Source organism: Fictibacillus halophilus (assembly GCF_016401385.1).
GTDB lineage: Bacteria > Bacillota > Bacilli > Bacillales > Fictibacillaceae > Fictibacillus > Fictibacillus halophilus.
Genome location: NZ_JAEACF010000001.1, coordinates 57,672 through 115,342, shown reverse-complemented (window position 1 = coordinate 115,342; position 57,671 = coordinate 57,672). Strand labels below are relative to the sequence as shown.

At 38.9% G+C, this 57,671-nt stretch carries 61 protein-coding genes and 1 riboswitch (2 of these 62 cut by a window edge); of the genes, 27 read left to right on the top strand and 34 right to left on the bottom strand.

Annotated features, from left to right (window positions below; genetic code table 11):
* Positions 1–412 carry the 3' portion of a tryptophan transporter gene (locus I5J82_RS00685; protein ID WP_137790535.1) on the top strand. Its footprint begins 107 nt before the window's first position, so 412 of the gene's 519 nt are visible here — the last part of the coding sequence; its start codon lies off the left edge, out of view; its stop codon occupies positions 410–412.
* A gap of 41 nt (positions 413–453) precedes the next feature.
* Here I5J82_RS00685 and I5J82_RS00680 read toward each other — a convergent pair whose 3' ends face one another.
* Positions 454–879 (bottom strand): YkvA family protein, encoded by a 426-nt coding sequence (locus tag I5J82_RS00680; protein WP_198766219.1) that lies wholly within the window; start codon positions 877–879, stop codon positions 454–456.
* Positions 880–1,240: 361 nt separating this feature from the next.
* Here I5J82_RS00680 and I5J82_RS00675 point away from each other — a divergent pair, with 361 nt between their 5' ends.
* Positions 1,241–1,522 (top strand): YtxH domain-containing protein, encoded by a 282-nt coding sequence (locus I5J82_RS00675; protein WP_198766218.1) that lies wholly within the window; start codon positions 1,241–1,243, stop codon positions 1,520–1,522.
* 211 nt (positions 1,523–1,733) lie between these two features.
* Positions 1,734–2,315 carry an HTH-type transcriptional regulator Hpr gene (locus I5J82_RS00670; protein ID WP_066391382.1) on the top strand — a complete coding sequence of 194 codons (582 nt, stop codon included), beginning with the start codon at positions 1,734–1,736 and terminating at the stop codon, positions 2,313–2,315.
* Here I5J82_RS00670 and I5J82_RS00665 read toward each other — a convergent pair.
* Both I5J82_RS00665 and I5J82_RS00660 read right to left on the bottom strand, forming a co-directional pair.
* Positions 2,306–2,647 carry a DUF1878 family protein gene (locus I5J82_RS00665; protein WP_137790539.1) on the bottom strand — a complete coding sequence of 114 codons (342 nt, stop codon included), beginning with the start codon at positions 2,645–2,647 and terminating at the stop codon, positions 2,306–2,308. The two genes, I5J82_RS00670 and I5J82_RS00665, sit on opposite strands and share 10 nt — an antisense overlap.
* Before the next feature lie 133 nt (positions 2,648–2,780).
* Positions 2,781–3,359 (bottom strand): YpmS family protein, encoded by a 579-nt coding sequence (locus I5J82_RS00660; protein WP_198766217.1) that lies wholly within the window; start codon positions 3,357–3,359, stop codon positions 2,781–2,783.
* A gap of 100 nt (positions 3,360–3,459) precedes the next feature.
* Here I5J82_RS00660 and I5J82_RS00655 point away from each other — a divergent pair, with 100 nt between their 5' ends.
* On the top strand, positions 3,460–3,639 hold the full coding sequence (locus I5J82_RS00655; protein WP_198766216.1) for a hypothetical protein: 180 nt from the start codon (positions 3,460–3,462) through the stop codon (positions 3,637–3,639).
* A gap of 171 nt (positions 3,640–3,810) precedes the next feature.
* Here the strand turns inward: I5J82_RS00655 and I5J82_RS00650 are convergent, their stop codons facing one another.
* Both I5J82_RS00650 and I5J82_RS00645 read right to left on the bottom strand, forming a co-directional pair.
* Positions 3,811–3,906, bottom strand: coding sequence for a YjcZ family sporulation protein (locus I5J82_RS00650; RefSeq protein WP_082861266.1), 96 nt, complete (start codon positions 3,904–3,906; stop codon positions 3,811–3,813).
* 101 nt (positions 3,907–4,007) lie between these two features.
* Positions 4,008–4,103, bottom strand: coding sequence for a YjcZ family sporulation protein (locus I5J82_RS00645; protein WP_198766215.1), 96 nt, complete (start codon positions 4,101–4,103; stop codon positions 4,008–4,010).
* 229 nt (positions 4,104–4,332) lie between these two features.
* On the opposite strand from I5J82_RS00645, the gene I5J82_RS00640 reads away from it, so the two are divergent.
* Entirely contained in the window at positions 4,333–5,226 is an 894-nt protein-coding gene (locus I5J82_RS00640; RefSeq protein ID WP_198766214.1) for a peptidylprolyl isomerase, read from the top strand.
* Between the two features lie 304 nt (positions 5,227–5,530).
* On the opposite strand, the gene I5J82_RS00635 is transcribed toward I5J82_RS00640, so the two are convergent.
* The 9 genes from I5J82_RS00635 to I5J82_RS00595 form a co-directional block, all read right to left on the bottom strand.
* Entirely contained in the window at positions 5,531–5,878 is a 348-nt protein-coding gene (locus I5J82_RS00635; RefSeq protein ID WP_233096370.1) for a sporulation YhaL family protein, read from the bottom strand.
* Positions 5,879–5,943: 65 nt separating this feature from the next.
* On the bottom strand, positions 5,944–7,254 hold the full coding sequence (locus tag I5J82_RS00630) for an MDR family MFS transporter (RefSeq protein ID WP_198766213.1): 1,311 nt from the start codon (positions 7,252–7,254) through the stop codon (positions 5,944–5,946).
* Positions 7,255–7,837: 583 nt separating this feature from the next.
* Positions 7,838–8,797, bottom strand: a complete 960-nt coding sequence (gene yhaM / locus I5J82_RS00625; protein WP_198766212.1) for a 3'-5' exoribonuclease YhaM — start codon at positions 8,795–8,797, stop codon at positions 7,838–7,840.
* A 103-nt stretch (positions 8,798–8,900) separates the two neighbouring features.
* Positions 8,901–10,265, bottom strand: a complete 1,365-nt coding sequence (locus I5J82_RS00620; RefSeq protein WP_198766211.1) for a sensor histidine kinase — start codon at positions 10,263–10,265, stop codon at positions 8,901–8,903.
* Positions 10,262–10,939, bottom strand: coding sequence for a response regulator transcription factor (locus I5J82_RS00615; RefSeq protein WP_198766210.1), 678 nt, complete (start codon positions 10,937–10,939; stop codon positions 10,262–10,264). Before I5J82_RS00615 ends, I5J82_RS00620 begins: the two co-directional genes overlap by 4 nt.
* A 20-nt stretch (positions 10,940–10,959) precedes the next feature.
* Entirely contained in the window at positions 10,960–13,812 is a 2,853-nt protein-coding gene (locus I5J82_RS00610) for an ATP-binding protein (protein ID WP_198766209.1), read from the bottom strand.
* An 8-nt stretch (positions 13,813–13,820) separates the two neighbouring features.
* Positions 13,821–15,038, bottom strand: a complete 1,218-nt coding sequence (locus I5J82_RS00605) for a metallophosphoesterase family protein (protein ID WP_198766208.1) — start codon at positions 15,036–15,038, stop codon at positions 13,821–13,823.
* Between the two features lie 113 nt (positions 15,039–15,151).
* A complete protein-coding gene (locus I5J82_RS00600; protein WP_198766207.1) occupies positions 15,152–16,426 on the bottom strand; it encodes an ABC transporter permease in 1,275 nt (424 codons plus the stop codon).
* On the bottom strand, positions 16,419–17,315 hold the full coding sequence (locus tag I5J82_RS00595; RefSeq protein WP_198766206.1) for an ABC transporter ATP-binding protein: 897 nt from the start codon (positions 17,313–17,315) through the stop codon (positions 16,419–16,421). Before I5J82_RS00595 ends, I5J82_RS00600 begins: the two co-directional genes overlap by 8 nt.
* 147 nt (positions 17,316–17,462) lie before the next feature.
* On the opposite strand from I5J82_RS00595, the gene I5J82_RS00590 reads away from it, so the two are divergent.
* Together I5J82_RS00590 and I5J82_RS00585 are read left to right on the top strand one after the other, a co-directional pair.
* Positions 17,463–17,648, top strand: coding sequence for a YhzD family protein (locus I5J82_RS00590; protein WP_198766205.1), 186 nt, complete (start codon positions 17,463–17,465; stop codon positions 17,646–17,648).
* 29 nt (positions 17,649–17,677) lie between these two features.
* Complete coding sequence (locus tag I5J82_RS00585) at positions 17,678–18,112, top strand: GNAT family N-acetyltransferase (RefSeq protein ID WP_328085768.1); 435 nt, start codon at positions 17,678–17,680, stop codon at positions 18,110–18,112.
* A gap of 120 nt (positions 18,113–18,232) precedes the next feature.
* Here the strand turns inward: I5J82_RS00585 and I5J82_RS00580 are convergent, their stop codons facing one another.
* From I5J82_RS00580 to I5J82_RS00555, 6 genes are all read right to left on the bottom strand, one after another.
* Positions 18,233–19,717 (bottom strand): aldehyde dehydrogenase family protein, encoded by a 1,485-nt coding sequence (locus I5J82_RS00580; RefSeq protein WP_198766204.1) that lies wholly within the window; start codon positions 19,715–19,717, stop codon positions 18,233–18,235.
* Between the two features lie 419 nt (positions 19,718–20,136).
* Entirely contained in the window at positions 20,137–20,988 is an 852-nt protein-coding gene (locus I5J82_RS00575) for a Cof-type HAD-IIB family hydrolase (protein WP_198766203.1), read from the bottom strand.
* A 156-nt stretch (positions 20,989–21,144) separates the two neighbouring features.
* On the bottom strand, positions 21,145–21,513 hold the full coding sequence (locus I5J82_RS00570) for a YlbF/YmcA family competence regulator (RefSeq protein WP_066391346.1): 369 nt from the start codon (positions 21,511–21,513) through the stop codon (positions 21,145–21,147).
* A 49-nt stretch (positions 21,514–21,562) separates the two neighbouring features.
* Complete coding sequence (locus tag I5J82_RS00565) at positions 21,563–22,699, bottom strand: DUF445 domain-containing protein (protein ID WP_198766202.1); 1,137 nt, start codon at positions 22,697–22,699, stop codon at positions 21,563–21,565.
* Between the two features lie 68 nt (positions 22,700–22,767).
* Positions 22,768–23,457, bottom strand: coding sequence for a Dph6-related ATP pyrophosphatase (locus I5J82_RS00560; protein WP_198766201.1), 690 nt, complete (start codon positions 23,455–23,457; stop codon positions 22,768–22,770).
* Between the two features lie 20 nt (positions 23,458–23,477).
* Positions 23,478–24,095, bottom strand: coding sequence for a polysaccharide deacetylase family protein (locus I5J82_RS00555; protein ID WP_332873613.1), 618 nt, complete (start codon positions 24,093–24,095; stop codon positions 23,478–23,480).
* 131 nt (positions 24,096–24,226) lie between these two features.
* Between I5J82_RS00555 and I5J82_RS00550 the strand changes: the two genes are divergently transcribed.
* From I5J82_RS00550 to I5J82_RS00535, 4 genes are all read left to right on the top strand, one after another.
* Entirely contained in the window at positions 24,227–25,120 is an 894-nt protein-coding gene (locus I5J82_RS00550) for a PucR family transcriptional regulator (RefSeq protein ID WP_198766200.1), read from the top strand.
* Positions 25,121–25,257: 137 nt separating this feature from the next.
* A complete protein-coding gene (locus tag I5J82_RS00545) occupies positions 25,258–26,355 on the top strand; it encodes an ABC transporter ATP-binding protein (protein ID WP_198766199.1) in 1,098 nt (365 codons plus the stop codon).
* Between the two features lie 201 nt (positions 26,356–26,556).
* Complete coding sequence (locus tag I5J82_RS00540) at positions 26,557–27,336, top strand: transporter substrate-binding domain-containing protein (RefSeq protein ID WP_233096369.1); 780 nt, start codon at positions 26,557–26,559, stop codon at positions 27,334–27,336.
* On the top strand, positions 27,329–27,982 hold the full coding sequence (locus I5J82_RS00535) for an amino acid ABC transporter permease (protein WP_198766198.1): 654 nt from the start codon (positions 27,329–27,331) through the stop codon (positions 27,980–27,982). Before I5J82_RS00540 ends, I5J82_RS00535 begins: the two co-directional genes overlap by 8 nt.
* 32 nt (positions 27,983–28,014) lie before the next feature.
* On the opposite strand, the gene I5J82_RS00530 is transcribed toward I5J82_RS00535, so the two are convergent.
* The gene (locus I5J82_RS00530) at positions 28,015–28,266 is read right to left on the bottom strand and encodes a hypothetical protein (protein ID WP_233096368.1); all 252 of its coding nucleotides are present in this window, start codon (positions 28,264–28,266) and stop codon (positions 28,015–28,017) included.
* A gap of 70 nt (positions 28,267–28,336) precedes the next feature.
* Positions 28,337–28,531, bottom strand: a complete 195-nt coding sequence (locus I5J82_RS00525) for an alpha/beta-type small acid-soluble spore protein (RefSeq protein ID WP_066239924.1) — start codon at positions 28,529–28,531, stop codon at positions 28,337–28,339.
* Between the two features lie 186 nt (positions 28,532–28,717).
* Here I5J82_RS00525 and I5J82_RS00520 point away from each other — a divergent pair, with 186 nt between their 5' ends.
* Entirely contained in the window at positions 28,718–29,026 is a 309-nt protein-coding gene (locus tag I5J82_RS00520) for an ArsR/SmtB family transcription factor (protein ID WP_066391336.1), read from the top strand.
* Between the two features lie 455 nt (positions 29,027–29,481).
* On the opposite strand, the gene I5J82_RS00515 is transcribed toward I5J82_RS00520, so the two are convergent.
* On the bottom strand, positions 29,482–30,999 hold the full coding sequence (locus I5J82_RS00515) for an aldehyde dehydrogenase family protein (protein WP_198766197.1): 1,518 nt from the start codon (positions 30,997–30,999) through the stop codon (positions 29,482–29,484).
* Between the two features lie 142 nt (positions 31,000–31,141).
* Between I5J82_RS00515 and I5J82_RS00510 the strand changes: the two genes are divergently transcribed.
* The 4 genes from I5J82_RS00510 (at position 31,142) to ymzB (ending at position 34,406) form a co-directional block, all read left to right on the top strand.
* Positions 31,142–31,924 carry an SDR family NAD(P)-dependent oxidoreductase gene (locus tag I5J82_RS00510; protein ID WP_233096367.1) on the top strand — a complete coding sequence of 261 codons (783 nt, stop codon included), beginning with the start codon at positions 31,142–31,144 and terminating at the stop codon, positions 31,922–31,924.
* Positions 31,925–32,122: 198 nt separating this feature from the next.
* The gene (locus tag I5J82_RS00505; RefSeq protein ID WP_198766196.1) at positions 32,123–33,361 is read left to right on the top strand and encodes a DUF2157 domain-containing protein; all 1,239 of its coding nucleotides are present in this window, start codon (positions 32,123–32,125) and stop codon (positions 33,359–33,361) included.
* Positions 33,354–33,875, top strand: a complete 522-nt coding sequence (locus tag I5J82_RS00500) for a GDYXXLXY domain-containing protein (RefSeq protein ID WP_198766195.1) — start codon at positions 33,354–33,356, stop codon at positions 33,873–33,875. The genes I5J82_RS00505 and I5J82_RS00500 overlap by 8 nt, the downstream gene beginning before the upstream one ends.
* A gap of 198 nt (positions 33,876–34,073) precedes the next feature.
* Entirely contained in the window at positions 34,074–34,406 is a 333-nt protein-coding gene (gene ymzB, locus I5J82_RS00495) for a protein YmzB (RefSeq protein WP_198766194.1), read from the top strand.
* A gap of 26 nt (positions 34,407–34,432) precedes the next feature.
* On the opposite strand, the gene I5J82_RS00490 is transcribed toward ymzB, so the two are convergent.
* Complete coding sequence (locus tag I5J82_RS00490) at positions 34,433–35,755, bottom strand: globin-coupled sensor protein (protein ID WP_198766193.1); 1,323 nt, start codon at positions 35,753–35,755, stop codon at positions 34,433–34,435.
* Positions 35,756–35,925: 170 nt separating this feature from the next.
* Between I5J82_RS00490 and I5J82_RS00485 the strand changes: the two genes are divergently transcribed.
* Positions 35,926–36,078: a hypothetical protein gene (locus I5J82_RS00485; RefSeq protein WP_171005532.1), complete on the top strand. Its 153-nt coding sequence runs from the start codon at positions 35,926–35,928 to the stop codon at positions 36,076–36,078.
* 72 nt (positions 36,079–36,150) lie between these two features.
* Here I5J82_RS00485 and I5J82_RS00480 read toward each other — a convergent pair whose 3' ends face one another.
* The 8 genes from I5J82_RS00480 to I5J82_RS00445 all read right to left on the bottom strand — a co-directional run bounded on the left by I5J82_RS00480 (position 36,151) and on the right by I5J82_RS00445 (position 46,805).
* Positions 36,151–38,175, bottom strand: a complete 2,025-nt coding sequence (locus I5J82_RS00480) for an ABC transporter ATP-binding protein (RefSeq protein ID WP_198766192.1) — start codon at positions 38,173–38,175, stop codon at positions 36,151–36,153.
* A 2-nt stretch (positions 38,176–38,177) separates the two neighbouring features.
* Positions 38,178–39,935 carry an ABC transporter ATP-binding protein gene (locus tag I5J82_RS00475; RefSeq protein ID WP_198766191.1) on the bottom strand — a complete coding sequence of 586 codons (1,758 nt, stop codon included), beginning with the start codon at positions 39,933–39,935 and terminating at the stop codon, positions 38,178–38,180.
* Positions 39,936–40,728: 793 nt separating this feature from the next.
* Positions 40,729–41,196, bottom strand: coding sequence for a 6,7-dimethyl-8-ribityllumazine synthase (gene ribH / locus I5J82_RS00470; protein WP_066239884.1), 468 nt, complete (start codon positions 41,194–41,196; stop codon positions 40,729–40,731).
* A gap of 15 nt (positions 41,197–41,211) precedes the next feature.
* Complete coding sequence (locus I5J82_RS00465) at positions 41,212–42,405, bottom strand: bifunctional 3,4-dihydroxy-2-butanone-4-phosphate synthase/GTP cyclohydrolase II (protein ID WP_198766190.1); 1,194 nt, start codon at positions 42,403–42,405, stop codon at positions 41,212–41,214.
* 11 nt (positions 42,406–42,416) lie between these two features.
* A complete protein-coding gene (gene ribE / locus I5J82_RS00460; protein WP_198766189.1) occupies positions 42,417–43,064 on the bottom strand; it encodes a riboflavin synthase in 648 nt (215 codons plus the stop codon).
* Between the two features lie 178 nt (positions 43,065–43,242).
* Positions 43,243–43,389: riboswitch (FMN riboswitch) on the bottom strand.
* A 54-nt stretch (positions 43,390–43,443) separates the two neighbouring features.
* Positions 43,444–44,811 carry a TrkH family potassium uptake protein gene (locus I5J82_RS00455; protein WP_198766188.1) on the bottom strand — a complete coding sequence of 456 codons (1,368 nt, stop codon included), beginning with the start codon at positions 44,809–44,811 and terminating at the stop codon, positions 43,444–43,446.
* Between the two features lie 103 nt (positions 44,812–44,914).
* On the bottom strand, positions 44,915–45,991 hold the full coding sequence (locus I5J82_RS00450; protein WP_198766187.1) for a hypothetical protein: 1,077 nt from the start codon (positions 45,989–45,991) through the stop codon (positions 44,915–44,917).
* Positions 45,992–46,076: 85 nt separating this feature from the next.
* Positions 46,077–46,805 (bottom strand): YwaF family protein, encoded by a 729-nt coding sequence (locus I5J82_RS00445; protein ID WP_198766186.1) that lies wholly within the window; start codon positions 46,803–46,805, stop codon positions 46,077–46,079.
* Between the two features lie 123 nt (positions 46,806–46,928).
* Between I5J82_RS00445 and I5J82_RS00440 the strand changes: the two genes are divergently transcribed.
* From I5J82_RS00440 to I5J82_RS00415, 6 genes are all read left to right on the top strand, one after another.
* The gene (locus tag I5J82_RS00440; RefSeq protein ID WP_198766185.1) at positions 46,929–47,549 is read left to right on the top strand and encodes a YhbD family protein; all 621 of its coding nucleotides are present in this window, start codon (positions 46,929–46,931) and stop codon (positions 47,547–47,549) included.
* A 20-nt stretch (positions 47,550–47,569) separates the two neighbouring features.
* Positions 47,570–48,355: a polymer-forming cytoskeletal protein gene (locus tag I5J82_RS00435; protein WP_198766184.1), complete on the top strand. Its 786-nt coding sequence runs from the start codon at positions 47,570–47,572 to the stop codon at positions 48,353–48,355.
* A 197-nt stretch (positions 48,356–48,552) separates the two neighbouring features.
* Positions 48,553–50,034 (top strand): spore germination protein, encoded by a 1,482-nt coding sequence (locus tag I5J82_RS00430; protein WP_198766183.1) that lies wholly within the window; start codon positions 48,553–48,555, stop codon positions 50,032–50,034.
* A gap of 31 nt (positions 50,035–50,065) precedes the next feature.
* Positions 50,066–51,208: a Ger(x)C family spore germination protein gene (locus tag I5J82_RS00425; protein ID WP_198766182.1), complete on the top strand. Its 1,143-nt coding sequence runs from the start codon at positions 50,066–50,068 to the stop codon at positions 51,206–51,208.
* Between the two features lie 20 nt (positions 51,209–51,228).
* Positions 51,229–51,459, top strand: coding sequence for a hypothetical protein (locus I5J82_RS00420; RefSeq protein ID WP_198766181.1), 231 nt, complete (start codon positions 51,229–51,231; stop codon positions 51,457–51,459).
* Between the two features lie 14 nt (positions 51,460–51,473).
* On the top strand, positions 51,474–52,568 hold the full coding sequence (locus I5J82_RS00415) for a GerAB/ArcD/ProY family transporter (RefSeq protein WP_198766180.1): 1,095 nt from the start codon (positions 51,474–51,476) through the stop codon (positions 52,566–52,568).
* A 38-nt stretch (positions 52,569–52,606) separates the two neighbouring features.
* Here I5J82_RS00415 and I5J82_RS00410 read toward each other — a convergent pair whose 3' ends face one another.
* The gene (locus I5J82_RS00410; protein ID WP_198766179.1) at positions 52,607–53,815 is read right to left on the bottom strand and encodes an MFS transporter; all 1,209 of its coding nucleotides are present in this window, start codon (positions 53,813–53,815) and stop codon (positions 52,607–52,609) included.
* Between the two features lie 155 nt (positions 53,816–53,970).
* On the opposite strand from I5J82_RS00410, the gene I5J82_RS00405 reads away from it, so the two are divergent.
* Together I5J82_RS00405 and I5J82_RS00400 are read left to right on the top strand one after the other, a co-directional pair.
* Complete coding sequence (locus I5J82_RS00405) at positions 53,971–54,327, top strand: winged helix-turn-helix transcriptional regulator (protein WP_191754703.1); 357 nt, start codon at positions 53,971–53,973, stop codon at positions 54,325–54,327.
* 118 nt (positions 54,328–54,445) lie between these two features.
* Complete coding sequence (locus I5J82_RS00400) at positions 54,446–55,906, top strand: flavin monoamine oxidase family protein (protein WP_198766178.1); 1,461 nt, start codon at positions 54,446–54,448, stop codon at positions 55,904–55,906.
* A 65-nt stretch (positions 55,907–55,971) separates the two neighbouring features.
* Here the strand turns inward: I5J82_RS00400 and I5J82_RS00395 are convergent, their stop codons facing one another.
* Positions 55,972–56,493, bottom strand: coding sequence for a DinB family protein (locus I5J82_RS00395; protein ID WP_198766177.1), 522 nt, complete (start codon positions 56,491–56,493; stop codon positions 55,972–55,974).
* A gap of 421 nt (positions 56,494–56,914) precedes the next feature.
* Between I5J82_RS00395 and I5J82_RS00390 the strand changes: the two genes are divergently transcribed.
* Positions 56,915–57,670: a GTP cyclohydrolase II gene (locus I5J82_RS00390; protein WP_198766176.1), complete on the top strand. Its 756-nt coding sequence runs from the start codon at positions 56,915–56,917 to the stop codon at positions 57,668–57,670.
* Positions 57,663–57,671, top strand: partial view of a bifunctional diaminohydroxyphosphoribosylaminopyrimidine deaminase/5-amino-6-(5-phosphoribosylamino)uracil reductase RibD gene (gene ribD / locus I5J82_RS00385; protein ID WP_198766175.1) — the 5' portion only. It continues 1,080 nt past the right edge of the window; 9 of the gene's 1,089 nt are visible here — the first part of the coding sequence; it begins with the start codon at positions 57,663–57,665; its stop codon lies beyond the right edge, outside the window. Before I5J82_RS00390 ends, ribD begins: the two co-directional genes overlap by 8 nt.

Genomic DNA, 57,671 nt, shown 5'->3' with positions numbered 1-57,671 from the left:
ATTACTCGTGATGATGTTTTTAGCCATAATGCTATCACCTACAAAACAAAACGTGATCATTGCAAGTATGGCAGCTGGTGTTATTTCAGCGCTAACAACAGGTATGGCCGGCGGACAGATCGCCAATATTGTTGAAAAGCCCATAACAGCTTTTATCTTTTTGGCTTTGTTCTTACTAGCAAAAAAAGTAAAAGTAAATGCGATAAGCGCCGTTCTTCTAACGGTAGTCGGAACGATTATCAGCGGTACACTGTTCCTAATGGTAGCGATGCTCGTAGCTGGATTACCTGGTACATTACTTAGCTTTATTGGAATGATCGTTGTTCCAACTAGCATTGTTAGCGGTTTGATCATGTTCTTTATCTACCCGATCGCAGAACGATTATCTAAAAGATCGAATTTAACAGCTTAATCAAATTCATAAAAACAGTAATATAAAAAAGCCAGCTCCTACTATGGAGTTGGCTTTACATATTTATCCTCTTCTTCTTTTTCCTCTTCCCATGCCTGAAAAGCTGAAATCTCAGATGATAACGTTGAAAAAATAAAAGCTAGGACGGTAGCATCATCCAATAGTCCTGCTCCAATCAGAAAATCAGGAACTGCATCAATAGGACTTACAAAATACAGAAGACCTGCGACCACTAATACTAAAGATTTTTTAGAGACATCACGATAGTCGCCTCTTTTATATGACTTTACCATTCGAACTAACGCTTTTACTTGAGAGCCTAGGTTACTTAAACCTTGTTTATCTGGTTGCGAACTTTTTTTCTCAGCTTCTGTAACGAGCTCACCCGTTTGAGTAGAACTTTCGAGCACAGCATTCGCTTTTTCCTTCATCTTATTAAAGTAGTTGCCGATTGTGTTTTGTTTCAACCCATATCCCTCCATTCTTTTTATTATGTATACCCTCTTTTAAACCTCTTCGTCAATTATGAACCTTTTTTTGCTTTTCATTTATTTTATATTATCTTTCTCCAAAGTCAGTCAAATATCTTCTGTTTTAGACAAGTATGGCATTTTTTTATTGTGGCACGCATTGTATCTCTATTTCACTCAATTGCCCGTCACATCTATGTTTTCAAATTTCGACTGTTCTTGTAAGGTATGATCTTAGTTGTCCAAACATGACGAAATCTATCGGGAAATATTTTTATATTCGTCATTATTTTTCATAGGAATATAAGAGAAATTCACGAATTCATTAGATAATAAAAGAATGAGGAGGAATTATAAGATGTCTAAACAAAAATCCATGGTAGTAGGTTTCGCATTAGGAACGGTGGTTACAGCAGCAGCTACTTTACTTTCAACACCTAAAGCAGGTAAAGAAGTAAGAAAAGATCTTAAAGTAAATATGGATAAAATGAAATCGACGTTCTCAAGCATCAAGCGTGATGGCATTCAGCTTAGAGCAAAAATCAGATTTGCGAATAAAGAAAAAGAAGAAGCACTACAAGAAACTGCAGCTTCGACAATTGAAGATGCACCCGAAGAAATGGAGCAAGAAATTAAATAATCCCAAAAAAATTCTCCCTTTCGGAGAATTTTTTTTATCTATACTTCCGAATGTGTGAGAACACTTACTTCAACACCATATCAGCTAAAAGTTATATAACTATTTTACTAAAAAATAAGGAAAAATTGAAAAATTTTACTTTCTTATTATAGGAAATACTGGCATAATGAGGAATAGGATGTGTTTTATAAGATGGAGGGGCATTTTAAAAATGAACAAAGATCAATTATATAGTTTTCAAGAAGCCATGATCTATAGTCACAAACTTTCACAGATTAGTAAAGCTTTATGGAAAAGTGTAGAAAAAGACTGGCAAAATTGGATTAAGGATTATGGTTTAAACATCAATGAACACCATATTCTATGGATTGCTCATCATCTTGAGGGTGCATCAATCTCTGATATTGCAAAGTTTGGCGTTATGCATGTATCCACTGCTTTTAACTTTTCTAAAAAGCTTGAAGAACAAGGCTATCTAACATTTTCTAAAAAAGAAGATGATAAGCGAAATACATATATTTGTCTAACACCTAAAGGGGAAGAGCTTTTACTTCAAACCTTGAATACGTATGATCCTTCGAAGTTTGGTGTTTTCAGTGCTTCTATGCCGATTAAAGAGTTATTTGGAAGATTCCCTGAGTTTCCTGAATTGATGTCGATCATTCGCAATCTATATGGCGATGACTTTATGTCAATTTTCAATAAACTCGAAGAAAAAATCGAAGCATCATTAGATGATCAGCCTGCATCACCCGTGATAGCAGCTGAGGAAATTGCCTCTTCTCATTCGTAACGTACAGATAACTCGTAAAGCTTCTCCATCAAAGAAATATATTTTTCTTGTTGAAGCAATGCAGTAATCGTTTCTCTCGGTGAAAGCTTTGGTGTTAACATGCCTGCAAAATGCAACAACAGCGGTGTGTAATGCACAAAGCCTTCTTCACTCTGCATTTCATATTTTCGTTGAAGCTCATCGCAAAGAAGGAAGACCTTATTCACTTCCTGCTCGGTGAGCTTTTTTTCCATGACCAGTCTAAAAAACGGATACGCTGTAAGATCGACACTCTCAATCGTTAGCTGATTATAAAATTCTAGTCGTTCAAGTCGTTCTTCCACCGTTTCCATACAAAACCCTGCTTTCTAGTCATTGTCTGTCTATAATAATTATAATCCAACTTTCTCCATTTGGGTATGAATAATTGATGAAGAATGAGAAAAGCGCTTCTTCCCTAACGACCAAGGGTAGAAGCGCTTTTTTCTAATTTTTCGTATAGACTCCCAATTTAATAGAGTTTTTCTTGAGATCAAATTCTTCAGCTTTAACAGCATAGCCGGGCTTTGTAGGCATTTCGGTCACTCTCATCAAAATGCTTTCATCTTTCGGATATACATCTACCCACTCAGGAAACTGAACGGTCTTTTGGATTAGTGTAAACACCTCGTCACCTGGTAGCGGAAAACGCCCCACTTGCATGTCTTTTTCCTTCAATAACAAATCCCCGTTTTCAAGAACTTCTGGTTCGAATGTAACTTGGTAAGGAAGCTCTTGATCGAAAGCAATAAAGGATCCGTTAAGAACGGCTTCATCATTTCGTAAATTTACATAAACGTTCACATCTGGCGCTTTTTTGCGCAGTTCCTTATTTAATAGATTCTCCACCTGTTCTTTTTCTGTATGTATGCTCAACAGCTTTTGATTATCTCGAATATCTGTATCTAGTGAACTGCGATCTAATCGGCCACCAGCCGGATCTTTAAAAAGCATAACGGCTATAGCGATCGGTATGATTAAAAATAGAAGCAACAATGTAAAAAATGCCGTTTTCCACTTATTCATGAGTTTCTCTCCCTCTCTCATCTCTTAGAAGTTATTTTCCTATTCATATTCCACATATTTTGGTAAAGTTAAACAAGTAGTTCATGTTGGAGGTTTTCATATGGCAGGCTATATCTTCGTGTTTTTGGCACCAATCTTTTTATTTGTATTTAATTCACTCACTCACAAGTTATGTGACAAAAAGAACTTGTCCTCAAAGCAGCAAGACTCGGCTTATCGTACGATTAACGTTTCTATTACCATTCTGCTCATTTCATCCTATATTTCAAACGTTCTATAGAAAATATAAAAGGGGGAACCTAAAATGCTTCCCCCTTGAGTAACCGTACCATACACATGCTGCACCTTTTGATCAAGAGTAGTAAAACACACATTAACGAAACTGCTAATAAACGTCAAGCCTGATCAGTTCCCCTTCAAAAGAAAAGGTCCTGCTTAGCCGTCATTTATTTTAGCAGAAACATGCAGCACCTACGATAATCAAAAGAATAAACAACACAACAATCAATGCGAAGCCTTTTCCATGCCCGTATCCACCGTAACCCATGAAAGCCACCTCCTTTGATATTCTGTACACTATCCTATGCATGACCCTTTATACACGCATAGGCATTCGCCCTTTTAATCAATTTAAATTTCTATTCACCATCAATAGCAGTAACAAGCTCCAATAATGATGAGAAGGATAAAAAGAACTAAGATTAATGCAAATCCTCCCCCATGACCGTAACCGTAACCCATCATCATACCTCCCTTTTCTTTCTCCATATCATATAGTGATACGCCCTGTTTTGATTAGACGAATGACCCGGTTTTTTAAATTTTTTTATGAAGATCGTGTGTAATACCCGAAAATACTGGATTTATAATGTGTAAATTTTCTCATATTTCATTTATTGAATAGGAATAACCATAACGTTTATGCTATAGTAAGAGTTGTTAAATTATTACTTCACAGTAGGAGTGTTTGAAAATGAAAAAATGGATGTTATCAGTAGGGCTCACAGCGGGACTTATTTCATTATCCGCTTGTAATAATGCTGGTGGTGCTGATTCAGAAGCCATCGTAGAATCTAAAGCAGGAGATATTACGAAAGAGCAATTCTACAATAAGATGAAGGATCAATACGGTGACCAAGTACTTAACCAAATGATCGACGAAATGGTACTTGAAGATAAATATAAAGTAACGGACAAAGAGATCGAGAAAGAAACAGAAAAGATTAAAGAAGAGCTTGGCGGCGAGGAAGCTTTCAAACAAGCACTTGAGCAAAACGGATTATCTGATGAAAAACAGTTAAAAGAACGCATCAAGTCTATGCTTTTAAATGAAAAAGCAGCAACAGAAGGCGTTAAGATTTCTGAAGATGAAATGAAGAAAACATTTGAAGAAAAATACAAAACAGAAGTTAAAGCAAGCCACATTCTTGTAGATGATGAGAAGACGGCAAAAGAAGTTCAAAAGAAATTGAACGAAGGCGGAGACTTCGCTAAATTAGCAGAAGAGTACTCTAAAGACCCTGGTTCAAAATCAAAAGGCGGAGACCTTGGTTTCTTCGGTAAGGGCGCAATGGTTCCCGAGTTCGATAAAGTTGCTTTCACACTTGAAAAAGGAAAAACAAGTGAGCTGGTTAAGTCTGAATACGGCTACCACATCATTAAAGTAACGGACAAGCGTGAAAACAAGTTCGAAGACAAGAAAGAACAGATCGAACAAGAGCTTAAGCAGCAAAAAGCTAAGCCTATCACTGAGATCTTAGAGAGCCTGAAGAAAAAAGCTGATGTTAAAGTAAAAGATAAAGAATTAAAAGAGAAAATGGAAATGAAAGCAGAACAACCGCAAATGCCACAAATGCCTCAACAATAATGGCATGAGTGTTGAAAACCAGGCCCTTGAATGGGTCTGGTTTTTGTTTTGTACTTATGCATAAGGCTATTGCACCACAGTTGGCTGCAATATCTTTCTTAAAAAAACAGAAAAATTCACAGATCACATAAGAATAAGAATTTATCACATAAAAATTGTGGGGAATCACATAAAAAATACACTTCATCACATAAAAAACGCTAATTATCATATAAAATGATGAAATCAGCCAAACCTGTCTACCCTAGAAAGACAGAACAGTCAAAAGACCTGCTGACAGCAGGTCTTTTCCTTACTTCTTATTCTACAGACGATTTAAATCATCATTATAATTATCTTCATCCCCTGCTGCTGCAACTAAATCCTCCGCATCATCATCTTCCGCGGAAGACTGAGCTGATTCCTGAGCCTTCGCTCTCTCAATACGCTCCATATATACTCTGCCTTCTTCTTCTATCACTCTTTGCTCAATTTCACGATCTTCTTGAAACAATGTAACGATCCGATAACCACTATAGATAATGCCGCAAAGCACGAAATACATCCACCATGGAGTCATAGTAAAGAAGTTGCCCACTCCAGCTGAATATTCTTTTAACACAAAGGCAGCTATGAGTATGGCACCGAAAAATAAAGCCGCGTATCCTTTCATCAATTAACTCCCCCTTTTTTAGACAAGCTTTTAATTCAGTCTATGAGGGATCACAAAAAGTTATGTCATGAAAGTGCAGGTTCAGCTTTAGTTTCTTTTTCAGTTTTATTGGACTGAACTTTTTTATCAAACGCTCGGAACATTAAGTAATAGAGTCCAGCACTTATCACTGCTAATACAAAAAGAAGATAAAACGTATTTTCAAAACCAATCCACATCGTTAAAGGAATTGAGATTGGTGCGATCGTACGTCCTATTGTAAAACGCAGACCAGCTGCAGCAAAGTACTGCCCTCTCATGTTTTCTGGTGCAAGCTTAGAAATAAAGCTTTCTTGAATTCCGACTACCATCAGCTCAGCGGTCGTAAAGATAACCATCGCACCAAAGAGAATCCACATCATTGTGGTACTTCCGAACACGAGCATCGACACGCCGTATAGAAGTGCAGAAAGAATAAAGACTCTTCCTTCTTTAAATCGATTCATCCATTTTGCCATCCAAACCGTACATAATGCCACCATCAATCCGTTAAGAGAGATCAAATAACCAAATACTTTTTCACCCGTTAAAGTAATATCCCAGTTTCCAATCGCAAAGAGCGATTGCTCTGGTACTTTTTCCGTTGTATAAACAGCTAAAAGCAGATCCATCTGCATGAAAGTTTGAGCAACAAGAATCCCCGCTAAGATAAAGAGCAAAAATAACTTATCACTCGCGATCACTCGATAGTCTTTCAATTGTTCACCGATCGCTTGAAACCAATTTTTATCTGTCCCTACTTGTTCTAATACTTCTTTCTTTACAGGAACTGTTTCACGGATGTATTTCCCTAACACGACCGCTAACACAACACTCACGAGTAAACACGCAAGCAATAGTTCGAAACGGTAAGAGAAAAAGAAGATACTTCCCAATACAGGACCAAAGACCACCGATATATTTATCGATGTATAAAACACTGCAAACACTTCACTTCTATGCTTTTCTTCTACAACGTCTGCGATCATCGCATGACTAGCTGGCCAATATAGTGAACCAAACAATCCTAACGCTGAAAACGCAATAAACGTTAAAATTGGCGAATCCATCCACGGTGAGTTAGCAAGACAGAAAAAGATAAACGTTGTTGCCTGGCCCCAAGCCGAGATTACCATCATCTTCTTTCGTCCATATTTATCCGCACAATAGCCACCTACAAGGTTTGTGATGACACCGACAACTTGTGACAGGACTAATAAAATACCAGCTGTTGTTTTTCCCATTTCATCCGAAAAGTAAATCGCCATAAACGGGAAGAACATCCAAAACAATAGATTTACAAAAAACTCTCCAATTAAACGAACCTTTAGATTAGCATCCCAATCTTTCCATCTCATGCTGTCCACTTCTTCCTTTTTGTTATTTCCGACACTGTTGATTTATCTGATCCAACTTTTGAGCAGTCACCTTCACAAGCAAGCGTGAATACAGCAATTTTCCAATAAGAGCATAGAAAAAAGCCTATGAGTATACACCGTTACATGTGCATACCATAAGCTTTTCGTTAAAAAGGCTCGGAATGGCACATGGAGAGATTGCTCAAAAGCAGGTAGATCACATAGCAAAATAAGCCTTCCCAAATGGGACTAGCGTTATTTAGCTTGCTTTCTTACCTTACCTTGAACAATGCTTTCCATGAGTCATTGCCTCCTAAAATTTCGTTTCTTGACTTCCAATTCCAAATTTAACATATCTCCCATTTTTACACAATGGGTTAATTTTATTAATATTGGTGCTTCGTGTCCTTGTAAGTTGTTGATTTCCGTTTCAGGTTGCTCGCTTTCCGGGGGGCGTGCGGTGAGCCACTTCGTGCTTTGCACCTACAGTGTCTCACCTGTCACGCTAATCCCCCAGGAGTCACGCACCTTCCACTTCAATCAACTGTCAATGAAGACATCTAAAACCCTTTAGAAACGGGCCTTAATTTTTAGCATACTCCCCTTGGAAAAGGGGCTTGTATAACGATCGATTTTCTAGAGCAAACTGTTTATCCGTAAATTCCCCTGGCTGTACTTTTTCTAAGGCCCGGTCCATCATATTCATTCTAGCATCAAAATTATCGATCATATGAAGGATCTCTGCTTCACGAATCAACGGCGCTTTAGGGCTTCCCCACTCAGGTTTACTGTGGTGACTTAAAACTAGATGCTGAAGAACGGTTACTTCTTCTCCTTCGATCTCTAACTCATCTGCAGCCTTTCCGATCTCGTTCACCATGATTGTAATGTGACCGAGCAGCTTTCCTTCGAGTGTATAAGACGCAGCTACTGGTCCTGACAACTCGATGACTTTTCCAAGGTCATGCAGAATGATTCCTGAATACAGGAGGTCTGTATCTAAAGATGGGTATAGCTTGCTGAACGCTTTTGCCATATCTAGCATGGATACAACATGAAAAGCAAGACCTGAGACAAACTCATGATGGTTTTTAACCGCTGCAGGATATTCTAGAAATTCAGCTTGATGTTTCTTTAGTAAGTGTCTTGTGATTCGTTGAATATTTGGATTCTTCATCTCAAATATGTATTTGGTAATCGTCTCTACCATTGCGTCTTGAGATAATGGAGCTGTTTCGAGAAAATCACTAACCTTAACACCATCAAGATCCGTTGCAGGGCGAATAGCTTTAAGTTTCAACTGCATTTTTCCTCTATAGTTCCCCATCTCACCAGCTAATTTTACAATAGCTTGAGCTGCGTAGAGCTCTTCATCTTCTGGTGAACTATCCCATAGTTTTGCCTCCACATCACCTGTTTGATCTTGAAGGATCAGCGTCAAGAATGGTTTACCATTACTTGCCGTTCCTTTAACAGATGATTTGATAAGAAAGAAACCATCTACGATCTCTCCTACCTTATAAAATGCAAGTCCTTTTTTCATCTTTCACCCCGCCTTTCTTTGCTTTAGTATAGCATATCCGTCTATTTAACTACTTGTCGCAACACTCTATTTGTAAAATTTACAACTAGTGAATAATTCTCTTCTAACCTTTTCTTTTAAGGTTAGTGGTAGGAATTTTAATCTGAAAAGCTACACCTTCTGCTCTATTTTCAGCTACTACTTTTCCTCCATGCAATTCCGCAATTCGTTTTACGATGGCAAGACCCAGTCCAAATTGACCTTTATTACCCTTTCGAAACGGCTGGAAAATCTCTTCTCCTGTTACACCAGTGAGACGTTCTCCATCATTAAACACTTCAATAACAAATTCAGATCCGTTATTAAAAGCTGAGAGTCGAATGGTCTTGTGTGCATAACGTAATGCATTCTGAACTAAATTATCAAGCAGGATGCCCCATTGCTCTTGATCGCCATTGAGGTTGTAATGATTACCTGTAATCTCAAAATTGATATCTTCACGCTGATATCTAAATCGTTCAACAATATCTTCTGCCAGATCACCAAAGTTGAAATTCTCTTTTGTAAGAACATCGAGTTTCATTGCGTCAAGCTTTGTATAGTACAGCATGTTTTGAACACGCTTTTCCATTCTATCTGTTTCTTTTAAGATAACGTCCATCATATCTTCCGTAGTATCCTTCGGCATGATGCCATCTTTTACAGATTGAGCGTAGCTCTTAATCGTCATAATAGGTGTCTTTAATTCGTGAGAAGCGTGCTGAATAAACGTTTTCTGCGCATGATCATGTCTTAACAAGTTTTGACGCATCTCTTCAAACTGTTTGGAAAGAATGTAGAATTCATCATCGCCCTTCCAATGAAACGGCTCCTGCCAGTTCCGTTTAGCGATCTGTTCGAACCGCTTACCTAAGATGATGAGTGGCGATCGTAAATACCGCGCTAACCATATCGCAGGGATGATAGAAAATATACCTGTGAACAACAAAATGAGAACGAGCCTTAACCATAACCTGTTAACCATTTGATCGCGATACGTGTCCCACATATAGGAAATCAAGTACACCTTTTCGCCTTTTACGTTTGTTTTAGTCGTGATCGCATAAAACAAGGTGGCATCTTCATACGTTAACTCGTACCGACCTTTATTCTTCTTTTGTTTGTATGCCTTTTCAGCCATCTCATAAAGAACTTCTTCAGGCACGGGATCTCCTTGTGAGTTAGCATACTTGTCAACAATCACAACATGTCCAACATCACGGGCGGCATTTCTTCTCTCTATAAAATCAGTAGGAGACTCTCCTTCTCTAGGAAGCTGATTGTTTGGATCCCAAACATTCTGCTGTTCGTTCTCAATGATTCTATACGTTTCTTCAGTCAGCGTGTCTTTAATGGAAAGCGGATAGATGATCGCCGTTAAGAGACCAATCGTAAATATCAGCAGTCCGAATGAAAGCCATATACGCTGAGTTAGGTTTAAGCGTATCATGACGGTATGATCCTATAACCAGCTCCGTAAACGGTCTCTAGATTCAATCGTGGCATCTTCTTACGCACTCGTCTGATCACATCATCCACTGCACGTTCAGAACCAAAGTAATCGTCTCCCCAAACATACTCTAGGATCTCTTCTCGCTTACGAGATTTCCCTTTGTTCTCAATCAAATAAAGAAGAACATCGATCTCTTTTCCAGTAAGATTAATCATCTCTCCATCACGTGTGATCTTTCTTGAGATCGGATCGATCATATACCCTGTAATTTCAATGGTTTGAGGCAAGCGGTTACCGGTTTCATAGATTCTCGTTAACAGTTTTCTAACTCGAATCACGAGCTCTCTCGGCATGAAAGGCTTCGCTAAATAATCATCACTGCCTAGCTCAAGCCCGACGATTCGATCCAAGTCTTGGTCTCGAGCCGAAACAAAAATAACAGGGATGTCTGAGGTCTTTTTGATCTCTTTAATAATTTCATAGCCGTCCATACCTGGTAGCATAATATCTAAAATCCAAAGATGCGGTTTGTTTTCTTCAGCGCTTTTTAAAGCATCTTCTCCATTATGAAAAACCGATACGCTCCAACCTTCTTTTTCCATGTAGGCTTTCAGCACTTGAGCAAGATCTTGTTCATCTTCGACTAAGTAAATGGAATACTCATTTGACATGAGCCATTCCCCTCCTTTGGTTACATTTCAGCGGTAACAGACTGGTGTGGCCAATGTATGACAGGGACAGATGGGACGGTAGAAGCAATATGTTTATGGCAGGTAAAAAACAGCACCTGCCGATCAATCGCCGCTTCTTGAATCAGTTGTAAAGTTCGTTTTGTCCTTGCCCCATCAAAGTTAACCGCAATATCGTCCATTAATATTGGAAAGTCTCTCGGTCCTGCATGGTAAGCTACAGCCAATCGGATAGCTAAATACACTTGTTCAGCAGTACCTCGGCTTAACTCATGCGGATAAAACCCTATGCCGTCTTTTACAACCATTAGTTCATTTTTATCTGTGAATGCAATAGATTGATATTCACTTTCTGTTATTTTACTAAAATAAACACTTGAAGTCTCTAAAACCGCTGGCAGCTTTGTTTTTTGATAATCTTCTTTCACTTTTGAAAGAGCATGCTGTGCAAGACGTAAGCTTGCCCACTTCTTCACTAGCGTGTTCCATTCTTCTTTAAGCATCTCATATCGATGTAGGTTCTCTGAGTAACTGCCATCTTCAAGCAGTTTCGTTAATTCCCAATCCAGTTTCCCTTTAGCTTCTACCTTCTCGTCGTACCGTTTTTGCTTTTCTTGCACCTGTTCTTCCAAGATTGAAATATGATGAAGGGTTGTATCATAATTCACCGTTACTTTCTCAGCCATTACAACGATTTCATCTTTTGAAAACCCTAACGATATTAATTGATTATAAAGCGTTTCACGTTCTTCTATTAGTTTGCCGAATCGTTCCTTGTTTTTACCTTTTACATAAAAATCAGCCTCGTTGCTAACTTTAGCAACATCCCATAGACTGCGAATCTGATCATCTATAAAAGAAATCTTTTTCTCAAGCTCATCCTTTTGCTCATTGAGTTCATTTTTGTTTTGCTGGAGGTGCTCTACTCGCGATTGATTTTTAAGTTGCTTCTCCAATTCGGCATAACAAGAGTTGATCCAGCTTTTCGTATCTTCTTGGAATTCTTCTCCCCATGAAAGTGATAGTGAACTGGCTTTTTCCTCATAATTACTCTGTTTGACCGCTATATCCTGCGCTTTTTTTTCTGCTTCATTTCGCTGTCTTAACAAACTTTTAAGCTGAAGGACTCGTTTCATATAACCTGATACGAAAAGACGATCCAAATTCCCTTTGTACCCGTTATCGGAAGCCCATCGTTTTGCGTGGTCCCAGACAGATGCTTCTTCCACTTCTAAATAATCTAGCCGTTTAGCAAGCTGTACATAGATGTTGTTTTCGTTAGAAAGCTGTAGCGAGAGCTCAAGCCACTGTTTCCGTTTTACCTCGTCTTCTAACAATCGATGATGTACGTGTTTTGGCATTTCTTCCCCTGACTGATTTTTCTTTAGATACAAGACGCTTAAAACTAGCGAAATAATCAATAGGAGAACTCCCCCAAACATGACTAGCGAATGGTTTGAAATCCAGCCCGACCACATAAGTAAGACTGAAGATATAATTGGTAATAGTGTTGTGTAGAAAGGAAGCTTTCTTGTTTGATTATGATTTGAGTGCTGATACGTTGCATATTCCTCTTCAGATAGCAGGTTCGCTTTTTGTTTTGCTTCTTCCGCTTCTAAACGCTCCAGTTTTATTCTAGAATCCTCGAGCTCGCCTTCTAACCTAGTCTTTTTATCTTCATTCTGCTCATGCTGCTTGATTAAATCTTCTAAAAGATGAAGAGAAGATAAAGACAGTGAAAGATCTTTAAGTTCTTCTTCAGTCCACGTCTCACCGATTTCATCATAGAGCTCACTTTCTTCATTCCTTAACGAATGTATGTGGAGTTGAAGCTCTTGAAGTTGGTTGAAGAGATGTTCATATTCAGGAAGATAATTAAACAAACGTTTAATCTCATTTTCATACATTATGATTTGTTCATTACTTATCACGGATCTCAGCTCGGCTTCGGCATTTTGAATACGGCTATCTGTGTATGCTAACTCACTTTTTAAGCGTGAGTATTCTTTTCGCCATTCCTCATATTGTAAAAGTCCGTTTTCTGGAAAATGAAATGATTCTGAATCATGAGAGCTTATCTCTACATCAAGCTGCTTATATTTTTGAAGTACAGGCTTTAATTCCAGCAGTCTCTTATTTGAGAAAAGTTCTGTTTGAATCTCTGTAAGTTCTTGTTTTATTCTTTCTAGATCCTTTTCCTGACCGGCTTTTTCATTCGTTAACGTTTGATAGCTCTCATTTTTTTCTTTTAAGAGTTGAAGTGATTTTGCTGATGATGATAGCTGTTCTAATTTTTCATTAATGATTGGTTTTTTACCTGCCTTTTTAAATAAAAGGGCTTGTTTCTTCTCAAAGGTCTGTTCAATGTCTAGTAGATCACGGTCACCTGAGAGAGCCGTGCTTAATAGAAAATTACCGAGTTCTTCTGAAGATAACTTGTCTAATTTTTGTAATCCATCAAGGCCAAAGCAAAAAGCTCCTGTATACAGTGATTGTTCCATTCCGTCCAACAACTGAATCAAAAATGAATATTCTTTCTGGAGACCAGTTTCATCATAAACCGTGACATCACCGGTTACAGTCGATCGCGCAATTCTCTCAATCGTCCATGTGCCGTGTACATGATGCTGAACGGTGATCTTACCGCCCATCCTGTTTCCGTCTTTAGGTTCATAACGGCGTTGATTTTGACTTTTTGTAGGAAAACCATAGAACATACATCTAATAAAGTCCATCAGTGTTGTTTTTCCTGCTTCGTTTTCTCCGTAAAGAACCTGCAGCCCTTTATTTTCAAAGGTAATTCTACAATCCTTTAAACCACCGAAGTGATAGATATGAAGGGAAACGAGTTTCATATTTCCACCTACCTGCTTTTATGAAGTTCTGATAATAATAATTGTTCTGCTTGTTGTTTAATATCTTCCCAATCTTGTTCATTCAACGCTATGTATTTTCTAGCTGTTCTGTGTGTAGACAACTCAGCTATCGCCTGCTGCAATTCAGAATCATCTTCTAAAACACTCTGTAAATCTTGAAAAAAGGCAGACTGTTTCATGGATCGTTCCTCCTGAAGAGAAGGAGTTGTTACATTCTTAATCGAAACAACATGCACAAAAGAAGAATCATAATCTTCTTCACATAAAATTTCTTCTAGATCTTCTACGAACGTTCCATCCAAAAGCTCATGATAAAGCTGTGTTTGACCAGTCAGCTTCAATACAAGGAGTACACCTTTATTTCGTTGTTGATGCATGTTAATCTTTTTTTCACACAGATGGATCACATCTTGCAGACTATCAACTTCAGTTAAATCAATTCGGCATTCTTGCCAATCAATATCAGAAGTGGAATAAAACTTACTTTCAACTTCATTATGGTTTAAGGTAACGATGTAACCACCTTTTTCACCAAGTTCACCACTATGTCTGCCTTGTATGTTCCCTGAATAACGAACGGGTGGTTCTATGTTTAAATCTAATCTTTTATGAATGTGTCCGAGCGCCCAATAATCGTAGCCTTTTTTAAGAAGCTCTGTTAGTAAAAACGGTGCGTATCTGCTGTGTCCGCTATAGCCGTCTGCCTGTCCATGCAAAATCCCGATATGATACAAATCATCATTTCTTTCCGGATAATGCAACGTTCGATCATCTGTAACAGCTGCTGTTTCATAACTAAATCCGTGCAAAGCCGCTACTACTCTTCCCTGTTTTTTAAAGTGGAGAGTTTGAATGTGGTTGCCATCAAAAAAGTGCACATTGCTCGGCCACTCTAGATCTACCCATTGTCCATCTAATGGATCATGATTGCCATGAACAACATATACATTTATGTGATGACTCTGAAGTTTCATAAAACAGTTTTTCAAAAACGATTGAGCCTTTAAGCTTCGGTTCCCGCTGTCATAAAGGTCTCCTGCAATCACTACAAAATCTACTTCTTCTGAGATGGCCACATCCATCAGTCTTTTAAACGATACGAACGTGCTATCAGAAAGTCGCTTAAAAAGCCCATCAGGCAACGAGGAAAGTCCCTTGAACGGACTATCTAGATGGAGATCTGCACAATGTAAAAACTTTATCATTTCACTCATCCTCTTTTTCTACCATTCTTCCCTTCATTTTAACATATATACGAAAGCACGTTCGCTTTTGAACATGTAAAAAAAGAGAGCTTGAGAGCTCTCTTTTCATGATATTAAACATCTGTTGTATTTTTCTTCTCCTGCTTAGATAAGAGAAGGGCTTGCTTAAACAATTTTAAGGAAGGCGCGTTTCCGTACATCAAAACACCTCCGCGATATACACGAGCACCAATGATTGCGAACAAGAAAATAGCTCCGATTAAAACGCTGATTCCCAATGCTACTTCCCAAACCGGTAATGAAAGCATCCCTACGCGAAGCAGCATGAGCATCGGTGTAAATAGCGGGAAGTATGATGCAGCTGCAACAAAACCAGACTCTGGGTTTTCTCTGCCGAACATGGCGATCATAAATGCTGCCACGATTACAATCACTACAGGTGTCATCAAATTATTTACTTCTTCAACTCTACTGATCAATGATCCAAGCATCGCAAAGAGAGTAGCGTATAAGAAGAATCCTAAGATGAAGAACACAAGAGCATAGATGATTAATGACGTTGGAATCTCATTCAGCTTTAGTTCATTTATGATACTCTCGCTTCCGCTAAGCTGTCCGTTTAATTTCACTGCCAGAAACCCTCCAGCAACAAACAACGCAAGCTGAGTTAATGCGACGAGTACGATACCAAAGATTTTTCCAAACATTTGCGTCACAGGTGATACAGAAGAAATCAGTATTTCCATAACACGTGAAGATTTTTCTGTTGCTACTTCTACAGCGATCATACTTCCATACATCATAACGGCCATGTACATGAAAAATAGGACCACGTAGACTAGGATGTATACTTGAGCTGCCTCTTCCTCACTTTTCGCTGAATCAGACAATGACTCTTTAGCAAAAGAAACCGGCGAATAAATAGCAGCGAGCTGTTCTTGGTTCAATCCAATGGACTCAGCGGCTGATTTGTTCTTAATCTGCTGCAGCGCTAACTCTACATCTGCGATCAAGCTCTGTTGTGTTACATCTTCGGCTTTATATGTTCCTGTGATGATACCTGAAGCATCACGATCGAGGATTAAAAAGCCTTCTATCTTCCCATCAAGTACTGCTTTTTCTGCTTCACTCTCTGATTTTGTGAACGCTTCTGCTTTCAGATCATCACTTGTTTGTTTAAGTTGTGTTTGAAGAGCCGGGAGCGTATCTCCTGTTTGGTCGATTACGCCAATTTTAGAAACCTCATCTTCACCGAACATTTTTGTAATCTCGTTCATATTCGTTATTACAAATAGCAGACCGATTGTAATAAGTGTTGTGATCAGGAATGGTTTTGACTTTATTTTAGAACGATATGTATGCATCATTACGGTCATAAACTTACTCATGAACAACACCTACTTTCTCGATGAAGATATCATTTAACGAAGGTTCCTCAAGTTCAAACTTCCTTACGAACCCTTTTGATTGAATAGCCTGGAATAAATCTTTTGCCACTTCTTCTCGATCCACTTGAAGAATGATTCCGTCCCCTGTTGAACGATGCTTGATAACTCCAGCCGTATCTTTTAGATAAGTTAGATCAAAGTCTGCTTTAACAGAAACGTTCTTTTTCCCAAAAGATCGCTTGATTTCTTTTAGATTTCCTTGAACCACTGACTTTCCTCTATGCATGATGCACAGATGCTGACATAACTCTTCTACATGCTCCATTCGGTGAGAGGAGAAGACAATCGTCGTTCCCTCTTTTTTCAGCTCATGAACAGCACTCTTTAGAAGCTCAACGTTCACAGGGTCTAATCCGCTAAACGGTTCATCTAAAATCAAAAGTTCCGGACGATGAAGGACCGCCGCAATGAACTGAATTTTTTGCTGATTTCCTTTAGACAATGCTTCTACCTTCTTATTTAAATACTCCTCAGCACCGAAGCGCTTCAACCACTTATTCGTCTGTTCTTGTATTTGTGACCGCGTCATGCCGCGCAACTGACCCAGATAGATCAACTGCTCTCGTACTGTCAGTTTTGGATATAATCCTCTTTCTTCGGGTAGATACCCTATAAGGTCACTCGTCTCATAAGAGATCTCTTTATCGTTCCATGTAATTCTTCCTTGTGATGGTGTTAATAATCCTAAGATCATACGGAATGTCGTCGTTTTCCCCGCACCATTCGCACCTAACAAACCGAAGATTTCGCCTCTAGGAATCTGTAAGTTAATTCCGTCAACGGCTGTAAAACTACCAAACTGTTTTCTTACCTCGTTAATGGTCAACATGACTATATCCCTCCCGCTGTAAAATATACCATATATTCCTAGTACGGGGTGGAACTCCTTAAGTTTCATACAAATTCTTAAGTTTGTGGCAGGAAAAATTCGTCGAATGTTGAAATCAATTTTAGATACGAAAGGAGTTCGATCATCATGAATACATACGCACTAACTGCATACGAAAGTAATGGGGAAAAAATATTGGATGAAACCATCTCTGCAACTAGCGACTCTGAAGCAAAAGAGCAAGGAGAAGCCCGTTTGGCTGAACTGAACATGCAAGAAAAAACGCATCGTCTAACTTCACCAAAGGGACAGTTGCTTCTTTTCCATCGCTAATGAAACTCATGGAAACGAGGGAGAAAACAGTGAGTGAAGTAATTCTACGAGAAGCTAGATACGATGACAGTTACGAACTTTCTTATTTGATGGGAGAGCTCGGTTACCCAACAAAGCCCGAGGAGATGACAGAGCGATTAGAGACGTTGCTTCCTAATTCTGCTTATGCTTGTTTTGTAGCTTGTGTAAATGACCAGGTTATTGGGATGATTGGCTTAACAAAAGGAATTTATTTTGAAAAAAACGGCTGCTATGCTCGTATTTCTGCTCTTGTTGTAAGTGAAGAGTTCAGAGGAAATGGCATCGGTAAAGAACTGGTTCGTTATGGAGAAGAATGGGCAAAAGAACAAGGATGTACAGCAATCCTACTTAATAGCGGCAAGCACCGAACAGACACGCATGAGTTCTATCGTAGTCTAGATTATGATGATACAGGATTGCGATTTATTAAGGTGATGCTTTAATTGAAGATATTCAACTCTTGAACATAACCATTATTTAAACGCAAAAACCGGATGCTGGATCAAGCACCCGGTTTTTCTTATTTATCCGTTCAATTCTTTGACCCCGATATATCTTGTTGTCTATTTTAGGTTAACCCACACACTCTTTACTTCTGTGTAGTTGTTTAATGCATAAGATCCCATTTCACGTCCGATACCCGATTGCTTGTATCCGCCGAATGGTGAAGCAGCGTCAAAAGCATTATAGCAGTTCACCCACACTGTACCTGCACGTAATTTGTTAGATACATAGTGAGCTGTCTTTAAGTTTTCTGTCCAAAGTCCTGCAGCAAGACCATATTCAGAATCGTTCGCACGAGAGATTACATCATCTAAATCTTCGAACGGCATTGCTGCCACAACTGGTCCGAAGATTTCTTCTTTTGCGATCGTCATCTTATCATCAACATCAGCGAAGATTGTCGGTTCAACAAAGTATCCTTTGTCAAAAGGAGTTGTTCCTCCTGTTAACAATTCTGCACCTTCATCTTGTCCTTTTTGAATGTAACCAAGAACGCGGTTATGCTGCTCTTGAGATACGAGCGGCCCCATTGTAGTATCTGGATCTAACCCAGGACCTTGTTTAATTTTCTTCGCATGAGACACAAGGTCTGCTACTACATTATCGAATGATTTCTTTTGAATATATAAACGTGATCCTGCACAGCAAACTTGTCCTTGGTTGAACATGATTCCGCTTAACGCACCAGGAACGGCACGGCTCATGTCAGCATCAGGCAAGATAATATTTGGTGATTTACCACCAAGCTCAAGCGTTACACGCTTCAATGAGTTAGACGCGTTACGCATGATCAGCTTTCCTACTTCAGTAGAACCTGTAAATGCGATTTTGTCCACGTTTGGATGATCAACTAGCGCCGCACCTGTTTCACCAGCACCCGTTACAACGTTTAACACACCTTCAGGGAACCCTGCTTCATGTGCTAATTTTGCCAAGTAAAGTGCAGAAAGAGGTGTTTGCTCAGCTGGCTTCAGTACGACCGTACATCCTGTCGCAAGTGCAGCACCAAGCTTCCAAGCTGCCATCAATAATGGGAAGTTCCAAGGAATGACCTGTCCAACTACACCAAGCGCTTCATGACGCGTATAGTTGAAGAAGCTTCCTGCTACAGGAATTGTCTGTCCCACGATTTTTGTCGACCAACCAGCATAATAGCGGAAATGTTCAATCGCAAGCGGAACATCCGCATTCATCGTTTCACGAATCGGCTTTCCGTTGTCTAATGTATCAAGCTGTGCTAATTCTTCTTTATTCTCTTCCATTAATTCTGCTAATTTGTAGATTAAGTAACTTCGCTTTGAAGCAGGCATTTTCGACCAGTAACCTGTTTCAAAAGCTGCTCTTGCCGCCTTTACCGCCTTGTCGATATCTTCAGTTCCACCTTCAGATACAACGGCTAGTACTTCTCCAGTTGAAGGGTTTAACGTTTCAAATGTTTTTCCGCTAGCGGAGCTGACCCATTCTCCATTGATAAAATGTTTTTTCGTTCCGTTAAGAAACTCGGCCACCTTTGGTTTTAATTGAAGGTCTAAAGTTTTTTCCATTTGAATCCTCCCTTTGCATTGTGGTTCTTACATAAATATTATTCGTCACGATTCATGAAAACCCTTTCATTTTCTACATTTGTAATAAAACTGAAACGTTTTTTACGAAATTCGACGGGAGGTGTCGAAGTGAGGCGATGTTTATGAAAGGCTGTTTTCGTATATATTGTTGCTCTTTGAAAGAAGTTGATTTCCGCTTCAGGTAGCTTGCTTTCTATGGGGCGTGCGGTGAGCCTAATGCCTTAAGAGGGGATTTCTGTAAACGAGCATAAATCTCCGCCAACGAGCATAAATCCCCGCCAGCGAGCATATTACCTCGTCGCATGCGATCCCTGCACCTTCACTCTGCACCATTCAACAAAAAAAAGACTCCTCTCAGACAAAATGTCTAAAAAAGAGCCCTCTTTATCACCAACTAACTATCTTTTCATCGTCTGGAAGCGCATCTGCTTGCGGAACACTTCTTTTATCATGTACGGAACGCCTAGTTGGTCGTTTGTACGCGTGATCCACTTCGCTTTTCTCTTCACTTCATCAGGTGCGTTTGCCATCGCCACACCTAGACCTGCAAACTCGATCATATCTAAATCGTTATAAGAATCCCCGATCGCTACCATCTCATTTGGAGCGATGCCAAGTTTCTCACCAAGGAACCTTAAGGCATTTCCTTTTGTTACTTTTTTAGCTGTGATCTCTAACTGACATTTGGCTGATGAAGAATACTCAAAATCTGGCATATGTTCTTTTAGATACTTCATAGCAGACTCGCATTCTTTTTCATCAAAGAACTGTACATCCATCTTTGGCGGTGCCACTTCTTGTGCGAGAACATAATCTCCTAGGTTCTCTGTAAAAGATACAGGGTAGAACAAAGGATCCCCCGTGCTCAATGTTAATTTGGCAACAAGCTGACTTTTTTGCTTGAGTTGATTGCCGACAGAGAAGCGCTCATGGACTACACGCATGTGGCATTCGTAATTCCCAAGCACTTCTACTATTCTGTACGTATCCTCTACCGATAACCTTTTTTCTTGAAGAGGTTCATCAAGAGATGAAGCAATGAATCCACCATTATGACTGATCAAATAACTGTCGATCTTTAACGCTTTTGCAATCTTTTGTGTAGATGGAAAACTCCTGCCCGAAGCGAGTGTGACATAGACCCCTTTTTGCTGCACATAATCAATGGCTTCTTTCGTTTCTTTATCGATACGGAAATTGCTTCGCAGTAGGGTTCCGTCGATGTCAATCGCTAGTAAACGGTATACCATGATGCGCTCCCCCCATTTCGCGAAAATATAGTATAAGAACTCGTGTTAAGTTTATGACCTTGAAACATGCTTTAGAACGCGGACAAACATAAGAAATATCATGCAAAAAGAAAACCCCTTGCTACAAAAGTAACAGGGGGTTAAATCAGTACATCATTATTGCTGTTGTCCATCTTCTTCAACCATTGGTCCGTAAAGCTCTTCCAGTGGTTTTGTGATTACCTTATTTAGATCGTTGATGATCATGCTCATGCGTTGCTCTGCAGCCATAAGCTTTGAGATCGTTTCGTTCTGCTGTACATCAGCAAAAAGCTTCTGAGCTTCTTCAATCTCTTCAGGAGTCACTTCTTGACCGTTCATTTGTTTTTGTTGAAGATTTACTTGAATATCACGGAATTTACCAAAAAGTTCTTTCGTTTCCGGATTGTTATTTACTTCATCATAGCTTTGTTTTAAAGCTGTAAAGTCCTCACTATTGCGCAGTGCTTTTTCTAAATCGTAAGCAACATCATATACGTTTGCCATTGGTAAAATACCTCCTATTGATTAACTACGGTACCCACTATAACAGACTCTACAAAAATAGTACAAGGATACCCTGAAATACACCTATAATTCCACCTAAGAGAGCTCCAAGCCATGTAATCATCTTAAGTTCACTTTTTGCAATCGAGATGATGATTTCCTCTAGACGTTCCAGAGAAAATGCCTCAACTTGTTCTTCCACAATCTTAGCAAGATGCATCTTTTCAAGCAGCATTTCTAATCGTGCGACAAATAGGTCAAGACCCGCAGCCACTGCTTTTGGTGTTAGGTCATCAACAACCCAGCTCTCAACTGAACTCGCTAACGAAGAAACAGGTGTGTTTAAATACTCTTCGATCGGAAGTCTTGCGGTAATTTCTTTTGCTAGACCTGTTGTCATTTCAGGCATGTTCAGTAACCCAAGCGCTTCATCCATTCTTTTTTCCATAAAGTTGCGATATTCTTGCTGGATAAGATTCAGCACGGTATCCCTTGTGTTTTCATGTTTCATAAACTTGATCAGTTCTGGTTGTACTTTTTCCGCGATGCTTACATTCCCGAAGAACATAGACACCATATTAACGAGCATCCCTTTGTCCATTAGAAATGCATCAATGCCACTCGCTAGTGATTTCCGGCCTTCTTCGCTCTCTAAATAAAGAACGCCTTTGTTCAAGAGCCAATCTACGACTTCTGGTAGCTTTTCTTCACCTGCAGCAACAAATTTTTCTGGCAGTATTTCTTTCATTTCCTTGCCGTTTGATTCCTGAAGCATTACATTCATTCGAGTACTCAGCCATACTTCAGTTGTCGTTTGGATTCGGTTCTGAACATCGTCCACACCAAAATCTTGTTTAAGCAGTTGACTGATCGTCATATCACTCTTTAAAAAGCGTTTCACTTCTATCTGAACGAGTTCGGTCATCTCATTGCGAAAATCAACATCGTTAATTTTCGCTTGCACTCCTTCTGCGGTCAGAAGATGCTTAGTTACGGTTTCACCAAGTTGAACAGCAAGTTGTTTTCTTCGCTTCGGTATAAGTCCAGGAGTGAATGGAACTCTATATTTACCAATGTATACTGTATTAAACGGTCGAAATAACATCCGGATTGCAATAGAGTTTGTTAATCCCCCAATAAACGCACCGACGATCGCCATGATTGAAATTGAAATCCATACGTCCATATTTTTGTCTCCACTCTAGATTCTATTTTCCTAGTATACGTGAATTATAATTATGCTAAACACTTAGCCTACCCTTTCGGAAGGATATCCACATAATAAAAACGATCTTCATTACTGATCATATCTCTTACCATTCGCGTCTCCCCTAAGGTGTACGTAACAGGAAAGGAAAAGTTCGGTCCATCAAAAACAAAGGTGTGAAATTCTCCGTTTTCACCACATATATCATGCTTGTTCGGATAGTCTTCTATAAACTCCTCGTCTATGACACGGCCAGTAAAGGAGGGATCTATTTTTAGTGTATCAGAGCAACATACAACAGTCTTAAACCCGTTACGTAAGAACTCATCAATAATTTCCTCAGAACTCTCGCCCCATATTGGAAAGATTGGCGTGATCCCTGTACCGTCTAACATTTTTTCGCGGTACTCTTTTACATCTTCTAAGAAAATATCGCCAAACATGATGTACTGTATACCATCGGATATGATGTCATCAACAGCATTTTTCATTCTTTGTTGGTATAGATCATTCGGACAATCTTTAGGTATCCAAACCACTCGAAGCGGTATACCAAGTGATTTTGCCTGCATTTCTAAAAGCTCATTACGAACGCCATGCATGGTTGTCCGCTCATAGTCCTCTGTCAACGTAGTTAGTAAGGAATCAATCTCCCATTCTTCAGACTTCTGTAGTCGATACAGAGCTAAAATAGAGTCTTTTCCTCCACTAAATGAAACGACAATTCTTTTCTTCATCTTGGCCGCTCCCTATTTAACTATTTAGGAGGCAATAAGAACTCATAGCCTTCTAGTTTTAATTCAGAAATCAGTTCATCTAAAATTTCTACCGTTTGCTTTAGTTCATGAAGCAAGATAACAGAGCCATCCTCAGCATGATTCAAGATATTATGAACTATGTGTAAAGGATTCTGTTTGGGTTCCCAGTCGAGACCCGCCACTTCCCATAAGAAAGGGACCACTCCGAGCTCTTTTAGAACTTGCAATGTATCTTCATTAAACTGTCCGTAAGGCGGACGAAAATACTTTACTTTTTGACCCGTTAGTGTCTCTATCTGTTTCAAATTCGTAGTAATATCATGCAGCTGGTCACTATAAGAAAGTCTTGTTAAAACGCGATGACGCAATGAATGTCCACCGATCATATGACCTTCCTCTATCACACGTTTCCAAGGACGATTTTTATGCAACAACTTTGACTGCCAAAAGAACAGCGCTTTGACATTATTTTTTTTGAGAATATCCAGCAGTTCAACCAAAACGGAGGATGGCCCATCATCAAATGTAAGAATCAGTGATTTTGATCCTTTTGGTGGTTCCTGCTTGTCCCAATTTTTTTTATTTGTCCAGATTTCTTTATTATCCCAGTCGTACACGACCGTTGCAGAAGTTACTCAAGGACACGATTTCATGGTGTCTCCTCCTTCTTGGGAATCTGTTAGTTTAGTTAACCACATAACATTGCTATAATAATAGCAAGCTTTTTCTTGAAAGGATATGAAAAAGGATGCTCGATAAGCTAAAGAAGCACTATAAGAATTCCATAACAACAGACCTCTCTCAGCAGCATGGATTTTACTGGTTCCTTTCAGATGACAGCGAACCATTCGGTATTTCTAAATCTGCTGTTTCAGAATCAGAACTAACATTACTTCGATCGATGTTTAACACATATGAAAATGATAATCTTGCAAATACTTTTTCAGCACAGCAGTTAAAATGGAAATCGCTTCTTTTTGATGAAAAAACAACAACGGAAGAGGGTTTCTATCGATTTGTACACTTTTTTAGCAAGCAGCCGATTACCGATTATGCTTCTTTTTCAGAAGCGGTCAATGGACTTTTTCCGGAGGATTCTGTTCTTCTTCTTAACAGAGACCTTAAGAGTGGCGTTATTATCGAGACATCAAAACAGGAGTTTAGTGAAACACCTTATGAAGCGTTAAAAGACATGCTCTCTACAGACTTTTATTTAGATATTTCTATTTATATAGGGTGCTATAACAATCAACTTCATCACGCAAAAGAAACATACGACAGAGAGCAACAGCAGTTCTTAGAGGTTAGAAATTGCTTGATGCCTAAATCCGTGTATACGGTCCCTGATATCGTTCCCTATATCCTTCTTCAGACCGCCAGTCCGATGGCCGATCAAACATTAACATCACTAGTAGAAGAATGGCGAGAAGAAGACGAGGAAACGCTAAAAAGCATCAAAGTATTTGTTGAATGCAACCTTAACGTTTCGTTAGCAGCGAAACAATTATATATTCACCGAAACAGCCTTCAATATCGTGTGGAAAAGTTTTATGACAAAACAGGTATTGATGTTAAGCAATTGAAGAATGCACTCACCGTTTACTTGGCCATTCTTCTTATCGAACAAAAAGATCTTCGCTAGCTTCAAAAATCCTCTTTGTGCACATTGCATAAAGAGTTTTTTTTATTTTAGGCATGTCGTCCATTTACGATTACTGATATGAAAGCGTAAACTTAAAATATTAAGAAAACGTTTACATCGAAAGGGGAATTATTCAAATGGCAGGTATTAAATTAAATAACATCGTCAAAAGATATGAAAATAAAGTAACAGCTGTACATGATTTCAACCTCGATATTTCGGATAAAGAATTCATCGTATTCGTAGGACCATCTGGTTGCGGTAAATCAACAACACTTCGTATGATCGCTGGTCTAGAAGAAATTTCTGAAGGTGATCTAATCATCGACGATCGTGTAGTAAACGATGTAGCTCCAAAAGATCGTGACATCGCGATGGTTTTCCAAAACTATGCCCTGTATCCTCACATGAACGTTTATGACAACATGGCATTCGGACTTAAGCTTAGAAAGTTCAGCAAAGAAGAAATTGAAAAGCGTGTTAAAGAAGCAGCACGTATTCTTGGTCTTGAGCAATACTTGGATCGTAAACCAAAAGCACTTTCAGGTGGTCAGCGTCAGCGTGTTGCACTAGGACGTGCCATCGTTCGTGATGCAAAGGTATTCTTGATGGATGAGCCGTTATCGAACCTAGATGCAAAACTTCGTGTTCAGATGCGTGCAGAGATCACAAAGCTTCACCAACGTCTGCAAACGACTACAATCTACGTAACGCATGACCAAACAGAAGCAATGACGATGGCAACACGTATCGTTGTTATGAAAGACGGACGTATCCAGCAAGTTGGATCTCCGAAAGAAGTATACGATACTCCTGAAAATGTCTTTGTTGGTGGATTTATCGGAAGCCCTGCAATGAACTTCTTGAACGGTACGCTTGAAGACGGATTCTTTAAAGTAGGTGACACGAAGATTGCCGTTCCTGGCGGAAAAATGAAGATTCTACAAGAAAAAGGCTACAACAACAAAGATGTTATTCTAGGTATCCGTCCTGAAGATATTCATGACGAGCCTGTATTCTTAGAGTCATCTTCAAACACGAAGATTGAAGCGAAGATCGACGTTGCTGAACTGATGGGTGCTGAAACGTTCTTGTACTCTACAGTTAGCGGACAAGATTTTATCGCACGAGTAGATTCACGTACAGACATTCGCAACGGTCAGGACATTTCCTTAGCGTTTGACATGAACAAAGCACATTTCTTTGATAAAGAAACGGAGCTACGTATCCGTTAAATCTCAAATTAAGTAAAGGGTTGATCTAAAGATTTCATTCTTTGGGTCACCTTTTTTTTGTGCATAAAAGGATTTCTTGTAATTCCCCTGTTATTTTTTTCTTTATCGGGGAAAATGTTAAATGATTGACGAAATCGTCGTTCGTTTATAAAATTAATTCTATAAAAATTGTCGGGATTGTCCTGACGAGGAGGACTTCAATTGAAAAACACATTTAAATTCCTGTCAGCTCTCGCTCTTTCTGTCATTCTGTTGTCAGCATGCGGAAATTCTGACGAGTCAAAATCAGGTTCAGGTTCAGATAAAAAAGTACTTACAATAGGTACAGAAGCTACATATCCACCATTCTCCTACCGTGATAAAAAGACAAACGAAATCACAGGATATGATGTTGAAGTAGCAAAGGAAGTAGCAAAACGCCTTGATATGGAGCCGAAGTTTGTAGCCACTGAATGGAAGAACATGTTTACTTCTCTAGACTCTAAACGATTTGATCTTGTAGCGAATCAAGTAACCATTACGGATGAAAGAAAAGCTAAATATGATTTCTCTACTCCATATACCGTTTCTGGCGGACAAGTTATCGTCAACAAAGATAACAAAGATATTAAAGGGATTGAAGATTTAAAAGGCAAAGTAGTCGGTACAACACAAGGAAGTAACTATGCTGCTGAAGCTGAAAAAGCTGGAGCAAAAACAAAGTTCTATAAAGGTGCTGCACAAGTCTTAACTGATCTTGATGTTAATCGTGTAGATGCTGCAATGAACGATCAGCTTTTCATCCTGACAGAATTAAAGAAAACAGATTATAACGTTAAAGCTGTTGGTGAGCCATTTAACGAGAACGAAATGGCATTTGCATTCCGAAAAGATGACAAAGATCTAATTAAAGATGTAAACAAAGCTCTTGAAGAAATGAAGAATGACGGTACACTGAAAAAGCTCTCCGAAAAATATTTTGGAGAAAACGTAAGTGAATAACCTATCAGAAATACTGATCAACTCCCTCCCCTATTTGCTGGAGGGAGCTGTTTTTACTATCGTCATCAGCCTTGTATCCATTTTCGGAGCGCTTATTTTTGGATTGGTCATTGCTTTATGCAGGATGTCATCTAATAAATTCTTGTCAGGGATTGCTAAAGGGTATATTTCTTTCTTCAGAGGAACGCCATTATTAATTCAATTATTAATTCTTTATAACGGCTTTACGTTTATTTATGTACCCGAGGGCTGGCAAGCGGCGCTTGCTGGACTCATACTCCACTTTAGTGCCTATATTGCAGAATCGTATCGAGGTGCTATTCAGTCGATCGAAAAAGGGCAATGGGAAGCTGCTTTCTCTCTTGGAATGAACAGATATCTTACGTATAAAGAAGTTATTCTCCCTCAAGCATGGAGAATTTCTATTCCATCCGTTTGGAATTCACTGATTGATATCGTTAAGGCCTCTTCATTAGCATCTGTAATTACCGTACCAGAGCTTACCTTAATGGCCGATCAAATTAGCGCGTCACAACTTATCGTACTTCCCGTTCTCTTAGAAGCTGCAGTCATCTATTGGATTTTAACTTCTCTATTGGATGGTCTTCGAGTATTGCTTGAAAGAAGAATCAAAATCAGCCAATAAACCTTCATGTCTCTTTGGATATGAAGGTTTTTTCACTCCCATTCACCAATGAAAAAAAGAACTTCTTGATGACAAGCATCACAATAAAAAACGTGTGGGCACTGGCTGTCTGTAAAATTATCTGGATAGCCATCCTCTAGTTTTAGTTCATCCACTTCCATGTAGGGGCTGTAATCGTCGAAAAAGTCACTCACTCTTCCTTGATCTTGAACCGCTCTTCCGCATTCTGGACACCGGACGTTTATGGTTTGAAAGTTATTACAGATCGGACACATCGCCATCATTATCAACTCCAGTTCGATTTAAAAAGAGGGTGGATTCCTCCACCCCCCTTTGTATCAACTACAAGCTAAGTTAGCGATTACCGCCACTTAACTGCTGCTGACCCATTGCGACTAAACGTTTTGTCATTTCCCCACCAACCGAGCCATTCGCACGAGCAGTTGTATCTGGGCCAAGTGTAACACCGAACTCAGATGCGATCTCATATTTCATTTGATCAATTGCTTGCTGTGCTCCTGGGACAACCAATTTATTTCTTCTTGCCATGTGTTTCACCCCCTTGCACTTATTGTGTATCTCACCGTGTTCTATATTCGCTCATGGCACTGGCAATATATAGCGATGTTCCCATTACAAATCGGTAAGATATTCAAAAAGGTTGTCTATTTGGTTTATACTGAATTATAGTAAGATGAAATCATGTGATGATTATGAAAAAGTTGGTGAAAGAATATGTCAAATGAATATGCAGTAGAGATGTTCAGAAAAACAATCCCTTTGTTTCAAGCATTAGGTGACCCAGTCAGACAAGACCTTGTCCTGCTTTTAGCGGAAACAGATAAAATGAATGTAACGGATATCGCGAGTCAATCTCCTATGTCACGGCCAACAGTCTCCCATCACTTAAAAATATTACGAGAAGCTGGAATTGTTGGGACCGAGAAAAAAGGGAAAGAGATTTTTTATTTCTTAACTCTTGACCAAACCGTGGTTCAGCTCAAACAGCTCATTCACATTATTGAAGAGGAATGTATTCTGTAGATTTTTGTTAAATTCGTATGTCTTGTGGGGAGTTGATTTCCGTTCCAGGTGCTCGCTTTCCGGGGGGTGTGCGGTGAGCCACCTTGCCGCTTTGCGCCATAAGGTGTCTCACCTGTCACACTGATCCCCCAAAAGTCTTCCACCTTACACTACAATCAACCTTTCAAAGATGCCTTTTTAAAAACTCAAAAGCAACACCTTTTAAAGAACTTAACTGTCATTTCTATTGAAAAAAGACTTCTAAAAAGCGATTCAGCATGATTGGCTGAATCGCTTTTATTTTAGCTAACTTTTCTTTTTGTTATTACTTCATTGACAAGATGATTGAAGTGGAAGTGTCGAGACTCCTAAGGGCGCATAGCGGCAGGAGGCTGACCGTTCGCCCCGTTGAAAGCGAGCATCTATAACGGAAATCAACTACATTCAAAAGCAACTCTGCAAAGCGAAAACAGTTCTTATTTTTTCCGAAGCTGTTTGATGCCTGAACGTATTAATTCAGCCCTCTGTTTGCTGTTTGAAAAATAGGCTTTGATCAATGTTCTTATTTTTGAGTATTTATTTTCATACGGATACCAATTCACTTCTCTTTGTTTGATTCCAGCATCCTTCATCACAGACATCTGACGAGTAAAAATGAACAAGCCTTCGTCTCCATGATATCTGCCTACACCGCTGCTTTTCACACCGCCAAATGGTAGATGGGGATTTGCAACTGAAACCATCACATCATTAATCACTGCACTGCCTGTTACAAGCTTTGAAGTCACACGATTCGCTCTCGTCGAATCCTTTGTCCATACACTTGCATTTAAACCAAACTCCGTGCTGTTCGCCTTTTCAATCGCTTCTTCCTCTGATGCAAACGATGTCACTGGCAGTACAGGTCCAAACGTCTCTTCCTTTATAATGCTCATTTCTTCTGTAACATTCGTTAAGATCATTGGTTCTAAATACATGCTTTCTCCCCAATGATCAGGATGTTTGCCCGTTAGCAGAAGAGCTCCTTTGTCTAATGCATCCTTCACGTGATTTCTAATGATCTCTTTTTGGTGAGGAAAAGTTAATGAACCTATATCCTCACCAAGCTTAAGTTTCTTCGTTTCTTCCACAAGTCGATCGATGAACTCACCATGAATCGCATGTTGCACATAAACTCTCTCGATCGACATGCAGACTTGTCCCGCATTCGTGAATGCCCCCCAAACTGCACCATTAACTGCTCTATTTATGTGAGCATCTTCAAATACAATCATAGGATCTTTTCCGCCAAGCTCGAGTGTATAAGGAATAAAGCGCGTGCTTGCTTCAACACCAATCTTACGCCCTGTCTCTACAGATCCTGTAAAAAAGATTCCGTCCGGCGTACCAGAAACTAAAGCTTGTCCAAGCTCTTTTCCCCCGTGCGCAACTTGAAGGACATTTTTAGGCAGATTTACTTCTCTCGCAATTTTTTCAATCAACAGTCCAATCGTAGGTGTAACCTCAGATGGTTTTAAAATCACAGAATTCCCCGCCATCAACGCAGATATTACAGGTGTCATCGACAATTGAAAAGGATAGTTCCATGGAGAGATGACTAAAACTGTTCCTAAAGGAAAATAATCCACATACGAAGATTTACCGATAAAAAGAAGCGGGGTGGAAACTTTTTTCCGCTTTAAAATTTTTGGTGCGCGCTTTTCATAATGTCCAATGATATCAATAACAGGCATAAGATCTGCTGTTAGCGCTTCAGTCTTCACCTTTCCAGTCGCAGCACAAATTTCATCTACAAGTTCATCCATGTTATCTAGCAGATACTGCTTAATTTTTTTTATAAACGTTAATCGAGCTTCTAACGAACGAGTGGACCAATATTGAAAAGCAGCAGACGCTTTTTCATACATTTCAGGTACTTGATTTTCTCCCGTTTCCAGCCACTGATCAATGGTTTCACCTGTTGCAGGGTGTTTTGCAATCATTACGTTTTTCATGGTGCGCACCTCCTTTGTCAAAATATTCATTTTTCTTTTATCATACCTTTTTTAACTAGTTATTGTTTATTTATTTTTAAAGATATGTTATCATGTTGATATTCTTAAACATATAAACATGATATAAGAAAGGATGTTTCTTATGATAAATAATAAAAATGCTCTCATTACAGGTGCCTCAAGCGGAATTGGTCTTGAATTTGCCAATCTCTTTGCAAAAGACGGCTATCACTTGGTGCTTACAGCTAGAAATGAGACAAAGCTTAATGAAATTGCCGAGCAAATGTCAAAAAAATACGGTATTAACGTTACCGTATTTGCAAAAGATTTAAGCAAAACAGACGCTGCGGAAGAACTGACTGCAGAGATAATTGCAAAAGGTATAAAGATTGACGTTTTGATCAACAATGCAGGATTTGCTGCTTATGGACCGTTTAACGAGACATCATGGAAAGATGAAAAAGAGATGATTCAAGTTAACATTACCGCCCTAACAACAATGACTAAACAGCTCCTTCCTGGAATGATTAAGCGTAATCGAGGAAAGATCCTAAATGTAGCCTCAACTGCAGCTTTCCAACCTGGACCTTTAATGGCGGTGTATTATGCGACAAAAGCATATGTACTTTCCTTCTCAGAAGCAATCAACTATGAACTACGCCATACAGATGTTAGCGTTACTGCTCTTTGCCCGGGAGCTACAGCTACAAACTTCGAAAAGCGTGCAAGCCTTGAATCTTCTCGTTTGTTTCAATCAGGTGCGATGGATGCGAGCGATGTTGCACGGTCAGGCTACAATGCCTTAATGTCTAAAGATTCAATAGCAATTCCAGGATTTAAAAATAAAGCTTTGGCTAACATCGTTCGATTCTTGCCTCGAAAGACCGTTTTAAAAATCGTGCATTATGTACAAGACAAAAAATAAATGTAATAATTTTGAGAACAGCCTGGATAGCTGTTCTCTTTTTGTTCACCTTGTCTAAACATAAGAATTCGTATACACTTTTCAATTTATTGCTTGATAACAAGATTTACTTTGTGTAATATTACACTAAAAGAGAATATTGGTGTTTCGTCCTGTTTTATAAGGACTTTACATATACATGAATTGAGGTGGTAAAACATGAACAAACAATGGATGAGAAAAGAAGGTCAAAAATGGATCGCTGACAACATCATCACTGAAGATCAGTTAGATTTAATCGTTGCAAGATATCCAGATTCCGAAGACAAGCGAAAAGTTACTGGTGTATTACCCATTTTAGCCAGTATTTTAATCGGCATCGGTATCTTATCTTTCATCGCTTCAAATTGGGGAGAAATCTCACCCATCGCCAGACTTTCCTTACTTATCGTGTTTATGCTGAGTTTTTACTTTTCTGGTGAACGGTATTTGAAAACAGGCCATCATTCATTAGGAACTTCCCTTAATCTTCTTGGAATTATTACATTTGGAGCAAGCATCATTCTCTTAGGTCAAACTTTTCATTTAAATGCCGTCGATGCTCGTTTATTCGTATTTTGGAGCCTTCCTGCCATCTTTTATTTATTCAGAGATCGCCACAAGCTTTATTTCTTTCTTCTTGGGCTACTAACAGTTGGAGGGCAACTTTACAGCATAAATGAATTTCAAAGCTTTAGTTATCTTTTATGTATTCTTTTTATAATAGCTGTTGGAGGCTTTGTTTTCTTATATCCGTCCACTCTAAAATCTTGGGTTTTCACGATTGGACTCAGTATTCAAGGTCTCATGTTTATTACGGTTAATGATATTAATCTACTATGGTTCTTCATATTTGGATTTGCGCTATTTACAAGTGGCTTATGGGTTGAAAAGAACGTATTTAAACAACCGTTTAATCGACTAGGAACACTCATTGGCTTTGGTTTTGCTTACGGTTTATATTTCTTGCTTACAAATGAATTTTCTTCAGATTTAGAGCTGCCTAATCCTTATCTATTCATTCCTGTTTTGGTCGTCCTATTCGCTCTATCAGTCATCAGAAAACGTCAGGAGAATTTATACTTGCATGCATGGGAACTATTAATTTTCTTGCCGTTCTTTTACCTTGTTAAAGTGACGGATTCATTAATAGTAGGCATTATCTATTTGGTTATCATGTTCGTTTTTTCGGGATACAAGCTTTCTGAAGGCTATCGGAACGAAAGTCGTTCGCAAATCAATTTTGGAATCGTACTCTTTTTGCTAGTTTGTTTAATGGGATACTTCAATCTGGCATGGTCTTTTATGCCAAAGTCCATCTTCTTCTTATTTGGCGGAGTTCTTTTATTCATACTAAATGCGTTTCTCCAACGTAAGAAAAAGCAGATCTTAAGAAACGGGGGTCCGCATCATGATTAAAAAAAGAGGTTGGATGATCGCTGCCCTTCTGCAAGTTCTTTTCCTGCTCTTTATCGTAGGAAGTTATTACAGCATCGATTATTTTGGAAAAGAGATCAAGATTAAGACCGTTCCCGTCGATCCAAGAGACCTTTTGTATGGTGACTATGTGACACTTCACTATGATATTAGTACAGCTCCTCTCAAGAGTTATGAAGGAGATGCAGCTGAACTCGAACGCGGTAATCATAAAGCTTATGTTGTTCTGCAACCAAATAAAGAAGGATATTATGTCATTAATAAGGTTTATTCAGAAAAACCCAAAGTAACGGAAAATCAGGTTTTATTAACAGCGAAAGCTGAAAAAGTCTGGGGTGAAGGCTCCTTCAATCAAATCCAGCTTACTTATGGATTTGAGAGGTACTATGTTCAGGAGAACACGGGAAAAGAACTTGAACAGCAAGCAAGAGACATGGATGTTATCATAAGTGTTGCACCTTGGGGAGCTCATAAAATTGTGGAGCTGAACCCTTAAATGCTGAACGACTCATAAAGAGCTAAAAAGCTTTTTATGAGTTTTTTCGTTTATAAAAAGAGACATATACAACAGCATCCCCACTAAAATCGTTAGACCAAAAAAATCTCACTCTTAAAAATTTTTATATCTAATTACTCATTATTCTCCGGTTTAAGTTTAAGGATTACGGGAAAATTGAATAATGAGGTGAAAACAATGTCAGATACTAAAATTATCGAACTAAAAGATGTACTAAATGGATGGTCTGGTAACCAGATTTCTATTCGCAAAGAAGAAGCAGGAGATCTAGATCAAATCAGAATTTCACTAGATAAAGCAACCTTTGAACAAAGAGACGCACATGACGACTATCTAGGTGACCACATATTGTTTTTACACGGTACAGCTTATGCATCTGAAGAAGGCTCACAAGTGGAGCTGCCTACAATTACGTACGAAATACCAATCGACGGGATTAATGATATTCGAACAGACGATAACATCGTTTCATTCGAAACCAATAGAGCACAATATGTTATCAATAAATAAAGAAGAGATCCCGCGGGATCCCTTCTTTATTCTTGTTGCATGCTTTTCGTAACATTTGTTAACGAATCTGCTGAAACCGCAATCTGACCTACAGCGTGACTCAACTCTTCTATAACTTCTGCCATCACTTCTACTTCTCTTTCGAGCTTTCCGCTTCGATCCGTACTCTCATCCATCTTAGAAAGAATGGCTACAAAGAAATCTGATATTTCCGTAGCTTCACTTACACTATCGTTTATATAATTGTGAATACTTTCAACGGATTGAGTTACAGCTTCAATTCGTTTGTGCGTATTCTTTACAAGTTCTGAAACACCTGAAACAGAGGTCTTTGTTTGATCTGCTAACTTTCGAACTTCATGAGCGACGACGGAGAATCCTTTTCCAGCTTCTCCTGCTCTAGCAGCTTCTATCGCTGCGTTAAGAGAAAGAAGGTTCGTCTGTTCAGCAATCGCTGTTACGATGTCTACAACATCGTTAATTTTTACTGTTGCTTGTTCCAAGTTGATTAATTCAGCTGTAATTTGCTCTGATTGGTCTTTTACTTTTAGAATCATTTGTTGATGATCGTCTAGCTTGTTCTTACCTGCTAACGAATTATTGGATACCTGTACGGCTGATTCTGCTGTGTTCTTTGCAAAAACGACCACTTCATCAGCCTTTGACGTTAACTCTTCTAGAGCAGCACTCGTTTCTTCTGAGATACTCGCTAACTCTTCTACAGAATCACCAACAGATACCGCAATCTGCTTTTTTTGCTCTTCATGTTGTTCCCTTTGTTTTACTTGCTCTAATTCAAAAGCTTCTAGGACAATCTGCTGCTCAAAATTCAAGAGCTTCGTTACTGCTTTAACAGCAAGTTGATACTCTTCTTTGTTATCAATATGTTTGTCCAAAATAGATAAAAAGGATAGCAGCATATCCTGAAAAGAACAGATATACCATTTAGGTTCGAGACCAATTTTAAAATGGATGTGGGCAATCACTTTTCTTTGCTCTATGTATGCTGTATCGATAACCCCATCAAACATTTCTTGTATGTGCTTAATCAATGTCACTTGAAGCTTATTAACTGAGCTGTGTTTTTGAATAATTTCCATCAAGCCAGGAACATGTTCGATATTCATATAAAACCGGTGTACAATCTCACTTATGTTCTCAGAGATGAACGGTTTGATCGACCGAATGATTGCTAAATCATCCACTGTTAAGGAAATCATGTTTAATTGCTTCTGCCACTCACTGTTAGGGGATATTATGATTTTTACGTCTTCTTTAAGGTTGTCAATAGGATCAAGTACTGCTGTCGTACTCTTCTTTTTTGTTAAAATGCTTAAAATAGATGCCAATTTAATTTCCTTCTTCCCTTATATTCACTTTTTCACCCAATATGTTGCAATTACATGCGACTAAACGCTCATTTTACATATTCATATGTTTTATCGACCCTTTTAAGGGAATCTTTCACTAAACAAAAATATTTAAAAAAATTTAAAAAATGAAAAGAGGAGTGATTCACATGTGGAAAAAGAGATGGGCAGCTGGAACATTGGCAGCAATGTTAACGTTAGGTGGATTAACTGCTTGCGGTGACGGTGTTGACCAAGACAACGGTGTAGACGATGGCGAACAAAACGATGAGATGGATGAAAAGAATAAAGAAGAAAGTTAAAACTATTTTACAAGCAACCTTCTAAAAAAAACGGATAAGAAAAAGGAGCCCCTATGAGGCTCCTTTTCACGTTTAGCTTACTGCTCGTGTTTCCGTTTTTCCTTGTTGAAGCTGGTACATCTGGAAATAACGTCCCTTTTCTTTCATCAAATCGTCATGACTGCCGCGTTCTACGATCACACCACGATCGAGAACCAGAATTTGATCGGCACTCTTAATCGTAGAAAGTCTGTGTGCAATAATGAAAGTAGTCCTTCCTCTCTTCAACACATCAAGTGCCTCTTGAATCACAGCTTCTGTTTCTGTATCTATACTTGCCGTTGCTTCATCAAGAATTAAGATAGCAGGATTGTATGCTAACGCTCTTGCAAAAGAAATCAATTGGCGCTGACCAGAAGAAAGGGTACTTCCTTTTTCAATAACCGGTTCATCCAATCCTTTGGGCAAGTTGTTGATAAACGGCATTGCTCCTACATCTGTAAGTGCCTTTTCAACTTGTTCCCGCGTGATTTCTGGATTATCTAAGCTCACGTTGGATGTAATTGTTCCTGTAAACAAGAACGGATCTTGTAGAACGATACCCATATGCTGACGAAGCTCCTGTTTAGAAAGCTGCATGATGTCTTGGCCATCGATCATGATTTTCCCCTGTTTAATGTCATAGAAACGGAACAACAGATTCATGATTGAACTTTTCCCAGAACCCGTATGACCGACAAGCGCCACTGTCTCACCTTGATTTGCTTCAAAAGCAATATTTTTAAGGACTGGTTCGCCTTCTACGTAACTGAACGTCACATCTTGAAACTCTACATTCCCTTTATATCGATCGATCTCAGATTCAGTCACTTTCTGTCCAGGCTCATCCATCAGAACAAATACTCGCTCTGCAGATACAAGTGCCTGCTCAAGCTGTGCAAGCTGATTCACCATACCTGTTACAGGATGGAACATACGGTTCAAATAATCTACAAAGGCATACAGAACACCGATTGAAATAACAGAACCCACGCCAAGTGCCTGCCCACCAAAGTGCCAGATGAATGCCATGAACGCAAGGTTCTTTAATAACAACACAAGGTTATGTCCCGTCATCGCGTTAAGGCTTAAGAGCTTATTTTGAAAGGTGAAATATTCTTTGTTCATCGTTTCAAATTCTTCTGAAGTCTCTTTTTGCCTTTTAAAGGCTTGAATAATGGTCATACCGTTAATCGATTCGTTTATCATTCCGTTAATGTCACTCAGCGTAGAACGAATCTTATGATTGTATTTAGACGCAAACTTTCTGTAAACAATGATCCAGACAACGAGAATTGGTACAAGGATCAAACAGATTGTTGCAAGCTTAACATCCAGCAAGAACAACGCGATAAATATCCCTGTCAGATAGATGATTCCTGTAAAAAAGTTTGCTAGTACGTTAATAAATAATTCTTTGATCGCTTCCGTATCATTCGTGATACGAGAAACAATTTTCCCAGCAGGCTGATTATCAAAATACGTAATCGCTACACGCTGAACGTGGGCAAACACATCTTGACGGAGCTTCTTGATAACCAGATTAGATGAGCGCTGCAACATATAGCGCTGACCATACTGAAAGAATGCTGCAAAAACGAGAAGGCCTAAGTAAATCATTGTCAGTTTCATGATTCCAGCGATCTCTGGCTTATAAAAAGCAAATGTTTCACTCGTACTTAGTTTATCTGCCGAATAGGTTTCTGACTTTCCTTTAAAAGAAATCGTCACCTCTTTGTTACTCGCTTTTCGTTCACCATCAAAAGCTATTTTGTTTGGTACAACGAAATAGTCTCTTTTAACTTGTATAACACGTATTTCTTTTCCTTTATCTTCTCCAGGATCAAAATGATCGCTTCGTTTATACCAGTTCCCATCGTATTTCACTGCTTCTTCTTCTTTATTATCTACTTGATGCCATGGCCGCTCAATGCCAAGAATATGGTCATCGATCATCGTCTTGGCGATAAATGGTCCAGTCAGCTCCGCTCCAATGGCAACAGTAAGCATCAGAAGCCCGAGAATAAAGTTCTTTTTATAGTGAAGTGCGTATTGAAACAGGCGTTTTCCAACGTTCATGGCTACACCGCCTTATTATCATTTAAGTTTTGTTCGATCTGTTGACGTTCGTGCTGTTCTTTATACCAGCCGTCTCTTGCTATTAAATCCTCATGTCTGCCTTGATCTACAATCGCTCCGTCATCAATAACGATGATCCAGTCTGCATGTTCAACTGCTGACAGTCGGTGTGTTGTAATAAAAGTTGTTTTCCCGGCGCGTTCTTTACGGATGTTACCGATGATCGCTGTCTCTGTTTTCGCATCAACAGCTGAAAGCGCGTCATCTAGAATCAAGATCTCTGGATCTACACATAATGCCCGCGCAATAGACACACGTTGCTTTTGTCCTCCTGATAACGCCACACCTTTTTCCCCGACAAGCGTGTTCAATCCTTCAGGAAGGAACTGAACATCTTTTCTAAATGATGCCATCTCCATGACATGATTCAACTTATCGACACCCGCTGTGCTATTTCCAAATAAGATATTTTCCTCTACCGATTTGGAGAAAAGAATAGCATCCTGCGGTACGTAACCGATCCATCCTTGCAGATCTTCTAAAGCGATATCCTCAATGCCTACACCAGAGAATGTGATGTTCCCTTTTCCAGCTGGATACTCTCTTAAAAGCTGTTTAAGAAGTGTCGTTTTTCCGCTTCCCGTTCGGCCAACAATTCCAAGAGTCGCTCCTTTTTCCACCTTAATGTTGATGTTATTTAAGTTATCTGTTTCTGAAGAAGGATATCGGAATGTCACATCTTCGAATGCTATTGTGCCCGGATCCTTTAGTGGGACAAGGTCTTCTCTATTCTTAACATCAGGTTCATAGCTTAATGTTTCGTTAACACGATCAAGTGATGCACTTCCACGTTCCATCACATTTATGAGTTCACCAATCGCAATCATCGGCCAGATCAGCATACCTAAGTAAACGTTAAAGGTAACTAGCTCACCAAGTGTGATCGTCTTATGAAAGACCATGTAAGCTCCATAGCCTAAACCGATTAAATAGCTTATTCCTACCAAGACCTTGATCGTTGGTTCAAATAACGCATCGATTCTTGATACAGCCAAATTCTTTTCAAATACATCTTCTGTTACTTTATTGAAACGCTCTACATCCTCTTTTTCTTGAACATAAGCTCGAATGACACGTACTCCTTGTATGCTTTCCAGAACGGAATCGTTCATTTCTCCAAACGCGTCTTGCGCAACGGTAAAACGCTGATGTACTTTTTTTCCGTATTTCTTAATAATAAACGCGATGATCGGCAGTGGAATGAGCGCTGCAAACGTCAATTTCCAACTGATCATGAATCCCATCACAAACAGGATTGTCAGCATGAACAAACTAGAATCTACAAGGGTTAAGATTCCAAATCCTGCAGTCATGGAGATGGCTTTTAAGTCGTTTGTCGCACGTGCCATCAAATCTCCTGTTCTATTTTTCTCAAAAAATGTAGGAGTCATCTTTAATAAGTGCCGCATAAAACTTGAACGCATCGAGCGCTCGATGATAAAAGCTCCTCCAAAAAGCTGATACATCCAGATATACATCGTAATGTACATGGAAACTAGAACAGCTACAAAGATTCCAAGAGTCTTCATCATGTCTTCTTTTGTGATTGTGCCCATATGAATGGAGTCAATGATGTTACCGATGAGTTTCGGTGGGATGATCTCGATGATCCCAACGCCAGTCAGCAACACTACTGCAATTGTGTATCGTATCCAATGCTTCTTAAAGAACCATGCTAATTTACCTAAAACTGAAAACATAATGTCTCCCCTCTCGATCTACCATTCTTTTAAACAATTGTTTAACGAAGCTACCCAAAAAGTGTATGATCCTTGCGTTCTAGCCACACATTTAATGATTTTCTTTTCATTTGTTCTCCTCCTCATGTTTAGTGAATCTATTGCAACAAGAAGAGTGATCTCTTCTATGCAAACAAAAATAAAAAAGCATACCATTCGAACTCGGTATGCTTTGAAATCATAAAAAAACACACGTCACGACTGGGGTGACCTGCGTACAAACATGTATGTAGAAAAGGCAGATATGTAGAATGAAAATCCTAATACATCTCTTCCGGCAGGCCATGGTATGAAATTGTAGAGTCATCGTTGATTACAACAGTGACCGCAATTTGAATAACAACCATTTCTTTCACCATGACACAACCATCCTTTCCATAATTTTGTAGTTTGTAACTTTGGTAATCTTAACACTATTCTAATAACTATGTCAATTGCTTTTAGATATGCTTAAAATTATTTAAAATGCTGTTAATTTTTACTTTAGAGGGGTGTTTGAAATGAGGTTTACGCTTCAATCTACAACGTTTCGACATGAACCTACCATTATTTACTTTCAATCCTGAAGTTTTCACTTTCCATCCACGAGTTTTTGCTCTCAATCCACAAATTTTTACACTTAATCCACGAGATCATGCTCTCAATCCAAAAGTTACCGACGAGTCGACACCACTCGACAAGCTCGAACACCATCGTTTATAAAACAAACAAAACCCGCCACTTAAAAAAGTGACGGGTTTCCACACACATGCCATTATCCCAACTGACGCGTTAAGTTTGCCATTTCAATAGCAGACACAGCTGCTTCCCAACCTTTGTTTCCAGCTTTCGTTCCAGCGCGTTCAATCGCTTGTTCAATCGAGTCAACGGTCAACACGCCGAAGATCACAGGAACACCGCTCGTCATTGAGGCTTGAGCGACCCCTTTCGCCGCTTCATTACATACGTAATCAAAGTGTGGAGTCGACCCTCTAATTACCGCTCCTAAGGTAATCACAGCATCATAGTTACCGCTATCTGCCATCTTTTTAGCGATCAACGGAATTTCAAAGGCTCCTGGAACCCAAGCGATGTCTACATCATCTTCAGAAATACCGTGTCTCTTGAAGGCATCTTGTGCACCAGACACCAATTTATCGGAAATAAAATCATTAAAACGTCCTGCTACAATACCTACTTTTAATCCTGTACCAACTAAATGTCCTTCGAATAATTTTGCCATGACTATTCCTCCTGTTTAGAAATGAAGCATATGCCCCAATTTGCTCTTTTTTGTTTTTAGATAATCTTCGTTGTTCTTGTTATGAGGCATCTGAAGCGCCACACGATCGGTCACTTCTAAGTCATAACCTTTTAATCCAGCAATCTTTCTTGGATTGTTTGTCAGCAGTTTCATCTTACTAATGCCAAGATCCTTTAAGATCTGAGCTCCAATTCCATAGTCACGAAGATCTGGTGCAAACCCAAGCTGTTCATTTGCCTCAACGGTATCCAAACCCTCTTCTTGAAGTTTATAAGCTTTCATCTTATTGATAAGTCCGATACCGCGTCCTTCTTGTCTCATGTACAGCAAAACGCCACGACCTTCTTTTTCTATCTGAGAAAGAGCTGCGTGAAGCTGTGATCCACAATCACAACGAGCAGAACCGAAAACATCACCTGTTAAACACTCAGAATGAACACGGACGAGAACTGGCTCTCCGGTTGCGATCTCACCTTTTACCAGTGCCACATGTTCTTTCTCATCCAATACATTCGAAAAACCGATCGCTTTAAAATCACCGAATTCTGTAGGCAGAGTAATCTCTACTTCACGCTTCACCATCTGCTCTGTTTTGTTTCGGTACGTAATAAGATCCTTTATCGTGATCAGCTTCATATTATGTTGTTTCGCAAGTTCAACGAGTTCAGGAACACGAGCCATCGTTCCGTCTTCTTTCATGATCTCACAGATAACACCAGCAGATTTGCTTCCGGCCATTTGGGCAAGATCGATTGCAGCTTCTGTATGCCCTGCTCTACGCAACACACCGCCGTTTTTTCCGATCAACGGAAAAATATGGCCGGGACGTTTAAAATCTGAAGGAAGGGAATCAGCATTTACTAGCTCACGTACTGTAGCTGCTCTCTCTTGCGCTGAAATACCCGTTGTTGTTGAAATATGATCGACGCTTATCGTAAAAGCCGTGCCGTGCGAATCTGTGTTGGCTGCTACCATCGGTGAAAGATCAAGCTTTAAAGCAATTTCTTCAGAGATCGGTGTACATACTAAGCCTCGGCCATGCGTCACCATAAAGTTGATACTCTCTGGGGTAATTCCCTCAGCGAGCGCAACAAAGTCACCCTCATTTTCACGATCTTCGTCATCTACTACGATTACAATTTTTCCTTCTTTAAGATCTGCAACTGCTTCTTCTATGGAGTGAAACATGAACTCTCCTCCTAAAATCCGTGCTCTTGTAAGAAATCAAGAGACAGCTTCGACTTTTGTGTTGTTTCTTGTTTTGGCGACAACATATTGTGTACATATTTTGCGAGCATGTCACATTCAATGTTCACGATGTCACCCGTTCCCTTTGACCCTAGAATCGTATGTTCTGCTGTATGAGGAATCAAAGAAACGGTAATTGTACTTTCGGTTACTTCAAATATAGTGAGACTCGTTCCATCTACACATACGGAGCCTTTCAACATAAAATAGCGCATCAGATGGTCAGGCAATGTAATCGTATAATAAATAGCATTTCTCTCTGGACGCTTTTCAACGATTGTTCCCGTACCATCAACATGTCCGGAAACAAAATGTCCACCGAACCTGCCACCAGCAGCCATCGCCCGTTCTAGATTGACTGAATCCCGATTGTTTAACAGTCTCAATGTGGATGAACGAAACGTTTCAGGCATAACATCCACAGTGAACTCCCTTTTACTAAAAGATGTTACCGTTAAACAAACACCATTCACCGCTATACTGTCCCCAAGGTTTACATCTTTCAGTACTTCATCGGCTGTAATGGTAAGTACGATCGTTTCATTGCCTTTAGAAATGGATTTAATCGTACCCTTTTCTTCAATAATGCCTGTAAACAAAAAGCTTTCCCTCCCTCGTATGACGTTCGTATCATCGTAAATATGCATAAGCAGGAGTCCTTTTTCTTAATACAAATAACCCCGGAAACAAAATGCTTCCGGGGTTTTAAATGTTAAGAATATAACAAAATAAACCTTTAAATATACCTATTTCAACACAGGTATTCTAAAAGTGTTCACGTTCCTTCTCCCATCCAGACTATACTGTCGGCTTCGGAATTGCACCGAATCCACCGTTTCTGCAAAAGCAAAACCGGGTCACGGACTAAGAGGCTAGAGCCTCATCACCGCCGGTTGGGAATTTCACCCGACCCCGAAGGACTTATTTACTTATGTTCATTATAAGTAAACATCGAAGTGAATTCAAACGGGATCACTTTTATTGACCAATTATTAATTTTTCTTTCGGATAATGAATGTGCTCTGTTACTGTTTTCCCTCGGATGATGAACAAGAATGATAAGACACCAATCCTACCGATGAACATTAAGAGCATAAGGATTACTTTACCCGTTGAGCTCAACTGGCCCGTAATTCCAGTAGAAAGCCCTGTGGTTCCAAAAGCTGAACATACTTCGAAGAATAAGTACTCGATCGGCATAGGATCAGTGATCGCCAAGACGATGGTGGATGTTGTACAGAGCACCATCGCAACAATAATAACAATAAAGGATTTTTGAATGTCCTCTGGATAGATCTCTCGTTTAAAAATTTTAATCGTGTTTCTTCCTTTTGCATAAAAGAGAATCGCTAAAAGAGCTACGGCGAATGTAGTTGTTCTTATCCCTCCACCGACCGAGCTAGGTGAAGCGCCGATAAACATCATAATCGATAAGAAAAGCATAGTAGGTACTGTTAATTGTGAGATATCCATCGTAGACAAACCGCCACTACGAGTCGTAACAGACTGAAACATCGAATAAAAGAATGATTCATGCCAAGACTTTCCTTCAAAGAAAGCGTTCATTTCTAAAACATAAAAACCGATCGCACCTGTTACAACTAAAATAGCAAATGTAGTTGTCGTGACCTTTGTAAAAAGAGTGAACGTATAACGCTCTAAATACTTTCGTTCTTTAATAAAGTTATTAATCTCAACTAGAACAGGAAATCCTATCGCACCTGATGTAATCAATAACATCGTCACAATTTGAACAAGATAATCATTACGGAAAGGGATTAATGAACTTCCCGTTATATCAAATCCAGCATTCGTTGTAGCTGTAACGGCCGCAAAAAAAGCGTGGTAAAGCACCTCAACTTCTGTATCATAATAAGGCTGAAACAATATGAAGAACAAAACTGTTCCTACAATTTCGATCCCAATGATTAACGTTAAAATCTGCTTCATCAGCTGAACGAGTCCAGCAAGTGTGGATTGATTCTGATCCGTCATAATTAATTGACGTTCTCTCATTCCAATCCGTTTTCCTATTAATAACCAGACCGCCGTTCCTAGTGTCATGACACCAATTCCACCAATTTGGCAAATTAAAGCTAGAAGGATGACTCCGACGTGATTGAACGTTTCTGAGATACTAACAGAAGTGAGCCCTGTTACACTAACTGCACTCACCGCTGTAAATAGTGCATCAATAAATTTCAGCTCTACTCCTTCGTTATGCCCGACTGGTAAGCTTAATAGTAAAGTGGCTACTAAAACAGACAATAAATAAAAGATTACGATAAGCTGAACGGAAGTTAGAAATGATTTTTTTTGTTGTGTAGTTGCTGTATTTTTAAACATATATTTTCACCTGTCGAGAGGATTTTTCTGTAACCTTCTGAAATCTTAACAATAGCATTTCCATTTAACAAGGTGAAATTGAACATTTGCTAAAAAAAGACTGTTAATCTTCTAAAATACATTCTTCATCAGCCATTCTCTTTTCAATAAGCCTCATTAATTCAGCAGGATGATCTACTTTAATAACTACCCTTGTTACGTTCTTCTTAAATCCATATATGATATCTGACCTTACAGGTTTTTTCAACAGCAACTCAATATTCGGTTTTTCCGGAATAAAATCACTTACTCGCGCTTCAAACGTATACTTGAGTTCAGCTGCACTCAACTCATCAGGTCCTTCATACGTTTTCCATTCTTGAATGTCTTTAAACGGAAGGTCAAGGCTCTTGATAAAACCTACATTTAGAATCAATGAATCCTCTGTGACAATCACAGGTACTTTTTTTACGGCTTGCATTTGGCCGATTAGAAACAGAATAGAATAGATGTTTATAAATAGTAAAATCAAAGAGACGGTATGATTCCACTGGCTGAAGAAATAATGAAGACCGACCGATTCGATGATAAGCGCGTGAATCAACATGAGCTGGAGAGCTACATAGCTCGTATTCTTATGATAAGTAAACGTTTGCTCAGTCATCATAGGTGCTTTGCGCCACGAAAGGAATGCATAATGAAACATCGTTACTTCACTTACGAGAGAATCAATGAGGCGACTTCTTGCAAAATGAACGTTAACAGCGTGTTTGAGTTTAAATAAAAACGGTAGTTCAACAGCTAACTCACTGAACGTTTTCTTTACTTTAGGAAATTTTCTGCACACAATAAACAACAAATATAGTTCGATTGAGATAAAACCTGCTTCTAAAAGAAGGAGAGCTTTCGGAATAAATGAAACAGATTTCATTAGTTCATCTGGAATGATCCATGATGCGAAAGCATAACTCACTAATGCAACAAGCAGTGTCAGCTTCCATGAGTATCTTTTGCGGATAATAAAGTAGTAGGTAAGTAGAGGAATAACAAGAAGAAAATCAAACATCGAACCAATGAGCACTGACGTAGGTATAGGTTGAAAATAGGTGGTTTGATAAAGAATTACATTGCTTCCAATGACTAAGAAACTAAGAAAAAGAAATGGCATCCACCTGATCGGCTTATTTATAGTTTCAATCATACTATCCCTCCTCACTTCCATTATACAATAAATTCCATAATTTTCTTTTCCTGCATGGTTTTGTCACAAAGTATACAAAAAAGAACTACCCTTCAAACGGCGGGTAGCCCTCTGTCTTGTGTTTTAGTTTTTCTTTAACCGGAATAAAAACAAACAGACATAAACATAAAGCGACTAGCTCTAGTGAAAGGATATACCAAGGATAAGGCCCCATGTAATCCATGAGAGAAGCATTCGATGGTTTTTCAAGCAAGAACATATAATTTGCACCAATCGCAACATCTACAACGTAAACACCAAGAGCATAGATGTTCAACCAAAAAAATGATTGGAAAAGAAGCTGCCAGCTAATTGTATAAGACCTTATAATTGCATAGTAAAGAGCTGTCCAAACAATGAGAGCATGAGCTAAAAAGTATTGAATGAAACGAAAATGCCAAGGTTCCTGAAATAACTCTGGTGTAAGTAATCCTTGTATGGCACCCGTTAAACCAAAAAGATAAACAAAAGCAAACAGTCTCCGATTATCCGTTATGAGTAACAACACGCATAGTAGAATATTGAAACTACATAGCTGCAAAGGCAGGAAAATATGAATATCCCATAAATTATTATGAATTGCCCATATGTGATACGTACTTTCAGAGATTACAAGACCTGTGATTAAGATTTTCTTCCATATGTGCATCTTCCTAATCCTATTTCGGTAGCCAAACATGATAATACTCACAAGGAATATAAAAACTAATAAAAGAACATGCTCCCACTGAAACATCTTAAAACCCGAAGTTCCTGCACTAAACCAATTCTCCATTAACTCCTCCACCTTCTACCTAATACTATTCAAAAATCTTCATGCATTTTCCTTTATAAACTTTTAAAAATCATTTGTATAACGTAACAGTGTTATGTTACATTGTAAGCAAGGAGGTTAACCATGGAAAACCTAATCTCAAAAAAAGATCTATTAGAAGAAGCAAATATCTCATACGGACAGCTATACAGATGGAAAAGAAAGAATTTGATTCCCGAAAACTGGTTTATTCGAAAATCTACCTTTACAGGGCAAGAAACATTCTTTCCTAAAGAAGATATATTGCTGCGCATTGAAAAAATTAAAACGTTAAAAGATGACTTATCACTCGATGAACTAGCTGATATGTTCTCCCCTTCCCCAACACTTACATCATTATCAGCAGAAGAACTTACTAAACGTAACATTGTTTCAAATACAGCCTTAGAGATGTTCAACAACGTTCATGGCCCCACCAAAACGTTTACTTTCAATCAAATATTAACTCTATACGTATTGAATTCATTGCTGCAAACCGGCGATGTAAATCGAACGGAAGGCATAGACCTGTTAAAGCTCTTTGATGAAAATGAGCAGAACGTAAAGAACACAGGAAGTGAATTGATCTTTATCAGAAAAATGGGCGTCTCATTTTTTGTTCTTACACCAGAACCGGCCACCCTTTTCTTAGAACCACAAGCAAAAAAAATCGCTCACTACAAACTAAGTCAGTGCATGGAAGAACTAAAACTTAAGCTTTCTTAATCATTGAAGGAGGAATAGCAATGGAACGAACTCAGTTAAAGAACATTAGTATTTCCGGATCAGGAACTTCTTCTGGTGGCGAGTATAACCAAGTAAAGGTTAACGGATCTGCCCATATATACGGTGATCTCACTTGTGAAGAGTTCAAATGCAACGGAAGTGCCCATTTAGAGGGAAACATCACTACTGATACAGCCAAAATAAATGGATCTACCCATTTCGAAGGCGATGTAAAAGTGAAGGAAATGACGATTAACGGCAGCACAGACATCGATGGTCATCTTCTTTGCGAGGAATTAAAGGTTCAAGGCTCCTCTTCTATTAAGGGGGATGTAAAAGGAAAAGAGATTCACGTTCGCGGCTCTGCTTCTGTACAAGGAAATGTTTCAAGCGACGAAGTAGACGTAAAAGGCCAAATTAAAATAAAGGGAGATTGTGAAACTGAATCTTTTGAAGCCCGTGGCAATTTTAAAATAGATGGACTCTTAAATGCAGGCACGATCGACGTGGAACTTCTACGTCATTGTGAAGCAAAAGAAATAGGTGGCGAGAACATCACGGTTAAAAAGACCGGAGATGCATCTGGCTTGAAAAAGCTGATCAAATTTTTTATGAGCAACCATACCGATCAACTAACAGCAGAAGTGATCGAAGGCGACAACTTGTACCTTGAACACACACACGCCGAAGTCGTTCGAGGAAACACGATAGAAATTGGTCCAGGCTGTGATATAAAAAGGATTGAATATAAAACAAGTCTAGACATTGACCAAAGCGCTAAAGTGGGAACACAGGAAAAAATTTAATCATGAAATATTTCTAATTTCACGTATGAAAGCTACCCTAACACGCTGGTAGCTTTTTTGTTTGGCTATTTATTCAACTACCCCAGCTGAAACGGAAATCTACAGCTTTCATCCACCCTTCATGACTTCCATGGTAAATAATGTATAGATTCTTATCCTTCATCAAACATTATAGGATAAGGCAGGTGTTAACATTCATGGATACAACAAAAGTAGAAGTTCCTATCAACAAAGATCTCCAAGCAAATGATGAATATATGCGTAACCTTTATAAAAACTGTGATGATATCAAGATCAGACACTTTCAATTTGGTTCAGATTATAAACAAGAAGCTCTTGTTGTACACTGTGATTCTCTCGTCCAAGAAGAAAAGTCGAACCTGCTTCACCAGGTTCTAAAGGATATGCCTGATTTTGAGGCAGCCCTTTCACTTGCTGTTTCCGTTCAACAGATAAAGGTCTTTTTTGAGAATAAAGGCGTCTCATCAAGGCCCGTCATGCTTCTAAAAAACTACAATGAATTAAATGCCAACATCGTGAATGGTCATATTGTCTTGCTTTTTGACAAATGGGACTTAGCTCTAAGCTTTGATGCTTCTTCTGTAGAGAAAAGAAGTGTTGCAGAACCTCAGAACGAGGTAGTCGTTGTTGGCCCCCGAGAAGGAACGATAGAAAACCTTCAAAAGAACCTTGGCTTGATTCGTTCACGGTTAAAAACACCCGATCTTAAATTTATTTTTAAACAAACAGATAGCAAGTCAAACACCAAATTTGTTTACGGCTATTTAGATGGAACCGTAAAAAAAGAAATGCTTGAAGAGTTTGAAACAAGAATCAACAAGATTAAAAATGAAGAGATTCTAGAAACATCCTATATCGCTGAATTAATCGAAGAGTCATCCGTTACTCCCTTCCCACAATATCGATTTACGGAGAGACCAGATGTTGCCTCCGCTTCATTATTAGAAGGCAAGATTATTATTTTGATGGAAGGAACAGGGACCATTGTCATCTGTCCTGGCTTGTTTAATGAATTTTTCCAATCGGCTTCAGACTATTATCAACGCTCTGTTTTTTCATCGATCATCAGGTTGGTAAGGTTTGTTGGTTTTATTTTGAGCTTGGCTTTACCTAGCATTTATATCGCTTTGACTACTTTCCATTCTGAACTCATACCTACCGTTTTATTGATCGCCCTTTTAGATACACGTGAAGGGATTCCTTTTCCTGCTATCATAGAAGCTTTGATCATGCTGTTTTTTTTCGAACTTTTGCAAGAAGCAGGAGTTCGGCTGCCGAAACCTATTGGATCAACCGTAAGTATCGTTGGAGCGTTGATTATCGGAGAAGCTTCCATCAATGCTGGACTCGCCTCACCGATCATGATTGTTGTTATTGGACTGACGGGAATCGCTTCCTTTTCTATCCCTTATTACGATTTCGGATTCGCTGCACGGTTATTACGTATACCCTTAATGTTCCTGGCGGCAATTATGGGAGGCTTCGGTCTATTCTTAGGATTTATTCTCATATTCCTGCACCTATCCAAATTGCACGTTTTGAAAGAACCTTATCTTGGTACGTTCACACTTAACAGCACCTCCTTACTAAAAGACGGATTCTTTCGTTTGTCATTAAAAAAATTACTTAAACACCGAAGCACAGGAAAAAACGCTTAGGGTGATTACTTATAAAAAGGGTGGGGTTTACATGCAAAAGCTAATCAAATACATCGTTGCCTCCTCCCTCCTTTTTTTATCAGGATGCTGGGACCATGCCGAGCTTACTGAATATGTTTTTGTTCAATCTCTTGCAATCGACCAAAAGAAAGATGGAAGCATTAAACTTACCACTCAATTTTATAAGCCAGCTCCTAAGATTGCTTCAGCAGGAGGTGGCGGAGAATCTTATTTCAATCTTGAGACGGAAGCAAAATCCGTTTTTGATGCTATAAGAGATGTGACTATCCATTTAGGAAGAAAAGCTAACTGGGGACATGTTCGTTTTATCGTTATTAGTGAGAATGTGGCCAGAAAACATTATCTGGGGTCTGTTTTAGACTTCTTTTACAGAGATCATGAACCAAGACTCTTAACAGGAGTTGCGGTTACAGAGGGATCTGCAGCTGACTATATCAAAGAAAAGCCTCATGTAGAAAACACGGTAAGTGAACAGTTAAATGAGGTAACGAAAACCGGAAGTAAGTTCAGCGCAAAGACGTATCCCGCCAATTTATTTACGATTGGAAAACAGCTTCACAGTGAGGTGGATACGGCGTATGCTCCCTATTTAAGAAAGGAAAAGGAAAAAGAAAACAGCATCTATGTAGATGGATTGTCAATCTTTCATAAAGGAAAGCTGAAGACGATTATTACGAATAAAGAAACGAAGTCACTTATGCTTGCTCTTAATAACTTCCAGTTTGGAATTATCGGTATCACGTGTAAAGGAAGTAAACTGCAAGAGTCATTTGAAATTACAGAATCTCATACAAATACATCGGTTGAGTTCAAAAATGATGTTATACATTACTTCCTTCAACCAAAGCTTCAAGCGAGCATAGGAGAATTAGAATGTTCGACGATTGAAACGAAAGAACAACTAGAAGTTCTTCATAAGAAATTAGAAAAACAAGTAAACAGTAACTTAAAGGCATTATTAAAACAATCTCAAAAAAAGAATATAGATATTATCGGATTGGGAAACGATATCTATCGCTCAAATCCAAAAGAATGGCAGAGAATAAAAAAAGAAAAAATCCCTTATTACAAAGATGCTGTCTTTCATGTTAAAGCAGAAGTGAATATTTTAAACACTGGTACTGATATCAGCAAACCTTTTCACAAAAAATAATAGAATGATGAGGAATCGCTATGATTGAAAAACTCATTATAGGAAGCTTGATCGTTTTCTTGTACTTCGACTATCAAACGATCAAACAAGATAACAAGTCAAAAAAAATCTATTTAATGCTCTCCATTCCCGCAGGATATATGCTTTATTCATATCTAACTGGACGGAACCTTCCTAACTTAGATGATGGCTTTCAGTTAATCGTTGGTCCTATGGCTGAAGCAATCACCTCATGGCTGCAAGTAAAATAATAAGGAGTACCTTTATGCATACAGGAAAAATCAGTTATTGGCAGATGGCAGTCTTATTTCAAGTGTATATGACGGGTTCAGCACTTATTAATATTCAAGGGCCAATGTTGGCTGCAGCTCAAAACAGTGCTTGGATTGCTATGCTCCTCGCTAACTTAGTCGGTTTTGTCATCTTATATCTCGTCTTAACCCTTCACAACGATTATCCTGATCAGTGTTATGTGAACCAAGTTCGCTTAACACTCGGAAACGTGATGACCTATTTTATTATCATCCCTTTGTTCGTAGTCATGCTGTATATTACGTCAAACATTGTATATGGTATGGGGCAATATTTTACTACATCGATGATGAGAGAAACGCCGCTCTTTATCTTTCACCTACTCATCTTAATCACTTCGAGCTTAACCGCAAAAGCTGGAATCGAAGTGATGGCGCGCATGTTCCATCTATTGATGTACATTTTGTTATTCATCTTCATCATCATGTTATTTCTGCCTTACAACACGTATGAGATTACCAATCTGCTTCCTTTAGCTCCTTTAGGCTTAAAACCCATCCTGCACGGCGTATATGTCGGTTTTGGATTTCCTTACATGGATGTTCTCTTCTTTGCTATGATCATCTATCTGGTAAAGCAAAAGCCTGGGCAGTCCATTAAGAAATGGCTTTATATAGGTTTATTCATCAATGGAATCGTACTTACTTTAACCATTCTCTGTTCATTATTGGGGTTAGGACCTTTAGTATTTTTAAAGAAATTCCCGCTACATGTTCTTGCTCAGCTGATCAGTATCGGAGAAATCGTAGAACGCGTTGAAGCCATCTTTGGCATCGCACTCATTCTAGGGACATACATGAAGATCTCTTTATTGTTGTATATACTTGATCAAGCTATCTCTACGCTATTTAAAGTAAAAGCTACCCATTTTATTTACATCCTTTCTGCTGTTGTATTCTTACTTTCTCTTACAATGTACAAGAACGAAATCGAATTAGGTGAATCTGGATCGTTTCTGCAGACCCCTGTAACATTTATCTTTGGATTCCTGCCCCTTTTGTTTGTCGTGATTGTGGCTAAAGTGAAGAATAATAAAAAAACAGCATAAAAAGAAGGCAACCCAGAATGGCTGCCTTCTTTTTACCTTTAAACTTTTCTTCTTTCAAGTGATGCGCTCCATGCCGTTAAAAGAACCGCACCAAATACCATGACTCCGCCGATCCAAGGTGTATGAATGATGCCGATTGAGTCGACAATAAGTCCTCCAACTGATGCACCAATCGCGATACCTAGATTAAATGCAGCAATATTGATGGCTGATGCAACATTTACCGCAGATGGTACATATCTTTCAGCCAATTTCACAACATAAACCTGTAGACCCGGAACGTTCATAAACGCTAAAAGTCCTAAAAAGAAAATTGTAATCGTCCCAGCAATTTTAAAAGGTGCTGTAAATGTTAAGATCACTAGAATAACGGCTTGAACTGCGAACATCCAAAACAATGCTTTAATTGGATTTTTATCTGCCGCTTTACCTCCTATCGTATTACCGATTGCGACAGCAATTCCGTATCCTAACAAAATCCAGCTGACTGCTTTAGGAGCGTAGCCTGTTACATCTTCCAAGATCGGTGCTAAATACGTAAATGCTACAAACGTTCCACCATAACCAAGAGCTGTAATCGCAAAAGCTAATAATAAGCGACCGTTTTTAATGATTTTAAGTTGATCCTTTAAACTTGATGGCGGTGCTTCTTTTAAATTCTTTGGAACCAAAATAGCACTAGCGATAATCGCAACAACACCTAGTAGAGCAACTGCCCAAAACGTAGCTCTCCATCCAAAGGTTTGTCCGATAAATGTTCCAAGTGGAACCCCAGTTACAGTTGCAACAGTAAGTCCTGTAAACATGAATGCAATCGCACTTGCACGTTTATGTTCAGGGACAAGATCTGCTGCGATCGTTGCACCTATTGAGAAGAAAACACCATGAGAAAATGCTGTAATAAATCGTGCGATCAATAGCAGCGTAAAACTTGTAGATACAGCTGCAACCATGTTACCTGCGATAAAAACGACCATTAACAGAAGCAATAACGTCTTTCTGTTCATTTTATTCGTAAGTGCTGTAAGAACCGGTGCGCCAAATGCGACACCCATCGCATATCCAGAGATGAGTAACCCTGCTAGCGTGATTGAAATGTTTAGATCAGATGCTAATGAAGATAAAAGTCCTACGGGTACAAACTCAGTTGTACCAATACCAAAAGCTGAAATGGCTAATGCTAATAATGCGGGAAATCCACCTTTAGACTTCGAAGCGGTTTCCGTTTGAACGGCTGTTGAATTCATCTATAAATCCCTCCATTGATGTTTAATTGGTGAATGAACTAGTCATTCGGATGACTTAATGCTATTATGAAATATACGCAAACTAAAAGTAAGTACGCACTTTTAAGTAATGTAGGTACTTTTAAGTAACAATTAAGTGATAGAGGTGATTATGGATGAAAAAATACAACATACCTGTTGAAGCTGCACTAGAAGTGATAGGTGGAAAGTGGAAAGTCGTCATCCTCTGCCATCTTATAAAAGATAAACGAAGAACAGGCGAATTGAAGCGATTAATGCCAGGAATTACTCAAAAGATGCTCACACAACAACTTCGAGAACTAGAAGATGACGGGGTTATTCTCCGTGAAGTATACAATCAGGTTCCTCCACGAGTTGAATATTCTCTAACCGATTATGGTTGGTCGTTAAAAGGGATTTTAGATTCACTCTGCGCATGGGGTGAGCAGCATATTGAGAAGACCTATCCGAACAAAGAGGATGTTTTGGTTCAGACTGAAGAACTAGTATAAATAGCAAAAATGGCAGCCATCATGGCTGTCATTTTTAGTTTTAATTACAAAATAATATTCTTTAATAATAATTAATACATTATTAGAAGATACGAACGTTCACATGGGGGGACTTGTGATGAATAGGAGCCGTCTGACAGTTGAAGGAATGCTAGATGTTATTAAGAACGGTTTACCCATGACGAACACTTCAAAAAAAATTGTAGTGGTTGGAGCAGGCATGGCAGGACTCGTCGCATCCACGCTTTTAAAAAATGCTGGACACGAAATTATCCTTCTAGAATCTACTCATCGAGTTGGCGGTCGCATTTACACAGTCAGATCACCTTTTACACACGGTAACTATTTTGAAGCAGGTGCAATGCGAATTCCTGAGATGCATAAACTTGTTTTAGCGTACATCAATAAATTTAACCTTGCTACAAATGAATTTGTTAACAGCAATCCCCACGACCTTCTGCTAGTCAACGGTATTCGAACGACTTATGAAGCTTACGAAAAGAATCCCGACATCTTAGGTTTTCCTGTTTTGGAAAATGAAAAAGGAAGAACAGCTGAAGAATTAATCGCTTATGCCGTCCAGCCGATTGCGGATTTTATTGATCGTGATCCTGATAAAAACTGGCCGATCGTCATACAAAACTTTCAATCGTACTCCCTTGATAACTATTTAAGAAACAATCCTTACGGTAGATCGTTATCTGCTGGAGCCATAGATAAAATCAAGGTTCTTCTATCGCTAGAAGGTCTTCCTGAACTTTCTCTTTTAGAGATGCTTCGTGACATCTTAATCATTTTCAAAAAACCTCCTCTCAAATATTTTGAAGTTACAGGTGGATACGATCAGCTGCCTCGTGCTTTTCTTAAAGAATTGCGGCATCACATCTATTTTGGTCAAAAGCTAACAAGGATTGTCCAGACAGAATCAAGCGTTAAACTGTATACAGAAAGTCCTCAAACCTTACACCGTTTTTCTTTTGAAGCCGACAAAGTTTTAATTACTTTACCTTATTCGGTTCTAAATTTTGTTGAATTCGAACCATTTCATTCCCTCTCCTACCTTAAAAGAAAAGCGATTCGAGAGCTTCATTATGTGCCATCAATTAAGATCGGAATCGAATTCAAACATCGTTTCTGGGAAAAAAACGGTCTCTCTGGTGGAAAAACCGTCACTGATCAAGCATCACGCTTCACTCATTATCCGAGCCGTATACGAAAAGATATTCCTTCTGGTGTCGTAATCGGAAGTTACACGTGGGAAGATGATACGTTTCCTTGGAGAAGCTCATCAAATGAGATGAAAATTAAAGAAACATTAAAATATATCGCACAGTTTCACGGCGAAGATATCTATCAACATTTTGTTACAGGGTTTAGCCATGATTGGTCTACGGATCCAAATGCAGGTGGCTGCTTCACCATGTTTAAGCCATATCAGGAGTTAGAGTTGTTTGAAGCGATCAAAGCTCCGGAGGGAAGACTGCATTTTGCAGGTGAGCATACTACACTCAAGCATGGATGGGTGGAAGGAGCCGTGGAGTCAGGGGTTAGAGCTGCGATTGAGATGAATGAGATGTAGAGCTTATAGATATACACAAAAACGAGCCCTCTTATCGCGTTATTGGCTCGTTTTTAAACATGTGTTTAATTTTTGGTTAAGTATCGCTCTATGATGATATTACGATGGTGTATTTCGTGACCCGCTATGATCATCATTAGAGCACGAGTGGTAACGGCATGCCCATTTGCCGTTCCTTTCCTTTCCAAAGCCTTTTTACTCAAACTTTTAATAAGCTGGATTGTCGACAAACGCACTGAAACAAAATTTTCTAGCAAATCTCTCACCGGAATGTCATCAAAGCCGGCTTCCTCTACATACGCATTTTCATCATATCCAGGAAGTGAGGTTGTTTCCCCTCGTGCGATCGATAATAAACGATAGCTCATGATTCTTTCCGTATCCGTAATGTGACCAATCACTTCTTTGATGCTCCACTTCCCTTTTGCATACCGGTAGGAAAGCTGTTCATCATTTAACATGCTTGTGATTCCCACTGTTTCTTTCATTTGATCTGTTAGTACTTGAATGATATCCCCTTCAGGCACTAAGCTTACATATGTTTGATAATACTCTGCGTACTCATCCCCGGCTATCATCTTTTTCATAAGAATCTCATTCCTCTCTATTATGTAAAACATATAATTGTATTTTTCTACTAATCCTAATAAAAAACAAGGGTTTCATCTAATATGAAGGAAGATTTATGCCTTCAAAAACTGTATGGTCACTCTTAACCATTAACGAAATAATGTAGAGAAATAGTCTAACATACACGCTTTTCTTGTACTTTTTTCATACCTTATACAAAGGTATCTACATTTAGCGTATTAAAGATGAAAGGAAAATGTTCTCTTTTATGAAATGCATGATGAAGACACAAGGATTGAACCATCATTTGAGGGCTTCGATGCTTTTTTTTTCCATTGAGAGCAAAACACTACTTTCAATCGAATTATCTAGTATAAAATAAACATATTCACCGAAGTAACCGACAAAATACGTATCAACTACAAAAGGGGTATAAGTATGTTACAAAGTAAAAACTTAAAACAAAAAGTTCTTTCCATACTTGAAGATAAAATACAACTTATTAAAAAAGACGAAGGTGCGATTTATTTAGTTGGTCCCATCCGTCTGCCTGTTAATCTATATGGAGATACCGTTGTTTTCAACTGGTACTGCTGGCTTGAAGGCTGTGAACAAACAGAAAACTTTGAAGAAGTGATCGAAAAGCTTTCCTCAGCGAACTTGGCAGAATATCAGCAATCCAGTGTTTTAGTTTATGGTGACTTTGCTTACAATGATGAAGCACTTATTCGTATGCACTCCATTTGTCACACGGGTGATATCTTTGGCAGCAAACGATGTGACTGCGGTTATCAGTTGAAGCAATCGATGAAAATGATTGTAGAACATGGTACAGGTGCACTCTTTTATTTAGCAAACCACGAAGGCCGTGGAATCGGGCTATTCAGTAAAGCAATGGCTTATCTTCTCCAAGAAAGTGGACAAGATACTGTTGAGGCAAACGAGAGTCTTGGCTTTGTCGATGATTCTAGAAATTATGAAGATGCCATCGAGGTATTAAAAGCATTACGTTCAAAGCCAGTAACTCTGATTACGAACAATCCGAAAAAATTAGAAGCACTTCACCAAGCAGGTCTCTCCGTTACGTCAAGAGCTCCAATTTGGGGTGATGTTTCTGAATATAACGAGAAGTATTTGCAAACAAAGATCAAGCGATCTGGCCATCTAGATGAAGGAGTATTCACGAATGAGTAGT

Coding starts and splice junctions, on each gene's coding strand:
- I5J82_RS00675 (WP_198766218.1), top strand. CDS start 1,241: ATGTCTAAACAAAAATCCATGGTAGTAGGTTTCGCATTAGGAACGGTG.
- I5J82_RS00670 (WP_066391382.1), top strand. CDS start 1,734: ATGAACAAAGATCAATTATATAGTTTTCAAGAAGCCATGATCTATAGT.
- I5J82_RS00665 (WP_137790539.1), bottom strand. CDS start 2,647: ATGGAAACGGTGGAAGAACGACTTGAACGACTAGAATTTTATAATCAG.
- I5J82_RS00660 (WP_198766217.1), bottom strand. CDS start 3,359: ATGAATAAGTGGAAAACGGCATTTTTTACATTGTTGCTTCTATTTTTA.
- I5J82_RS00655 (WP_198766216.1), top strand. CDS start 3,460: ATGGCAGGCTATATCTTCGTGTTTTTGGCACCAATCTTTTTATTTGTA.
- I5J82_RS00650 (WP_082861266.1), bottom strand. CDS start 3,906: ATGGGTTACGGTGGATACGGGCATGGAAAAGGCTTCGCATTGATTGTT.
- I5J82_RS00645 (WP_198766215.1), bottom strand. CDS start 4,103: ATGATGGGTTACGGTTACGGTCATGGGGGAGGATTTGCATTAATCTTA.
- I5J82_RS00640 (WP_198766214.1), top strand. CDS start 4,333: ATGAAAAAATGGATGTTATCAGTAGGGCTCACAGCGGGACTTATTTCA.
- I5J82_RS00635 (WP_233096370.1), bottom strand. CDS start 5,878: ATGAAAGGATACGCGGCTTTATTTTTCGGTGCCATACTCATAGCTGCC.
- I5J82_RS00630 (WP_198766213.1), bottom strand. CDS start 7,254: ATGAGATGGAAAGATTGGGATGCTAATCTAAAGGTTCGTTTAATTGGA.
- yhaM (WP_198766212.1), bottom strand. CDS start 8,797: ATGAAAAAAGGACTTGCATTTTATAAGGTAGGAGAGATCGTAGATGGT.
- I5J82_RS00620 (WP_198766211.1), bottom strand. CDS start 10,265: ATGATACGCTTAAACCTAACTCAGCGTATATGGCTTTCATTCGGACTG.
- I5J82_RS00615 (WP_198766210.1), bottom strand. CDS start 10,939: ATGTCAAATGAGTATTCCATTTACTTAGTCGAAGATGAACAAGATCTT.
- I5J82_RS00610 (WP_198766209.1), bottom strand. CDS start 13,812: ATGAAACTCGTTTCCCTTCATATCTATCACTTCGGTGGTTTAAAGGAT.
- I5J82_RS00605 (WP_198766208.1), bottom strand. CDS start 15,038: ATGATAAAGTTTTTACATTGTGCAGATCTCCATCTAGATAGTCCGTTC.
- I5J82_RS00600 (WP_198766207.1), bottom strand. CDS start 16,426: ATGAGTAAGTTTATGACCGTAATGATGCATACATATCGTTCTAAAATA.
- I5J82_RS00595 (WP_198766206.1), bottom strand. CDS start 17,315: ATGTTGACCATTAACGAGGTAAGAAAACAGTTTGGTAGTTTTACAGCC.
- I5J82_RS00590 (WP_198766205.1), top strand. CDS start 17,463: ATGAATACATACGCACTAACTGCATACGAAAGTAATGGGGAAAAAATA.
- I5J82_RS00580 (WP_198766204.1), bottom strand. CDS start 19,717: ATGGAAAAAACTTTAGACCTTCAATTAAAACCAAAGGTGGCCGAGTTT.
- I5J82_RS00575 (WP_198766203.1), bottom strand. CDS start 20,988: ATGGTATACCGTTTACTAGCGATTGACATCGACGGAACCCTACTGCGA.
- I5J82_RS00570 (WP_066391346.1), bottom strand. CDS start 21,513: ATGGCAAACGTATATGATGTTGCTTACGATTTAGAAAAAGCACTGCGC.
- I5J82_RS00565 (WP_198766202.1), bottom strand. CDS start 22,699: ATGGACGTATGGATTTCAATTTCAATCATGGCGATCGTCGGTGCGTTT.
- I5J82_RS00560 (WP_198766201.1), bottom strand. CDS start 23,457: ATGAAGAAAAGAATTGTCGTTTCATTTAGTGGAGGAAAAGACTCTATT.
- I5J82_RS00550 (WP_198766200.1), top strand. CDS start 24,227: ATGCTCGATAAGCTAAAGAAGCACTATAAGAATTCCATAACAACAGAC.
- I5J82_RS00545 (WP_198766199.1), top strand. CDS start 25,258: ATGGCAGGTATTAAATTAAATAACATCGTCAAAAGATATGAAAATAAA.
- I5J82_RS00530 (WP_233096368.1), bottom strand. CDS start 28,266: ATGATGGCGATGTGTCCGATCTGTAATAACTTTCAAACCATAAACGTC.
- I5J82_RS00525 (WP_066239924.1), bottom strand. CDS start 28,531: ATGGCAAGAAGAAATAAATTGGTTGTCCCAGGAGCACAGCAAGCAATT.
- I5J82_RS00520 (WP_066391336.1), top strand. CDS start 28,718: ATGTCAAATGAATATGCAGTAGAGATGTTCAGAAAAACAATCCCTTTG.
- I5J82_RS00515 (WP_198766197.1), bottom strand. CDS start 30,999: ATGAAAAACGTAATGATTGCAAAACACCCTGCAACAGGTGAAACCATT.
- I5J82_RS00510 (WP_233096367.1), top strand. CDS start 31,142: ATGATAAATAATAAAAATGCTCTCATTACAGGTGCCTCAAGCGGAATT.
- I5J82_RS00505 (WP_198766196.1), top strand. CDS start 32,123: ATGAACAAACAATGGATGAGAAAAGAAGGTCAAAAATGGATCGCTGAC.
- I5J82_RS00500 (WP_198766195.1), top strand. CDS start 33,354: ATGATTAAAAAAAGAGGTTGGATGATCGCTGCCCTTCTGCAAGTTCTT.
- ymzB (WP_198766194.1), top strand. CDS start 34,074: ATGTCAGATACTAAAATTATCGAACTAAAAGATGTACTAAATGGATGG.
- I5J82_RS00485 (WP_171005532.1), top strand. CDS start 35,926: ATGTGGAAAAAGAGATGGGCAGCTGGAACATTGGCAGCAATGTTAACG.
- I5J82_RS00480 (WP_198766192.1), bottom strand. CDS start 38,175: ATGAACGTTGGAAAACGCCTGTTTCAATACGCACTTCACTATAAAAAG.
- I5J82_RS00475 (WP_198766191.1), bottom strand. CDS start 39,935: ATGTTTTCAGTTTTAGGTAAATTAGCATGGTTCTTTAAGAAGCATTGG.
- ribH (WP_066239884.1), bottom strand. CDS start 41,196: ATGGCAAAATTATTCGAAGGACATTTAGTTGGTACAGGATTAAAAGTA.
- I5J82_RS00465 (WP_198766190.1), bottom strand. CDS start 42,405: ATGTTTCACTCCATAGAAGAAGCAGTTGCAGATCTTAAAGAAGGAAAA.
- I5J82_RS00455 (WP_198766188.1), bottom strand. CDS start 44,811: ATGTTTAAAAATACAGCAACTACACAACAAAAAAAATCATTTCTAACT.
- I5J82_RS00450 (WP_198766187.1), bottom strand. CDS start 45,991: ATGATTGAAACTATAAATAAGCCGATCAGGTGGATGCCATTTCTTTTT.
- I5J82_RS00445 (WP_198766186.1), bottom strand. CDS start 46,805: ATGGAGAATTGGTTTAGTGCAGGAACTTCGGGTTTTAAGATGTTTCAG.
- I5J82_RS00440 (WP_198766185.1), top strand. CDS start 46,929: ATGGAAAACCTAATCTCAAAAAAAGATCTATTAGAAGAAGCAAATATC.
- I5J82_RS00435 (WP_198766184.1), top strand. CDS start 47,570: ATGGAACGAACTCAGTTAAAGAACATTAGTATTTCCGGATCAGGAACT.
- I5J82_RS00430 (WP_198766183.1), top strand. CDS start 48,553: ATGGATACAACAAAAGTAGAAGTTCCTATCAACAAAGATCTCCAAGCA.
- I5J82_RS00425 (WP_198766182.1), top strand. CDS start 50,066: ATGCAAAAGCTAATCAAATACATCGTTGCCTCCTCCCTCCTTTTTTTA.
- I5J82_RS00420 (WP_198766181.1), top strand. CDS start 51,229: ATGATTGAAAAACTCATTATAGGAAGCTTGATCGTTTTCTTGTACTTC.
- I5J82_RS00415 (WP_198766180.1), top strand. CDS start 51,474: ATGCATACAGGAAAAATCAGTTATTGGCAGATGGCAGTCTTATTTCAA.
- I5J82_RS00410 (WP_198766179.1), bottom strand. CDS start 53,815: ATGAATTCAACAGCCGTTCAAACGGAAACCGCTTCGAAGTCTAAAGGT.
- I5J82_RS00405 (WP_191754703.1), top strand. CDS start 53,971: ATGAAAAAATACAACATACCTGTTGAAGCTGCACTAGAAGTGATAGGT.
- I5J82_RS00400 (WP_198766178.1), top strand. CDS start 54,446: ATGAATAGGAGCCGTCTGACAGTTGAAGGAATGCTAGATGTTATTAAG.
- I5J82_RS00395 (WP_198766177.1), bottom strand. CDS start 56,493: ATGAAAAAGATGATAGCCGGGGATGAGTACGCAGAGTATTATCAAACA.
- I5J82_RS00390 (WP_198766176.1), top strand. CDS start 56,915: ATGTTACAAAGTAAAAACTTAAAACAAAAAGTTCTTTCCATACTTGAA.